The organism is Streptomyces sp. NBC_00557, assembly GCF_036345995.1.
Lineage (GTDB): Bacteria > Actinomycetota > Actinomycetes > Streptomycetales > Streptomycetaceae > Streptomyces.
In genome coordinates this window covers 7,522,935-7,579,585 of the sequence record NZ_CP107796.1, presented here as the reverse complement: position 1 = coordinate 7,579,585, position 56,651 = coordinate 7,522,935, and the positions used below count along the sequence as shown (strand labels likewise).

At 73.4% G+C, this 56,651-nt stretch carries 50 protein-coding genes and 3 pseudogenes (3 of these 53 running past the window's edge); 31 read left to right on the top strand and 22 right to left on the bottom strand.

What is annotated here, in order from left to right:
- From treS to OG956_RS33595, 4 genes are all read left to right on the top strand, one after another.
- Positions 1-1,065, top strand: the 3' portion of a protein-coding gene (treS, locus tag OG956_RS33610) for a maltose alpha-D-glucosyltransferase (RefSeq protein WP_330341784.1). Its footprint begins 654 nt before the window's first position; the window shows 1,065 of its 1,719 coding nt (coding positions 655-1,719); its start codon lies off the left edge, out of view; it ends in the stop codon at positions 1,063-1,065.
- Positions 1,066-1,096: 31 nt separating this feature from the next.
- Entirely contained in the window at positions 1,097-2,461 is a 1,365-nt protein-coding gene (locus OG956_RS33605) for a maltokinase N-terminal cap-like domain-containing protein (RefSeq protein WP_330341783.1), read from the top strand.
- Between the two features lie 4 nt (positions 2,462-2,465).
- Positions 2,466-4,667, top strand: a complete 2,202-nt coding sequence (gene glgB, locus OG956_RS33600; RefSeq protein WP_330341782.1) for a 1,4-alpha-glucan branching enzyme — start codon at positions 2,466-2,468, stop codon at positions 4,665-4,667.
- A gap of 92 nt (positions 4,668-4,759) precedes the next feature.
- Positions 4,760-5,848 (top strand): glutamate--cysteine ligase 2, encoded by a 1,089-nt coding sequence (locus OG956_RS33595; RefSeq protein WP_330343014.1) that lies wholly within the window; start codon positions 4,760-4,762, stop codon positions 5,846-5,848.
- Between the two features lie 22 nt (positions 5,849-5,870).
- Here the strand turns inward: OG956_RS33595 and OG956_RS33590 are convergent, their stop codons facing one another.
- Complete coding sequence (locus OG956_RS33590) at positions 5,871-6,104, bottom strand: DUF6480 family protein (RefSeq protein WP_330341781.1); 234 nt, start codon at positions 6,102-6,104, stop codon at positions 5,871-5,873.
- A 150-nt stretch (positions 6,105-6,254) separates the two neighbouring features.
- Here OG956_RS33590 and OG956_RS33585 point away from each other — a divergent pair, with 150 nt between their 5' ends.
- The 4 genes from OG956_RS33585 to OG956_RS33570 all read left to right on the top strand — a co-directional run bounded on the left by OG956_RS33585 (position 6,255) and on the right by OG956_RS33570 (position 12,783).
- Complete coding sequence (locus tag OG956_RS33585; protein WP_330341780.1) at positions 6,255-8,153, top strand: AMP-dependent synthetase/ligase; 1,899 nt, start codon at positions 6,255-6,257, stop codon at positions 8,151-8,153.
- A 161-nt stretch (positions 8,154-8,314) separates the two neighbouring features.
- Positions 8,315-8,749, top strand: a complete 435-nt coding sequence (locus OG956_RS33580; protein WP_330341779.1) for an ATP-binding protein — start codon at positions 8,315-8,317, stop codon at positions 8,747-8,749.
- Positions 8,750-8,946: 197 nt separating this feature from the next.
- Positions 8,947-10,323, top strand: a complete 1,377-nt coding sequence (locus tag OG956_RS33575) for an NAD(P)/FAD-dependent oxidoreductase (protein ID WP_330341778.1) — start codon at positions 8,947-8,949, stop codon at positions 10,321-10,323.
- Between the two features lie 237 nt (positions 10,324-10,560).
- The gene (locus OG956_RS33570; protein ID WP_330343013.1) at positions 10,561-12,783 is read left to right on the top strand and encodes an FUSC family protein; all 2,223 of its coding nucleotides are present in this window, start codon (positions 10,561-10,563) and stop codon (positions 12,781-12,783) included.
- Positions 12,784-12,802: 19 nt separating this feature from the next.
- Here OG956_RS33570 and OG956_RS33565 read toward each other — a convergent pair whose 3' ends face one another.
- A complete protein-coding gene (locus OG956_RS33565) occupies positions 12,803-13,657 on the bottom strand; it encodes an RNA polymerase sigma factor SigF (RefSeq protein WP_330341777.1) in 855 nt (284 codons plus the stop codon).
- A 235-nt stretch (positions 13,658-13,892) separates the two neighbouring features.
- Positions 13,893-14,321, bottom strand: a complete 429-nt coding sequence (locus tag OG956_RS33560) for an ATP-binding protein (protein ID WP_330341776.1) — start codon at positions 14,319-14,321, stop codon at positions 13,893-13,895.
- Positions 14,322-14,446: 125 nt separating this feature from the next.
- Between OG956_RS33560 and OG956_RS33555 the strand changes: the two genes are divergently transcribed.
- Together OG956_RS33555 and OG956_RS33550 are read left to right on the top strand one after the other, a co-directional pair.
- Entirely contained in the window at positions 14,447-14,689 is a 243-nt protein-coding gene (locus tag OG956_RS33555; RefSeq protein ID WP_330341775.1) for a hypothetical protein, read from the top strand.
- A gap of 281 nt (positions 14,690-14,970) precedes the next feature.
- Positions 14,971-15,429, top strand: a complete 459-nt coding sequence (locus tag OG956_RS33550; RefSeq protein WP_330341774.1) for a cyclic nucleotide-binding domain-containing protein — start codon at positions 14,971-14,973, stop codon at positions 15,427-15,429.
- A 1-nt stretch (position 15,430) separates the two neighbouring features.
- On the opposite strand, the gene OG956_RS33545 is transcribed toward OG956_RS33550, so the two are convergent.
- Both OG956_RS33545 and OG956_RS33540 read right to left on the bottom strand, forming a co-directional pair.
- Positions 15,431-16,729: an MFS transporter gene (locus OG956_RS33545; RefSeq protein ID WP_330341773.1), complete on the bottom strand. Its 1,299-nt coding sequence runs from the start codon at positions 16,727-16,729 to the stop codon at positions 15,431-15,433.
- A gap of 129 nt (positions 16,730-16,858) precedes the next feature.
- Complete coding sequence (locus tag OG956_RS33540; protein WP_330341772.1) at positions 16,859-17,476, bottom strand: LysE/ArgO family amino acid transporter; 618 nt, start codon at positions 17,474-17,476, stop codon at positions 16,859-16,861.
- Positions 17,477-17,545: 69 nt separating this feature from the next.
- Here OG956_RS33540 and OG956_RS33535 point away from each other — a divergent pair, with 69 nt between their 5' ends.
- Positions 17,546-18,427, top strand: coding sequence for a LysR family transcriptional regulator ArgP (locus OG956_RS33535; RefSeq protein ID WP_330341771.1), 882 nt, complete (start codon positions 17,546-17,548; stop codon positions 18,425-18,427).
- A gap of 348 nt (positions 18,428-18,775) precedes the next feature.
- Positions 18,776-19,033, top strand: coding sequence for a WhiB family transcriptional regulator (locus tag OG956_RS33530; RefSeq protein ID WP_330341770.1), 258 nt, complete (start codon positions 18,776-18,778; stop codon positions 19,031-19,033).
- 517 nt (positions 19,034-19,550) lie between these two features.
- Here the strand turns inward: OG956_RS33530 and OG956_RS33525 are convergent.
- From OG956_RS33525 to OG956_RS33500, 6 genes are all read right to left on the bottom strand, one after another.
- A complete protein-coding gene (locus OG956_RS33525; protein WP_330341769.1) occupies positions 19,551-20,000 on the bottom strand; it encodes a DUF6098 family protein in 450 nt (149 codons plus the stop codon).
- A gap of 68 nt (positions 20,001-20,068) precedes the next feature.
- On the bottom strand, positions 20,069-21,955 hold the full coding sequence (locus OG956_RS33520; RefSeq protein WP_330341768.1) for a sensor histidine kinase: 1,887 nt from the start codon (positions 21,953-21,955) through the stop codon (positions 20,069-20,071).
- A complete protein-coding gene (locus OG956_RS33515; protein WP_330341767.1) occupies positions 21,952-22,656 on the bottom strand; it encodes a response regulator transcription factor in 705 nt (234 codons plus the stop codon). Before OG956_RS33515 ends, OG956_RS33520 begins: the two co-directional genes overlap by 4 nt.
- 131 nt (positions 22,657-22,787) lie before the next feature.
- Positions 22,788-24,212 (bottom strand): M1 family metallopeptidase, encoded by a 1,425-nt coding sequence (locus OG956_RS33510; protein ID WP_330341766.1) that lies wholly within the window; start codon positions 24,210-24,212, stop codon positions 22,788-22,790.
- A gap of 147 nt (positions 24,213-24,359) precedes the next feature.
- On the bottom strand, positions 24,360-26,033 hold the full coding sequence (locus tag OG956_RS33505) for an FAD-binding dehydrogenase (RefSeq protein WP_330341765.1): 1,674 nt from the start codon (positions 26,031-26,033) through the stop codon (positions 24,360-24,362).
- Positions 26,023-26,718, bottom strand: coding sequence for a TetR/AcrR family transcriptional regulator (locus OG956_RS33500; RefSeq protein WP_330341764.1), 696 nt, complete (start codon positions 26,716-26,718; stop codon positions 26,023-26,025). Before OG956_RS33500 ends, OG956_RS33505 begins: the two co-directional genes overlap by 11 nt.
- 123 nt (positions 26,719-26,841) lie before the next feature.
- On the opposite strand from OG956_RS33500, the gene OG956_RS33495 reads away from it, so the two are divergent.
- The 3 genes from OG956_RS33495 (at position 26,842) to OG956_RS33485 (ending at position 29,564) form a co-directional block, all read left to right on the top strand.
- The gene (locus OG956_RS33495) at positions 26,842-27,471 is read left to right on the top strand and encodes an alpha-ketoglutarate-dependent dioxygenase AlkB (RefSeq protein ID WP_330341763.1); all 630 of its coding nucleotides are present in this window, start codon (positions 26,842-26,844) and stop codon (positions 27,469-27,471) included.
- A gap of 79 nt (positions 27,472-27,550) precedes the next feature.
- Positions 27,551-28,297 carry an MBL fold metallo-hydrolase gene (locus OG956_RS33490; protein WP_330341762.1) on the top strand — a complete coding sequence of 249 codons (747 nt, stop codon included), beginning with the start codon at positions 27,551-27,553 and terminating at the stop codon, positions 28,295-28,297.
- Between the two features lie 31 nt (positions 28,298-28,328).
- Positions 28,329-29,564 (top strand): DUF4032 domain-containing protein, encoded by a 1,236-nt coding sequence (locus OG956_RS33485; protein ID WP_330341761.1) that lies wholly within the window; start codon positions 28,329-28,331, stop codon positions 29,562-29,564.
- A 1-nt stretch (position 29,565) separates the two neighbouring features.
- Here OG956_RS33485 and OG956_RS33480 read toward each other — a convergent pair whose 3' ends face one another.
- Positions 29,566-30,432 (bottom strand): universal stress protein, encoded by an 867-nt coding sequence (locus tag OG956_RS33480; protein WP_330341760.1) that lies wholly within the window; start codon positions 30,430-30,432, stop codon positions 29,566-29,568.
- Between the two features lie 211 nt (positions 30,433-30,643).
- Here OG956_RS33480 and OG956_RS33475 point away from each other — a divergent pair, with 211 nt between their 5' ends.
- From OG956_RS33475 to OG956_RS33465, 3 genes are read left to right on the top strand one after another with little or no spacing between them, the layout of a single operon-like run.
- Positions 30,644-32,320, top strand: coding sequence for an FAD-dependent oxidoreductase (locus OG956_RS33475; RefSeq protein ID WP_330341759.1), 1,677 nt, complete (start codon positions 30,644-30,646; stop codon positions 32,318-32,320).
- A 16-nt stretch (positions 32,321-32,336) separates the two neighbouring features.
- Positions 32,337-33,794 (top strand): ATP-binding protein, encoded by a 1,458-nt coding sequence (locus OG956_RS33470; protein ID WP_330341758.1) that lies wholly within the window; start codon positions 32,337-32,339, stop codon positions 33,792-33,794.
- The gene (locus OG956_RS33465; RefSeq protein WP_330341757.1) at positions 33,791-34,144 is read left to right on the top strand and encodes a UBP-type zinc finger domain-containing protein; all 354 of its coding nucleotides are present in this window, start codon (positions 33,791-33,793) and stop codon (positions 34,142-34,144) included. The genes OG956_RS33470 and OG956_RS33465 overlap by 4 nt, the downstream gene beginning before the upstream one ends.
- 105 nt (positions 34,145-34,249) lie before the next feature.
- Here the strand turns inward: OG956_RS33465 and OG956_RS33460 are convergent, their stop codons facing one another.
- Together OG956_RS33460 and OG956_RS33455 are read right to left on the bottom strand one after the other, a co-directional pair.
- Positions 34,250-35,467 (bottom strand): SGNH/GDSL hydrolase family protein, encoded by a 1,218-nt coding sequence (locus OG956_RS33460; RefSeq protein ID WP_330343012.1) that lies wholly within the window; start codon positions 35,465-35,467, stop codon positions 34,250-34,252.
- A gap of 288 nt (positions 35,468-35,755) precedes the next feature.
- A complete protein-coding gene (locus OG956_RS33455) occupies positions 35,756-37,549 on the bottom strand; it encodes a M4 family metallopeptidase (protein WP_330341756.1) in 1,794 nt (597 codons plus the stop codon).
- A gap of 338 nt (positions 37,550-37,887) precedes the next feature.
- Here OG956_RS33455 and OG956_RS33450 point away from each other — a divergent pair, with 338 nt between their 5' ends.
- From OG956_RS33450 to OG956_RS33420, 7 genes are all read left to right on the top strand, one after another.
- Positions 37,888-38,562 (top strand): AIM24 family protein, encoded by a 675-nt coding sequence (locus tag OG956_RS33450; protein WP_330341755.1) that lies wholly within the window; start codon positions 37,888-37,890, stop codon positions 38,560-38,562.
- Between the two features lie 169 nt (positions 38,563-38,731).
- Positions 38,732-39,772 carry a tetratricopeptide repeat protein gene (locus tag OG956_RS33445; protein ID WP_330341754.1) on the top strand — a complete coding sequence of 347 codons (1,041 nt, stop codon included), beginning with the start codon at positions 38,732-38,734 and terminating at the stop codon, positions 39,770-39,772.
- Positions 39,769-40,788 carry a polyprenyl synthetase family protein gene (locus tag OG956_RS33440; RefSeq protein WP_330341753.1) on the top strand — a complete coding sequence of 340 codons (1,020 nt, stop codon included), beginning with the start codon at positions 39,769-39,771 and terminating at the stop codon, positions 40,786-40,788. The genes OG956_RS33445 and OG956_RS33440 overlap by 4 nt, the downstream gene beginning before the upstream one ends.
- 93 nt (positions 40,789-40,881) lie before the next feature.
- The gene (locus OG956_RS33435; protein WP_330341752.1) at positions 40,882-41,844 is read left to right on the top strand and encodes a threonine/serine dehydratase; all 963 of its coding nucleotides are present in this window, start codon (positions 40,882-40,884) and stop codon (positions 41,842-41,844) included.
- 198 nt (positions 41,845-42,042) lie between these two features.
- The gene (locus OG956_RS33430) at positions 42,043-43,608 is read left to right on the top strand and encodes a serine/threonine-protein kinase (RefSeq protein ID WP_330341751.1); all 1,566 of its coding nucleotides are present in this window, start codon (positions 42,043-42,045) and stop codon (positions 43,606-43,608) included.
- 50 nt (positions 43,609-43,658) lie between these two features.
- Positions 43,659-44,630 carry an LLM class F420-dependent oxidoreductase gene (locus OG956_RS33425; RefSeq protein ID WP_330341750.1) on the top strand — a complete coding sequence of 324 codons (972 nt, stop codon included), beginning with the start codon at positions 43,659-43,661 and terminating at the stop codon, positions 44,628-44,630.
- Positions 44,631-44,786: 156 nt separating this feature from the next.
- Positions 44,787-45,212, top strand: a complete 426-nt coding sequence (locus OG956_RS33420; RefSeq protein WP_330341749.1) for an SsgA family sporulation/cell division regulator — start codon at positions 44,787-44,789, stop codon at positions 45,210-45,212.
- Positions 45,213-45,327: 115 nt separating this feature from the next.
- Here the strand turns inward: OG956_RS33420 and OG956_RS33415 are convergent, their stop codons facing one another.
- From OG956_RS33415 to OG956_RS33400, 4 genes are all read right to left on the bottom strand, one after another.
- On the bottom strand, positions 45,328-45,876 hold the full coding sequence (locus OG956_RS33415; protein ID WP_330341748.1) for a DUF6328 family protein: 549 nt from the start codon (positions 45,874-45,876) through the stop codon (positions 45,328-45,330).
- A gap of 53 nt (positions 45,877-45,929) precedes the next feature.
- Complete coding sequence (locus OG956_RS33410) at positions 45,930-46,913, bottom strand: aldo/keto reductase (RefSeq protein WP_330341747.1); 984 nt, start codon at positions 46,911-46,913, stop codon at positions 45,930-45,932.
- A 97-nt stretch (positions 46,914-47,010) separates the two neighbouring features.
- The gene (locus OG956_RS33405; protein WP_330343011.1) at positions 47,011-47,568 is read right to left on the bottom strand and encodes a TetR/AcrR family transcriptional regulator; all 558 of its coding nucleotides are present in this window, start codon (positions 47,566-47,568) and stop codon (positions 47,011-47,013) included.
- A gap of 28 nt (positions 47,569-47,596) precedes the next feature.
- The gene (locus tag OG956_RS33400; protein ID WP_330341746.1) at positions 47,597-48,673 is read right to left on the bottom strand and encodes an MFS transporter; all 1,077 of its coding nucleotides are present in this window, start codon (positions 48,671-48,673) and stop codon (positions 47,597-47,599) included.
- A 136-nt stretch (positions 48,674-48,809) separates the two neighbouring features.
- Here OG956_RS33400 and OG956_RS33395 point away from each other — a divergent pair.
- Positions 48,810-49,262, top strand: a pseudogene (locus tag OG956_RS33395) (MFS transporter); the annotation flags it as partial.
- Positions 49,263-49,379: 117 nt separating this feature from the next.
- Here the strand turns inward: OG956_RS33395 and OG956_RS40310 are convergent.
- A pseudogene (locus OG956_RS40310) lies at positions 49,380-49,775 on the bottom strand (lipase family protein); the annotation flags it as partial.
- Positions 49,776-50,029: 254 nt separating this feature from the next.
- Positions 50,030-50,584: pseudogene (locus tag OG956_RS33385) on the bottom strand (FAD-dependent monooxygenase); the annotation flags it as partial.
- Positions 50,585-51,018: 434 nt separating this feature from the next.
- Between OG956_RS33385 and melC1 the strand changes: the two are divergent.
- Together melC1 and melC2 are read left to right on the top strand one after the other, a co-directional pair.
- Entirely contained in the window at positions 51,019-51,399 is a 381-nt protein-coding gene (gene melC1, locus OG956_RS33380; RefSeq protein WP_330341745.1) for an apotyrosinase chaperone MelC1, read from the top strand.
- 35 nt (positions 51,400-51,434) lie between these two features.
- The gene (gene melC2 / locus OG956_RS33375; RefSeq protein WP_330341744.1) at positions 51,435-52,256 is read left to right on the top strand and encodes a tyrosinase MelC2; all 822 of its coding nucleotides are present in this window, start codon (positions 51,435-51,437) and stop codon (positions 52,254-52,256) included.
- Positions 52,257-52,266: 10 nt separating this feature from the next.
- Here the strand turns inward: melC2 and OG956_RS33370 are convergent, their stop codons facing one another.
- Positions 52,267-52,962: a ribonuclease H family protein gene (locus OG956_RS33370; RefSeq protein ID WP_330341743.1), complete on the bottom strand. Its 696-nt coding sequence runs from the start codon at positions 52,960-52,962 to the stop codon at positions 52,267-52,269.
- A 33-nt stretch (positions 52,963-52,995) separates the two neighbouring features.
- Positions 52,996-53,790 (bottom strand): VOC family protein, encoded by a 795-nt coding sequence (locus OG956_RS33365; RefSeq protein WP_330341742.1) that lies wholly within the window; start codon positions 53,788-53,790, stop codon positions 52,996-52,998.
- Between the two features lie 161 nt (positions 53,791-53,951).
- On the opposite strand from OG956_RS33365, the gene OG956_RS33360 reads away from it, so the two are divergent.
- On the top strand, positions 53,952-54,959 hold the full coding sequence (locus OG956_RS33360; protein WP_330341741.1) for a zinc-binding alcohol dehydrogenase family protein: 1,008 nt from the start codon (positions 53,952-53,954) through the stop codon (positions 54,957-54,959).
- 251 nt (positions 54,960-55,210) lie between these two features.
- Positions 55,211-56,651, top strand: the 5' portion of a protein-coding gene (locus OG956_RS33355) for a family 2B encapsulin nanocompartment shell protein (protein WP_330341740.1). It continues 2 nt past the right edge of the window; only the first 1,441 of its 1,443 coding nucleotides appear in the window; it begins with the start codon at positions 55,211-55,213; the stop codon is cut by the window's right edge — 1 of its three bases falls inside, at position 56,651.
- On the top strand, positions 56,650-56,651 hold a 2-nt sliver of the coding sequence (locus tag OG956_RS33350) for a family 2 encapsulin nanocompartment cargo protein terpene cyclase (RefSeq protein ID WP_330341739.1). Its footprint extends 1,069 nt past the window's final position; a 2-nt sliver of its 1,071-nt coding sequence is all that appears in the window; the start codon is cut by the window's right edge — 2 of its three bases fall inside, at positions 56,650-56,651; the stop codon falls past the right edge of the window. Before OG956_RS33355 ends, OG956_RS33350 begins: the two co-directional genes overlap by 4 nt.

The following is a 56,651-nucleotide window of genomic DNA, read 5'->3' as shown; positions in this document are numbered from 1 at the left end:
GCGGTCCCCTACCTCTACGCCGAGGAGGGCACCAACTGCGAGAACCTGCCGGCCACCCACGCCTTCCTGAAGCGGGTCCGCCGAGAGATCGACGCCATGTACCCGGACACGGTGCTGCTGGCGGAAGCCAACCAGTGGCCGGAGGACGTCGTCGACTACTTCGGGGACTACGCCTCCGGCGGCGACGAGTGCCACATGGCCTTCCACTTCCCGGTCATGCCCCGCATCTTCATGGCGGTGCGCCGCGAGTCCCGCCACCCCGTCTCCGAGATCCTCGCCAAGACGCCGGCCATCCCCTCCGGCTGCCAGTGGGGCATCTTCCTGCGCAACCACGACGAGCTGACCCTGGAGATGGTCACCGACGAAGAGCGCGACTACATGTGGGCCGAGTACGCCAAGGACCCGCGGATGCGCGCCAACATCGGCATCCGCCGGCGCCTCGCGCCCCTGCTCGACAACGACCGCAACCAGATCGAGCTGTTCACCGCCCTGCTGCTGTCCCTGCCCGGCTCGCCGATCCTGTACTACGGCGACGAGATCGGCATGGGCGACAACATCTGGCTCGGCGACCGCGACGCCGTACGGACGCCGATGCAGTGGACCCCCGACCGCAACGCGGGCTTCTCCACGTGCGATCCGGGCCGGCTGTACCTGCCGACGATCATGGACCCGGTCTACGGCTACCAGGTCACCAACGTCGAGGCGTCGATGTCCTCGCCCTCGTCGCTGCTGCACTGGACCCGGCGCATGATCGAGATCCGCAAGCAGAACCCCGCCTTCGGACTGGGCTCGTTCACGGAGCTGCAGTCGTCCAACCCGGCGGTGCTCGCCTTCCTGCGCGAGTACGGCGACGACCTGGTGCTGTGCGTCCACAACTTCTCCCGCTTCGCGCAGCCCACCGAGCTCGACCTGCGGGCCTACGACGGGCGGCACCCGGTCGAGCTGATCGGCGGTGTCCGCTTCCCCGCGATCGGTGAACTCCCCTACCTGCTGACCCTGCAGGGCCACGGCTTCTACTGGTTCCGGCTCACCCGAGTCGCATCCCGCATCGGCCGCCGACGCTGAACGACCGGCGCCGAGGAAAGGACGCGTCACCATGCCGAAGACCATCACCGTCCGCCCCAGAGCGGTGGCGGGCCCCGACGGCCCCTTCGCCTCTCTCAGCGGGCTGCTGCGTGAGTGGCTGCCGAGGCAACGCTGGTTCGCGGGCAAGGACCGGCCCGTCACCGATCTTTCGGTGCTCTCCGTGACCGAGCTGTTCCCGGGATGTCTGCATCTGCTGGTGCACGCCTCGCACGCACCCGTGCCCACGCCGGGCGGCACTCCACCGCCCGGTGACTGCTACCAGCTGCTGCTGGGCCTGCGCGAGCACCTCGCCCCCCGGCTGGAGCGGGCGTACATCGGGCGCGCCGGCCAGGGTCCCCTCGCCGGGCTCGCCGTGTACGACGCGCTGCACGATCCGCGCTCGGCGCACCTGCTGCTGGAACGGCTGCGGCAGCCCGGTGCGGCCGGCCCGCTGCGGTTCGAGGCGGACCCGGCCGCCGACGTGCCCGGCGGTCTGCCGCCGCGTCTGCTGGACGCCGAGCAGTCCAACTCCTCGATCGTGTACGGCGACGCCTACATCCTGAAGCTGTTCCGCCGGATCCAGCCGGGCGTCAACCCGGACCTGGAGGTGACGGCCGCGCTGGCCGCGCAGGGCTGCACCCGGGTGCCCGCGCCGGTGGCCTGGTTCGGCACGACCGCGCCGCAGCCGGCCACGCTGGGCGTGCTGCAGCCGTTCCTGCCGGACGCGACCGACGGCTGGACGCTGGCGCTGCGCGCGCTCGCCTCCGGCGACGACTTCACCGCCGAGGCCCGTGAGCTGGGCCGGGCTATGGCCGAGGTGCATCTGGCGCTGGCCGAGGCGTTCGGTCCGGCAGGGCCGGGCGAGAACCTGCGCACGGCCGAGGCGATGTGCGCCCGGCTGGACGCGGCCGCGCACGCCGTACCGGGGCTGCTGCCCTTCGTGCCGGGGCTCAGGGCCGCGTTCGCGGCGCTCGCCACCTGCGACACCGGGCCGCCCGCGCAGCGCATCCACGGGGACCTGCATCTCGGGCAGGTGCTGCGGGCCGGGCGCGACTGGTTCGTCATCGACTTCGAGGGCGAGCCGTCCCGGCCGCTCGCCGAGCGGTGTGCCCCGCAGTCCCCGGTGCGGGACGTGGCGGGGATGCTGCGCTCCTTCGACTACGCGGCCCGGCAGCGCCGCCCCTGGCGACCCGAATGGGCGCGCCGCTGCCGGGAGGCGTTCTGCGCGGGCTACGCGGTCCGCGCCGGCTGGGATCCACGCAAGAAGCACGCGCTGCTGCGCGCGCACGAGACGGACAGGGCGGTGTACGAGGTGCTGTACGAGGCGAGACACCGGCCGGACTGGCTGCCGGTACCGATGGCGGCGATCAAGCGGCTCGCCGTGTGGGGAGGCTGAGGTCATGGCCCTGCGCGACACCGCACTGCCCGAGGCCGCCGGCCCCGCGCCGGTGAAGGCCGCACCGCTCGGCCCGGCCGACCGCGGCCGGCTGCTGGGCGGCGCCCACCACGATCCGCACGCCCTGCTGGGCGCCCACCCGGTCCCGGGCGGGATCCTGTTCCGGGCACTGCGGCCGAACGCGCGCGCGGTGAGCGTCGTCGCCGACGGGAAACGGAGCGCCCTGCACTCGGAGGGCGACGGCCTGTTCGCGGCCGTGCTGCCGTACCCGGAGATCCCGTCGTACACGCTGCTGGTCGCGTACGACGACGCCGAGCTGGAGGTGCACGACCCCTACCGCTTCCTGCCCGCCCTCGGCGAGCTGGACCTGCATCTGATCCGGGAGGGCCGGCACGAGCAGCTGTGGCAGGCGCTCGGCGCCGAGCCGATGACGCACCAGGGCGTGGCAGGCACCCGTTTCACCGTGTGGGCGCCCAACGCCCAGGGGGTGCGGGTGGCCGGTGACTTCACGTACTGGGACGGCACGCAGTACCCGATGCGCTCGCTGGGCGCGTCCGGCGTGTGGGAGCTGTTCCTGCCGGGGATCGGGGAGGGCGCGCGGTACAAGTTCGAGATCACCTCGCGGTACGGCCACCGGTTCCTCAAGGCCGACCCGATGGCCCGGGCCACGGAGGTGCCGCCGGACACGGCGTCGGTCGTGACGGCGTCGCAGTACGCGTGGGGCGACGCCGAGTGGATGGCCCACCGGGGTGACACGCCGGTGCACGAGGCGCCGTTCTCGGTGTACGAGGTCCATCTGCCGTCCTGGAAGCCAGGGCTGACCTATCGTCAGCTCGCCGAGGAACTGCCCGCGTACGTCAAGGAGATGGGCTTCACGCATGTGGAGCTGATGCCGGTCGCCGGGCATCCGTTCAGCGGGTCCTGGGGCTACCAGGTCACCTCCTACTACGCGCCGACGCCCCGTCTCGGCTCCCCGGACGACTTCCGGTACCTGGTGGACTCGCTGCACCGGGCCGGCATCGGCGTGATCATGGACTGGGTGCCGGCGCACTTCCCCAAGGACGACTGGGCGCTGGCCCGGTTCGACGGGGACCCGCTGTACGAGCCCGGGAACGCGACCCGCGCCGAGCACCCGGACTGGGGGACGTACGAGTTCGACTACGGCCGCACCGAGGTGCGCAACTTCCTCGTCGCCAACGCGGTGTACTGGTGCCAGGAGTTCCACATCGACGGACTGCGCGTGGACGCCGTCGCCTCGATGCTCTACCTGGACTACTCGCGGGACTCCGGCCAGTGGGAGCCGAACGTGTTCGGCGGGCGGGAGGACCTGGCCGCGGTGGCCTTCCTGCAGGAGATGAACGCCACCGTCTACCGGCGCTGCCCGGGGGTGGTGACCATCGCCGAGGAGTCCACCGCCTGGGACGGGGTGACCCGGCCGACGGACTGCGGCGGGCTCGGCTTCGGGCTGAAGTGGAACATGGGCTGGATGCACGACTCGCTGCAGTACATCCAGAAGGAGCCGGTGCACCGCAAGTACCACCACCACGAGATGACCTTCTCGATGGTGTACGCCTACAGCGAGAACTACGTCCTGCCGATCTCCCACGACGAGGTCGTGCACGGCAAGCAGGCCCTCGTGTCGAAGATGCCCGGCGACTGGTGGCAGCGGCGCGCCAACCACCGCGCCTATCTGGGGTTCATGTGGGCCCACCCGGGCAAACAGCTGCTGTTCATGGGGCAGGAGTTCGCGCAGGGGGCAGAGTGGTCCGAGGCGCACGGCCCGGAATGGTGGCTGCTCGCGGACGACTACCACTCGGCGGGTGACCACCGAGGCGTGCGGGATCTCGTGCGGGACCTGAACACCGTGTACCGGGCGACCCCGGCGCTGTGGCAGCGGGACACCGACCCGGCGGGCTTCCAGTGGGTGCTGTGCGACGCGGCGGACGACAACGTCTTCGCGTTCCTGCGCTTCGCCGCCAGCGGCTCCCCGCTGCTCGCGGTGTCGAACTTCTCCCCCGTCGTCCGGCACGACTACCGGCTGTGGGTCCCGGACTCGGTCCGCGCCTGGCAGGAGGAGCTGAACACCGACGACGTCCGCTACGGCGGCAGCGGCGTCGGCAACGACGGTCCGCTCAAGCCCGAGGACGGGTTCCTCAGGCTCACGCTGCCGCCGCTCGCCACCGTGTGGCTCAGGCCGGAACGCTGAGGCACAGGTGTCGGCGGCCCGCGCAGGGGCAGTCGGGGTCGTGAAGACCCACGACTGCCCCTTATGGCATGGACACGAAAGGGTGGCACCAGGTGCGGACCGTCGGAGTGGAGGAGGAACTCCTCCTGGTCGATCCGGAGAGCGGTGACCCGAAGGCGCTGGCGGCGGCCGTCCTCGCCCGGGTCGCCCATGACGATCCCGGACAGCATGTGTTCGAGAAGGAGCTGTTCCGGCAGATGCTGGAGTTCGCCACGCATCCGCAGGAGGACATGACGGCCCTCGCCGAGGAGATCGTGCGCTGCCGCAAGGAGGCGGCCCGGCACGCCGGGGAACTCGGCTGCGCGGTCGTGGCCCTGGCCACCTCTCCGCTGCCGGTCAGCCCCTCGTTGAGCGTGAACCACCGCTACGAGTGGCTGGCCGACCGCTACGGGATACCGACCTGGGAGCAGCTGGTGTGCGGCTGCCACGTGCATGTGTGCGTGGAGTCGGACGAGGAGGGCGTCGCCGTCCTCGACCGGATCCGCCCCTGGCTGCCGGTGCTGCGCGCGATCAGCGCGAACTCGCCGTTCTGGCAGGGCAAGGACACCAGTTACGCCAGCTATCGCAGCCGGGTGTGGAACCGGTGGCCGTCGGCCGGTCCGACCGAGCCGTTCGGGTCGGCCGAGCGGTACCACCGGCGGGTGGAGGAGATGGTGGCCACCGGCACCCTGCTGGACGAGGGGATGGTCTACTTCGACGCGCGGCTGGCCGTCCGCTATCCGACGGTGGAGATCCGGGTGGCCGACGTGTGCCTCAGCGCGGAGACCGCGGCGCTGATCGCGACGCTGGCCCGCGCGCTCGTGGAGACGGCGGCGCGGGACTGGCGGGCGGGCCGCCCGGCCTCCGAGGACAGCGTGAGCCTGCTGCGGCTCGCCGACTGGCAGGCCGCCCGGTTCGGCCTGGAGACGGAGCTGCTCGACCCGGCGACCATGCGGCCGGCCCCGGCCGCGCACGTGCTGCGCTCCCTGCTGGAGCACACGGGGGACGCGCTCACCGCCGCCGGTGACGCCGAGCGCGCCGAGCAGGGCGTCGCCGAGCTGCTGCGCCGGGGCAACGGCGCACGTGAGCAGCGCAGGCTGCTGGAGCGGGCGGGCAGCCTGCGGGACGTCGTCACCGAGTGCGTGCGGCACACCCAGGGCTGAGGTCCAGGGCTGATGGCTCCGGTCAGAGGATCAGCGCCAGGGCGTACGCCAGGAAGCCTGCCGCGATCAGGACGACGACGAGCAGGATGAGCGTCAGCGGGGCCTTGGCCCAGCCACGCGGCGGATTGTGCGTCTCCCGGGGCCCGGCCTCGGGCATGCTGCTCTCGGCGGGCGGGGTCTCGCCGGGCGGTACCGAACCGCCCGGCTCCAGGCCGGTACTGCGCTCGGGCTCCGGATCGGGGTTCACATGACTCATGTCTGCCGAGTCCCCAGGACACGCCCAGATCATCAGCCGATCACGACTTCCCCGTTCGGGGTACCGAACGCGGTCTCCTGGGCTACATTCGAGCACCGCCGACACAGAGCCGATCGGCGGTGTGACCCTCCGTACATCCAGGAGCAGCGCATGCCCGACGTCGCCCTCGCTCCCGCCGTTGCCCCGCCGCTCACCGGCGGCCTCGCCGACAGCGTCTTCGACACCGCGGACCTGCGTCCCGCCCTGCCGGTGCTCGCCCACCGGCTGGACTCCGCCGCCACCACCTGGCAGGAGGTGACGGCCGTGGAGCTGCGGGACGAGGTGGTCGATCTGGCCAAGGGGCTGATCGCCGCCGGGATATCCCCCGGCCACCGGGTGGCCCTGATGTCCCGCACCCGGTACGAGTGGACGGTGCTCGCCCACGCGCTGTGGGCGGTGGGCGCGGAGATCGTGCCGATCCATCCGACGTCCTCGCGCGACCAGGTCGAGTGGATCCTGCGGGACGCCGGCTGTGTGGCCGTGGTCGTGGAGGACGAGCAGGGCGTGATGACGGTGGGCACGGTGTGCGCGGGACTGCCGCGGCTGCGCCACGTCTGGCAGCTGGACGCGGGCGCCCTGCCCGACCTCGTCGAGCAGGGGGCGGTCGTGCCGTACACGACCGTGGAGTCGCTGCGCCGGATCGTGCTGCCGGACGCCACGGCGGCGGTCGTCTACACCTCCGGCACCTCCGGCCGTGCCCAGGGCTGCGCGCTCAGCCACCGCAACCTCGCCTACCCCTGTGACACGCTGCTGGCCGGCTGGCTGCACACGGCGGCCCCGCCGGGCCAGCAGCCGTCGGTCCTGGCGTTCCTGCCGTTCTCCCATGTGTACGGCCTCATGATCATGCTGACGTGTGTGCGCGGCGGTGTGCTGATGGCGCACGAACCGGAGCTGACCGAGGAGTCGCTGGCGTCGGCGCTGACCACGTTCCGGCCGACGTACCTGTACGGCGTGCCGTCGTTCTTCGAGAGGCTGTACAAGAAGTTCCTGCAGACCGCCCAGCAGACGGGCCGGGGCGCCCTGTTCGAGCGGGCCGCGCAGACCGCCCGGGACTTCGCGGCGGCCGAGGAGCGCCGCCGGCTGGGCACCGGGCCGGGTCCCGGATTCGATCTCCGGGTGCAGCACGCCCTGTTCGAGCGGACGGTGTACCGCAGGCTGCGCGCGGTGCTCGGCGGGCGGGTGGTGCGCGGCACCTCGGGCGGTTCCTCGCTCAGCCGCGAGCTGACCCTGTTCTACGAGGGCATCGGCGTGTTCATCCACGACGGGTACGGCCTGACCGAGGCGTCCGGCGGGATCACCATGCAGCCGCTCGGCCGGGAGAAGTCCGGGACGGTGGGCCGGCCGCTGCCGGGCACGGAGGTCCTGGTGGCCGACGACGGGGAGATCCTGGTGCGCGGTCCGTCGGTGTTCCAGGGCTATGTCGGTGACGAGCAGACGACGCGGGCCGTGCTGCGCGGCGGCTGGCTGGCCACCGGGGACATCGGGCGGCTGGACTCGGAGGGGTATCTGACGATCACCGGGCGCAAGAAGGACATCATCGTCACCAGCGGCGGCAAGAGCGTCGCCCCGGGCCCGCTGGAGCAGCGGCTGCGGATGCATCCGCTGGTCCACCAGGCGGTGGTGGTCGGCGACAACCGGCCGTGCGTCGGCGCCCTGATCACTCTGGACCCCGACTTCCTCGCGCACTGGCGGGCCGCGCTCGCGTTGCAGGGGGACAGTCCGGGCCGGGAGAGCCGCGAGGAGAACGCGCTGCGGGAGGAGATCGCGCGGGCCGTGGCCTCGGCCAACAGCGCCGTGTCCCGCGCGGAGTCGATCAGGGTGTACCGGGTGCTCCAGGAGCCGTTCGCCGCGGACAACGGACTGCTCACCCCGTCGATGAAGCTGCGCCGGGACGCGATCGTGCGGCACTACGCCGCGGAGATCGACGCGATGTACGAGGCGCGGTCCCGCAGGGCGCGGGCCCCGCAGGAACCGGCGGACTGGGACGAACCGGACGACGTCTTCCGCTGACCTCTCGCGCGAAGGGGAGGCGCTGTGAGAAGGGACCGGTGCGGACGGGTAGGCTCGCCCAGCCGGGGGAACCCGCTGCCGCAGAATGAGATCAGCACCTACGACCGTCCGGGCCGCAGGGGTCTGGCCGAGGCCCGCCCGCCCGGACCGGGGATTGCGAGATGGCGACGGAGCCGCGCGGGGACGACACACCGCCTTCGGAGGACTGGTACGAGCGCACCTTCTCCTTCGGTGGTGAGTTGCGCAATGTCACGGAGGCCCGGCTCGCCGCGGAGGAGTTCCTCTGCGCGCTTGCCGCGCACGCGCCGCCCGCGGCGCCCGAGTACTGGGACGACATACTGCTCGTGGTGACCGAGCTGGCGGCGAACGTGATCCAGTACGCGCCCGGGCCGTTCGGGCTGCGGATGCGCCGCACCTTCGACGGGGTGCACGTGACGATGCGCGACACCAGCACGACCAAGCCGGAGCCGCGGCCCTTCCACCCCCGCACGGGCGGCGGCGGCATCGGCTGGCATCTGGTGCACACGCTGTGCACGCAGGTCAGCGTCGTCGTGCACGACGAGGGCAAGGACATCCACGTGTTCCTGCCCTGGTGACCGCCCGTCTACGACGTGTAGGCGGGCGCCGGCCGGTTACTTGACCCGTGTCGGGGCAGGTTGGTGTCCACGCGTTCGTCTGCCTGCCGTACCCAGCTGGCGGGACGGCCCGGGGCACGGTGGGATCGAGGGTGGTGTGCACCGATCCAGGGCAAGCGAACGGCGTCGAGTCGGACCGCCTGGAGCCGCAGAAAGGGATGAACACCGTGACACGACCCAGGATCCTGGTGGTTGGCGCAGGCTTCGCCGGAGTCGAGTGCGTCCGCCGCCTGGAGCGGAAGCTCTCTCCCGCCGAGGCCGACGTCACCCTGGTGACGCCGAACTCCTACCAGCTGTACCTGCCGCTGCTGCCCCAGGTCGCCTCCGGCGTCCTCACGCCGCAGTCGATCGCGCTGAGCCTGCGCCGCAGCAAGAAGTACCGCACCCGGATCATCCCCGGTGGCGCGATCGGCGTGGACCTGAAGGCGAAGGTGTGCGTCGTCCGCACCATCACCGACAAGATCGTCAACGAGCGCTACGACTACATCGTGCTGGCGCCCGGCAGCGTGACCCGGACCTTCGACATCCCCGGGCTGACCGAGCACGCCTTCGGCATGAAGACCCTCGCCGAGGCCGCCTACATACGCGACCACGTCATCACGCAGCTCGACCTCGCGGACGCCAGCGACGACCCCGCGGAGCGGGCCGCGCGGCTGCAGTTCGTGGTGGTCGGCGGCGGATACGCCGGCACCGAGACCGCCGCCTGTCTGCAACGGCTCACGCACGCCGCCGTACAGCGCTACCCGCGTCTGGACCCCGGCCTGATCCGGTGGCATCTGATCGACATCGCGCCCAAGCTGATGCCGGAGCTGGGCGAGAAGCTCGGCCGCAGCGCGCAGGAGATCCTGGGGCGGCGCGGCATCGAGGTGTCGCTCGGGGTGTCGATCGAGAAGGCCGGCGCGGAGGAGGTCACCTTCACCGACGGCCGGGTGGTGCCGACGCACACGCTGATCTGGACGGCCGGCGTGGTGGCGAGCCCGCTGATGGCCACGCTCGGGGCGGAGACGGTGCGCGGCCGGCTGGCGGTCACCCCCGAGATGTGCCTGCCCGGCTACGACGGGGTGTTCGCGCTGGGCGACTCGGCCGCCGTACCGGATCTGGCCAAGGGCGACGGCGCGGTCTGCCCGCCCACCGCGCAGCACGCCATGCGCCAGGGCAAGCGGGTCGCCGACAACGTCATCGCGACGCTGCGGGGTCAGCCGATGCAGCCGTACGTGCACCGCGACCTGGGGCTCGTGGTCGACCTCGGCGGCAAGGACGCGGTGTCCAAGCCGCTCGGCATCGAGCTGCGCGGGGTGCCGGCCCAGGCGGTGGCCCGCGGCTACCACTGGTCGGCGCTGCGCACCAACGTCGCCAAGGTCCGGGTGATGACCAACTGGATGCTGAACGCGGTGGCCGGCAACGACTTCGTCCGCACCGGCTTCCAGGCCCGCAAGCCGGCCCGGCTGAAGGACTTCGAGTTCACCGACGCGTATCTGACACCGGAACAGGTACGGGCCCAGGTGGCGGAGGGCAAGGCCCTGGACAGCCCGTGACGTGACGGAGATCTCCCGAGACCGCCGATCACTTTCCCGGGGATCGGCGGCCCTACCCGGTGACCGATGAACGTCACACGGAGGGGACCACACGGGCACGCCAACGCCCTGGTGGCCGCCACCCTCGCCGAGGGCAGGTAACCCGGACCGGCATGCGATGCTGGACCGGAGATCGATGTCCGGCACGGGAGAGAGCGCGGCGGAGTGAGCACGGCGGGACGACCTGGGCGGGTACGGATGTGGGACCGGCTCGCGGCGTCCGATCCCGGGCTGCTCAGGCTGACGGCGGGGGCGCGCACGGTCACCGCGATCGCGCTCACCCTCGCCGTCCTGGCCGTCCTGCGGGTGCCGGTGCCCCATCTGGTCGCCGGCGCCATGGCGGCGATGGTGGCGACCTTCGCCATCCGCGAGAAGCAGCGCTCCCGGCAGGCGGTGACCCTCGCCGTCGGCCTGCCGGTGGCGCTGGCGTCGGTGTCGCTGGGCGCGCTGCTGAACCAGCGGGTCGTCGCCGGCGACCTGTTCTTCGTCGCACTGATCTTCTGCGCGGTCTACGGCCGCCGGTTCGGCGACCGCGGCACGGCGCTCGGCCTGATCGGCTTTCAGATCTACTTCCTGTCGCTGTTCGTGCACGCGACCGCCGCGGCGCTGCCCGCGCTGTACGGCGTCATCTGCGTGGCGTTCGGGTGCAGCGCCGCCGCGCGTTTCGTGCTGCTGCCGCAGACCCCGGCGGGCACCCTGGACCGGCTGCGGCGGGCCTTCCGGGCCCGGCTCGCCCAGCTGATCGCCGTGCAGGCCGAGTTGCTGGACGCCGGTCCCGACGACGTCGACAAGGTCCTGGACGACCTGCGCACCGCCACCGCGCGACTGCACGAGACGGCGCTGATGATCCAGGGGCGGCTGGAGGACGGCACCTCGGACCCGGCGGCGGCCCGGCTGCTGCAACGGCGGGTCGCGGACGCCGAGATCGCCTCGGAGCGGCTCGGACTGCTGCTGCTCAGGGCGCGCAGCGCCGAGCGGACCGACACCCTGACCCTGCATCTGCCGGGCGCCCCGCTGCCGTCGGGCGGTGAGCTGCCGGTGCGGGACGAGGCGTCGGAGGCGCTGCGCCGGGATCTGCAGGCGCTGCGGCTGCTGATGCTGCGGCCGGTCGGCGAGGCCCGCGGCACCGCGCTCGCCCAGGTGCGCAACCGGCTGCTCGGCTACCGCGAGGAGGAGAACCTGCCGAAGGCCTCGCCGGCCGTGCAGGACGTCTTCCGCGGGCTGGGTGAGGCCGCACGGGCCGCACTGGGTCTGCGTACGGCGCTGGAGGGGCCGCAGGACGAGTCCGACGACACCCCGGCGACGACCCGCTCGCGCGAGGAACTGGACGCGGAGGACGCCGCGATCGAGGCCGGCAAGGAGGCCGAGGCCGGGGCGCCGGAGCCGGCCGGGCTGGAGCGGCCCACCACACGGGCCGCGGTCCAGGTGGCCGTCGGCTCCGCGCTGGCCATCGTCGGCGGCGAGCTGCTGTCCAGTCAGCGCTGGTACTGGGCGGTGCTGACCTGCTGGATCGTGTTCCTCAACACCGCCTCGACCGGTGAGATCCTGGTCAAGGGCTACCGGCGGCTGCTGGGCACGGTGCTCGGGGTGGTGGCCGGCATCGGGCTCGCCGCTCTGGTCGGGCACCACACCTGGACGGCGTTCGCGCTGGTGCTGGCGTTGATCTTCGCGATGTTCTACACGGCCCCGCTGTCGTACACGCTGATGTCGTTCTTCGTCACCGCGATGCTGGGGCTGCTCTACACCCTGCTGAACACCTACAGCATGGCGGTGCTGGTGCTGCGGGTGGAGGAGACGGCGCTCGGCGCGGCCTGCGGGGTGATCGCGGCGGCCGTGGTGCTGCCGGTCCGCACGGACCGCCGTACCAACGAACTCCTCGTCACGGTCCTGGAGCGGCTCGCAGACGTCACCCGGTCCGCCGTCGACCAGTTGAGCGGCGGGGCGAGCGCCGATCTGGTGGAACAGGCGCGCGACCTGGACCAGGCGCTGGCCGACCTGCGCGCGGCCACCCAGCCGCTGACCCATCCCATCACGCCGCTGCGCGCCCGCCGGGACACCGCCCGGTACGTGGTGGCGCTGCTGGAGACCTGCGCCTACCACGGCCGCTCGCTCGCGGCCACCGCCGAGCTGCTGCCGACGCACCCGTCGATCGCGGCGGATCCCCGGCTGCGCGGGGCGTGCGCGCGGATCGTGCGCAACATCGAGGCGATCGCCGCGCATGTCGCCGACGCGCGCGCCGGGGCGCGGATCGAGTCCGGCTCCAGCATCGCCTCGATGCTGGAGCCGGGAACGCTGCGCACCCCGCGCTACGGCCGGGTGACCGACCGGGTGCTGCGCCATCTGCAGCGGCTGGACGAGGCGGTCGTGGGCCTGGCCCGGCCGCTGGGTCTGTCCCCCGCGCCGGGCCGGCCGAAGCGGTGACGGCCGGCCCGGCGGACGTTCAGGCCGGCCCGCTGCCCCCCGCGTGCCGGCCCATGACCTCGTCGCGCACCCGGGCGCAGCTGCGGCTGATCAGCCGGGAGACGTGCATCTGGGAGATGCCCAGCCGGTCGGCGATGCGGCTCTGCGTCATGTCCTCGAAGAACCGCATGTAGAGGATGGCCCGCTCGCGCTCGGGAAGCCGGCGCAGCCCCTCCTTGGCGGCCTCGCGGTCGACCACCACGTCGTACGAGGCGTCCGTGTCGCCGAGGGTGTCGGCGAGGCTGTAGCCGTCGTCGCCGGTGGACAGTTCGGCGTCCAGGGACAGGGTGCTGAAGCTCTCCAGCGCCTCCAGGCCCGCGGCGACCTCCTCCTCGCTCAGGCCCGTGTGCGCGGCGATGTCGGCGACGGTGGGTTCGGGGCTGCCGGGGTTCTGGGTCAGTTCGCGGCGGGCCACCCGCACCCGGTTGCGCAGCTCCTGCACCCGGCGCGGCACCCTGAGGGCCCACATCCGGTCCCGGAAGTGCCGCTTGACCTCGCCGGTGATGGTGGGCACGGCGTAACTCTCGAAGGCCCCGCGGGACGGGTCGAAGCGGTCGACGGCCTTGACCAGCCCGAGCGCGGCCACCTGCCGCAGATCCTCGACGGACTCGCCCCGGTCCCGGAAGCGGGAGGCGATCCGGTGGGCCATGGGCAGCCAGGCTTCGACGAGTTCGTCGCGTACGGCATCCCGTTCGGGGCCGTCGTCCAGTTCCGCGAGCCGGGCGAACAGGGCCGCGGTGTCGGGGGCGTCGTCGTGGGGCCGCCGTGTGGACGCGGTGGTGGTGGAGTCCGTGGAGGGCGTGCCGGGACGGCTTGTCGACATGTCGGTCAGCATGCGGAATCGCTCCTGAACGTGGTTTCAGGGCACACCAAACCGGAAGCGAGGTTCCGGAGCGTGGCCCGAACGGTGGTGTCAGGTTCGCCGCGGGATCGTCGCCCGGGCCGCCGGGAGGCGGACCCGGGCGGTCATACGAGTCCCGCCGGGTGCGCGCCTCCGGTCCGAAGCACGAGATTCCGCCTGCCCCCCGGCCCGGGGCGCAAACACCGCTGAGCGGAACTTCCGCGCCGTTTCAGTGCAGCGGTACGACGGCGGTGATCCGCTTGCCCCCGCAGGGCAGCTGGGCCACCCGGACGTCCCGGGCCAGCCGGCACACGATGGGCCAGCCGCGGCCGCCGAGCCGGCCCGGGCCGTCGGCGGGCGGGGCGGCCATCGGCATCTCGTCGCTGTTGTCGCTCACCGAGACGCGTACGCCGCCGGAGTCGACGTCGACGTCGAAGCCGGTGATGCCGCCGCCGTGCAGGATGGCGTTGGTGGTGAGCTCCGAGGTGACCAGCAGGGCGTCATCCATGGCGCCGGCGCCGCAGGGGATGGCGCGCGCCCGGCACCGTTCGGCCACCACGCACTCCACGGTTCTGCGGGCGTCGGCCGGCCGGGACGGCAGCCGACGGCACGGTTCCGGCCGTGTCGTGGGGGCGCTGGTCCGGTGGGTGGAGCGCATCCCTACCTCCCTGGGCGGTGCCGGGACTGTTAGCATGCCTCCTTTTTCGGCTGACCCCTGCCGACGCCCTCAAACACATGCCGTGGCCGTGTCATCACCGCGGATCTTCCGGGTATGAGACCGGTATGACCGATGTCGTGGACGCGGACGAGTTGTTGCGGCGCATCCAGCGGGGCCGGGACCACGCGGCCGAGGAGGAGAAGGCCTGGCGGGAGCGCGCGCAGAGCCTGACGGCGACGGATCCGGACGCAGCCCGGGAGGCGGCGGTCCGGGCGTGGGCGTTCGAGGCGGTGGGGCGGGTGCTGACGGAGATCACCCGACCCGGAGGGCAGCCGCCCGGAGCCGGAGGCGTGAAACAGGTCACGTGACCCGCTACCGATTGGTAGAAAGACCACCGGATGGTTTATCGTTCATGCATACGTGGTGCCGGAGGTGACCGGAACCGTCCTTCCTCCCTCCGCGTACGCCACCGTATACGGCCCTGGCTGGTTTCCCCCGTCCAGCCAGGGCTTTTTGCTGCCCGGAAACGGCGCGTGACCGAGGGCGCGGCGGGAAGCGCCGGGTCCTTCGAGGTGCCCGGTGGGGCGGCAACGGCTGAAATGGGCTTAGGGGAAGCACCCCAACCGCCGCCGGCGAGGAGTCCCGCGCCATGACCAAAGCGATCAAACTGCTCACCGCCCTCCCCCAGGCGCAGCGCGAGCGCCTGATGGAACTGGCCAAGGAGGTCTCGTTCCCGGAGGACACCCGCATCTTCGAGGCGGGCGGCACCGCCGACCGGTTCTGGGTGATCCGCTCGGGCGCGGTCCATCTCGACACGCAGGTCACCCCCCGGCGGCGGGTGACGGTGGCCTCGCTCGGCGCGGGCGACCTGCTCGGCTGGTCCTGGCTGTTCCCGCCGTACCAGTGGGACTTCGGCGCGGTGGCCTTCACCGACGTACGCGCCTACGAGTTCGACGGACCCTCCGTGCTCGCCGTGTGCGTGGAGGACCCCCTGCTCGGGCTGTCGCTGGTGCGCACGGTGGCCGAGATCCTCGCCCACCGCCTGGAGATCACCCGGGGCAAGCTGATGGACCAGTACGCCATCCAGCGCCGCACGGGTCCGCTGTAGCTCAGATCCGGTACCGGCGCAGCGCAGGTACGGCGGCCGCCAGCGCCAGCATCACCACGACGACCAGCGCGCCGCCGCCCGCCACCGCGGCGCGCGGGCCGAAGGCCGAGCCGGCCGTGCCGTGCAGCACGTCGGCCAGGCGCGGGCCGCCCGCGACGACCACCGTGAACACGCCCTGCATCCGGCCGCGCATCTCGTCGGTGGCCGCCGACAGCAGGATGGCGCCCCGGAACACCATCGAGACCATGTCGGCGACGCCGGCCGCGGCGAGGAAGGCAAGGGCCGCCCAGAGGTTGCCGCTCAGCCCGAACCCGGCGATGGCCACGCCCCAGCCGACGACCGCCCCGATGACCATCCAGCCGTGCCTGCGGGCCCGCGAGAACACCCCGGAGAACAGGCCGCCGAGCACCGCGCCGACCGGGATCCCGGCGAACAGGACGCCGAGCGCCAGCCCCTCGCCCCAGGAGTGGTACGTCTCGGCCGCGAGCTGCGGGAACAGGGCGCGCGGCATGCCGAACACCATGGCGACGATGTCGGCGAGGAAGGACAGCAGCAGCACCTTGTGCCGGGACATGTACTGGAAGCCCGCAGCGATCTCGCGCAGCCCGGCCCGGCGGGCGGCGGCCTCGCCGAGCGGCGGCAGCGCGGGCAGCCGGTAGACGGCCCACACGGTCACGCACAGCGCCACGGCGTCGATGAGGTACAGCTCGGGCAGCCCGATGACCGGGATCAGCACACCGGCCAGCAGGGGGCCTGCGACCAGGCCGGTCTGCATCACCGTGGAGCCGAGCGCGTTGGCGGCGGGCAGTTCCTCGGCCGGGACCAGCCGGGCGATGGACGCGTTGCGGGCGGGCGAGTTGAGCCCGAAGAACGCCTGCTGCAGCACGAGCAGCACCATCAGGACGGCGACCGAGTCGAGTCCGGTGACCGCCTGCGCCCAGAACAGCAGCGACGTCACCGCGATGCCGCAGTTGGTGACCAGCAGCAGCCTGCGGCGGTCCACCGTATCGGCGACCGCCCCGCCCCACAGTGCGAACGCCACCATGGGCACCAGTCCGGCCAGGCTCGCGTAGCCGACCCAGGCCGAGGAGTGCGTGACGTCGTAGATCTGCTTGGGCACGGCCACGGCGGTGAGCTGGCTGCCGACGGCGGTGACGATCGTCGACGTCCACAGGCGCCGGTAGGCGGGGATGCGCAACGGACGGGTGTCCATCGCCCAGCGGCGCCAGCCGCGCCGGGGCGGGGCTGCGGGATCCGGCGCGGTGTCGCGTTCGGTGGTGCTGCTCTCGCTCGTGTCCACGGGTGTCCTGTTGCGCGTAGAGGTTGCCGGCTACATCTTTTCGATTCGAGAGCCTAACTATCTCAGCAACCCCTGTGCACGCCGAACTCCGTGACTCGGGCTCCGCTGCGCACGCAGAACTCCGCTGACTCAGGATCCGGTCATGAGCGTGGCCCCCAGTGCGAGCATGGTGACGGCGACCAGGCCGTCCAGCACCCGCCAGGCCGCCGGCCGGGCCAGGAAGCGGCCGAGCAGCCGGGCGCCGAAGCCGAGCGCGGCGAACCAGCACAGGCTGGCGAGCGCGGCGCCGAGCCCGAAGGTCCAGCGCAGCGCGCCGCGGTCGGCGGCGAGCGAGCCGAGCAGGAAGACGGTGTCCAGGTAGACGTGCGGGTTCAGCCAGGTCATCGCCAGGCAGGTGAGCACCGCGCGGCGCCGGGAGCCCGCGGCCTCGCCCTCGGTGCTCAGTCCCGCCACGGCCGGCCTGAGCACCCGGCGGGCGGCGAGGAGGCCGTAGCAGAGCAGGAAGAGACCGCCGACGATCCCGACCGCCCGGACCGCGCCGGGCCATGCCACCACGACCGCCCCCACTCCCCCGACGCCGAGGGCGATCAGCACCGCGTCGGACAGGGCGCAGATGCCCACCACCGCGAGAACGGCGTCCCGGCGCACCCCCTGCCGCAGGACGAAGGCGTTCTGGGCGCCGATGGCGACGATCAGGGACAGGCCGGTGCCGAATCCGGCCGCAGCGGCGGTCAGGGCGTGGTTCATGCGGTCGACGCTAAGGAGCGCCGGCACTCAAGTACAGCTAAAGATTCTTAGGTATCATTAGCCCTTGTGATGCCCGACCTGCCGCTGGACCAGATCAGGACGCTGCTCGCCGTGGTGGACGAAGGCACCTTCGACGCCGCGGCCGCCGCCCTGCACGTGACGCCGTCGGCGGTCAGCCAGCGGGTCAAGGCGCTCGAACAGCGCACCGGCCGGGTGCTGCTGCAGCGCACCAAACCGGTGCGGCCCACGGACTCGGGCACCGTGCTGGTCCGGTACGCCCGGCAGCTCGCGCGGCTGGAGCGGGACGCCTGGGGCGAACTGGGGCTGAGCGGCGCCGGGGAGCCGACGCGGGTGTCGGTGGCGGTGAACGCGGACTCGCTGGCGACCTGGTTCCTGCCGGCGCTGACCCGGGCGCCGGGCCTCTGCTTCGAGCTGCACCGGGAGGACGAGGACCACACGGCGGCCCTGCTGCGCGAGGGCCTGGTGATGGCGGCGGTGACCACGGCGGCCGATCCGGTGCCGGGCTGCACGGTCCGGCCGCTCGGCCGGATGCGGTATCTCCCCGTCGCCGCACCGGAGTTCACCGCCGCGCACTTGGACGGCCGGTCACTGCCCGACGCCCTGCCCGAGGCGCCCGTCGTCGTCTTCGACCGCAAGGACGACTTTCAGGACGCCTTCGTGCGCCGGCTCGGCCGCGGCGCCGCCGGCCGGCTCCGGCACCTCGTGCCCACCTCGGAGGGGTTCCTGGACGCGGTCGCCGCCGGGCTCGGCTGGGGCATGGTGCCGGAGGTCCAGGCGGACCCGCTGCTGGCCGAGGGCCGGCTGGTGCTGCTGTCCCGGGAGTGGATGGACGTCACGCTGTACTGGCAGCAGTGGCGGCTGGACTCCCCCGCGCTGGCGGCGCTGGCCGAGGCGGTGGCGGCGACGGCGGCCTCGGCGCTGCGCCGTTGAGGCACTCGGGGCGTTTCTTCCTTTTCGCACCTCCGGATGCGCCGCGCGGAGTACGGTGGTCGGGCGGTGGCGCGGCGGACGGCGGTCCCGGCCGGTTCTCGCCCCCAACTCCGCGCCGCCGGCGCCCGGTCGGGCACGGGCGGTCCCGGCCCCGTGGTTGTTCGCCCCGTCGTCCGGCCTGTTGAGCGCGTACGGATCGCCCCGGGCCGTGCGCGTGCCCGTGGCCGGATCGCGGTCGTCGCGCGATTCCCCCTGCGGCGCGGCTGTTTCACGCCGCCCCGACCGGTCACCCGACCCGCAGTGCATACGACAGGCACGGACGACATCCATCCGATCCAGGAGACTTCCATGGAGAACTGGCGCGACCATGCCGCGTGCCGTCACGAGGACCCCGATCTGTTCTTCCCCATCGGCACCACCGGGCCGGCGCAGGTGCAGACCCAGCGGGCGAAGGCGGTCTGCGAGCAGTGCCCCGTCCGGGAGCCGTGCCTGGACTGGGCGTTGGAGACGGGCCAGAGCATCGGCATCTGGGGCGGAACAACCGAACTGGAACGCCGGGCCCTGCACCGCCGGACCCGCGCCCGCTCCCGCCCCCGCTCGGGCTGACCCCCGCACCGACCGCCCGCCCCCGCTCGGGCTGACACCCCCGCACCGACCGCCCGCCCCCGCCGGGCGAACCGCCGCCCGCTCCGGCCGACGCAACCCCGGCCCGGCTCCGGGCGGTTCACCCCCGGCACGCTCCGGCGGTTCCGGCCGACACGACCCCGGCACGCACCGGCGGGTCCGGCCGTGGCCACGCCCCCGGGCGGTTCACCCCCGGCTCGCACCGGCGGGTCCGGCCGCGGCCACGCCCCCCGGGCGAACCGCCGCCCGCTGCGGCCAGGCCCCCGCTCGGACCCACCACGGCCGGCACAGGGGCGCGGCCGCCGAGCCCCGGCCAGGCTCCGGACGCACCGCCGCCCCTCCGGCCGGCCCCTTGCCCGGGCTCCGGGGCCCGGGGCCCGGTCGCTCTCTCATCGCCCCTCGTCAGGGCGGGCGTCGATCGCTCGGCGGGCCGCTCCCGCCGTCCCGGGCACACCGCGCCGGACCCCGTCGGCAGGCGGCGCCCTCCCGGTCCCCGGTCTCAGGGGCCGCTGCGGCGCAGGGTACCCCAGGCCCTTTCCTGGCGGGTGACCTCGGCCTCGGCCTCGGCGATCGCCTCGTCCGCGATCCAGCACAGCGGCTCGACGTCCGTCACCAGCGGCTCGTTGTCGGGGCCCCGGGCGGCCTCCCGGCCCCGCAGCACCCAGGGCCGTACGCCGGGACCCTTGTCGTGCGGGAGGTGGGAGTAGTCGTACAGCCGGCGGGCCACCCACAGTTCCACGGACCGGTCGGCCCACCACTCCTCGACGTCCAGCGGATTGGCGGACAGCCCCGGCATGGACACGCCGGTGAGGTCATCGGTGCTGGAGACGTCGGCGAGGTCGGTCCGAGGCCCCTTGGACCAGCGCACGTACAGGCCCGGCCGGCCGTCCAGGAGGCGGGCCACCTCGGCGAGCGTGGACACGACCGGCATGTTCTCCGCTGCGCTCATGACCTGACCTCCCTCGACTGCGCCGCGCGACCGGAGTACCCCTGGTGCGCGCGGGGAATCAGAGGCGGTCAGGTGCCGTCGGCCGGCGGGCCGGCCGCGGGCAGCCGCAGGGTGAAGACCGCGCCGCCGCCGGGCTCGCCGCCGGCCTCGGCCGTGCCGCCGTGGGCGGCGACCAGGTGGCGCACGATGGGCAGGCCCAGGCCGCTGCCGCCGGTGCGCCGGCTGCGGGACTTCTCGGCGCGCCAGAACCGGTCGAAGACGTGCGGCAGGTCCTCGGGCGCGATGCCCGTGCCGGTGTCGGTGACGGTGAGGACCACGTCGGCGCCCTCCCGCCGGGCGGCGAGCGCGACCGTCCCGTCGGCCGGGGTGTGCCGCAGGGCGTTGGAGACCAGGTTGCCGAGCGCCTGCCGCATCCGCACCGGGTCGGCGTCCAGCCAGGCGCCGGCGTCGGCCTCGGTGCGCAGCGCGACCCCGGCGGTGCCGGCGGCGATCCGGTGGGCGGCGGCGACCTGGTCCAGCAGGTCGGCGGCCCTGAGGGGCTCCGGGTGCAGCCGCAGGGTGCCGGCGTCGGCGGCGGCGAGGTCCTGGAGGTCGTCGATGATCCGCTGCAGGACGAGCGCCTCCTCGTGCAGCGAGTCCAGCAGGGCCGGGTCGGGCGCGACGACGCCGTCGCGCATGACCTCCAGCCAGCCGCGGATGTTGGTGAGCGGGCTGCGCAGCTCGTGCGCGATGTCGCTGACCATCGCCTTGCGCTGGGCCTCCAGGCGGGCGCGGCGCTCGGTCAGGTCGTTGAAGGCCTCGGCGAGGATGCCGGTCTCGTCCCGGGTGGTCACCGGCACCCGTACGTGCAGGTCGGGCGGCGCCCCGGCGGCCTCGGTCAGCGCGCGCAGCGGCCGGACCAGGCGGGTGGCGACGAGCGCGGTCACGGCGACGGTGACGGCGAGGACCAGGCCGGCCGCGCCGATCACCTTGGCCTTGTTGGCCGGGGACATGTCGAAGCGGGAGGTGTTACGGTCGCCGATGCCGAGGAACAGGTCGGCGACCGGGGCGACGTAGGGCTCCAGTTGGGTGCGGCGGGCGGTCAGGATGCACTGCTGGACGGCGTGCGCCGTCGTCTCCTTGCCCGCCCTGGCGAACTTGGCGACGAGATAGCCGGTGCCGAAGGGGTCCTTGCCGCTCGGGTCGGGGGTGAACCAGAGCTGCCCGCGAAGATCGATGCCGGCCTGACCGAGACAGGGCCGGGCGAGGCCGGTGAGGTCGGTGAGGGCCTTGCGTTCCGTCAGGGTGGGCGTGTCGAGCCGGCCGACCTCGCACACCGCCGCGCCGTACGCGGCGGGGTCGGCGCCGTCGCCGGCGGTGACGACGGGCCGTCCGGTCGCCGTGTGGACGACGGTGGCCTGCAGGCCGTAGCGCTCGTAGCACTGCTTGCGCCGGGCGGCCAGCGCGTCGAGGCCGGCGCGCTCCTTCGCCGGGAGCCGGTAGGGGCCGACCACGGGCGGGTCGATGCCGCTGAGCTGGGCGCCCGTCTCGCTGTAGGTGTCGGTGCGCAGCGGGTCGACCGTGGCGGCGGGCCGGGGCGGCAGCGGGGTGCCGCGGGGCGCGGAGTCGGCGAGGAGGGTGCGGTCGGTGGTGGTGAGGGCGATGCGGCGGCCGGTCTCGGCGGCCAGCCGGCGGACGGTCGTGCGGACGTCCGTCCAGTCGGAGTGGGTGGCCGCGTACCCGCTGAGCCGGGCCAGGATGCTGTTGTCGGCGGCGAGGTCCTGGCCCTGCTCCTCCTTCAGGGCGCTGGTGGTGGTGGTCACCGCGAGCCAGGCGGTGGCGGCCACCGAGCAGACGGCGATCAGGGCGGAGACGGAGAGCAGCCGCACCAGGAGCCTCTTGCGCACCGGGATCCGCCGCTTGACGGAGCCGGCCCGGCGGTCCGGGCGGGCGTCCGTGTGCCCGGGGCGTCTCACGGGCGGGGGCCGCTCAGCTTGTAGCCGACGCCGAAGACCGTCAGCAGCCGGGCCGGGCGGCGCGGGTCGGTCTCGATCTTGCGGCGCAGGTTCATGATGTGCACGTCGACGGCCCGCTCGGTGGAGGCCCGGTCGAAGCCGCGGGTGCACTGCAGCAACTGCCGCCGGGTGAAGACCCGTTCCGGCTCCGCCGCCATGGCCAGCAGGATCTGGAACTCGGCGGGCGTGCAGTCCACGAGCGCCCCGTCGCAGCGCACCTCGTGCCGTACCGGGTCGACGCTGATCCCGGCGGCCCGGACGGCGGGGTCGCCGTCCCGGCCGCCCGCGCCGCGCCCGCTGCGCCGGAGCACCGTGCGGATGCGGGCCATCAGCTCGCGCGGGCTGTACGGCTTGGTCATGTAGTCGTCGGCGCCAAGTCCGAGGCCGAGCAGCACGTCGTCCTCGGCGGAGCGGGCGGTGAGCATGACGACCGGTGTCTCCGGGTCCGCGCCGCCGCGCAGCGCCCGGCACACCTCGAAGCCGTCGACGACCGGCAGCATCAGGTCCAGGACGACGAGGTCGGGTCTGAGCCCGCGGGCGGCGTCCAGGGCGGCGGCGCCGTCGTGCACCACCGTGGCGGTGTGTCCCTCGGCCAGCAGGGAGCGGCGGATGAGTTCGGCCTGCTTCTCGTCGTCCTCGGCGACCAGCACATGTGCGCACACGAGTTCGGATCCTAGGCGTCCGGGACGCTCGGCGTGCGGGCCGGTGGGCGTGTGCCCGGAGGGGCGACGGCGGTTGCGTGGCGGTTCATGGTGCCGACCCTGGCGGACACGTGTGGGGAACCGGTCAGGATTCAGGCGCGGTTCGGCTTGCCTTTCGTGAACAGCCAGGTGTGGAACACCCCGTCCAGCCGCTTGCCCGAGACATGCTCGGCGAGCCGCTCGAACTGCGCCGTCGTGCCGTGGCCGTAGCGGTGGCCGGCCGCCCAGGCGCGCAGGATCCGGAAGAAGTCCCGGTCGCCGACGGCGCGGCGCAGCTCGTGCAGGGCCATGGCGCCGCGGGCGTAGACCGGCGTGTCGAAGATGCGCGCGCCGCTGCCCGGGTCGCCGGGCGGGAAGGCCCACAGGTGGTCGCTCGCCGGGCGGGCGTAGAGCGCGTCGAAGGCCTTCTGCGCTCTGTCGCCGCCGTGCTGCTCGGTGTAGAGCCACTCGGCGTAGGTGGCGAAGCCCTCGTTGAGCCAGATGTCCTTCCAGGCCGTCAGGGAGACGGAGTCGCCGAACCACTGATGGGCGCTCTCGTGGACGAGGGTGCCGAGGTCGGGCGCGGAGTCGTACAACGGCCGGGTCTGGGTCTCCAGGGCGTAGCCGACGTTCGCGTGGTCGACGACCGACCCGGCCGAGCGGAACGGGTACGGCCCGAACAGCGTGCTCTCCCAGGCGAGGACGGACGGCAGCTTCTTCAGCACCGGCGCGGCCGCGCTCGCCTCGCGCGGGTCCACGGCGTTGTAGACGCGGATGCCGTCGCGGGTGGTGTACTGCTCGGCCTTGAACGTTCCGACGGTGGCGGTGGCCAGGTAGGCGGCCATCGGCTGGGGCTCGCGCCAGCGGAAGGTGGTACGGCCGTGCGCGGTGCGCTGCCCGAGCAGGACGCCGTTGGCCACGGCCGTGCGCCCCTGGGGGACGGTGATCGTGATGTCGTACGACGACTTGTCCCTGGGGTGGGCGTTCGCCGGGAACCAGGTCATCGCGCCCTGGGGCTCGCCGGCGACGAAGGCGCCGTCGTCGGTGGGGATCCAGCCGTCCGCGCTGCCGTCGGGGTCGGTGACCGGTTTCGGGGTGCCGTGATAGGCGACGGCGATGCGGAAGTCCCGGCCGGTGCGCAGAGTGCGGCGCGGGGTGACGACGAGTTCCTGGCCGGTGTGCCGGAAGGCCGCGGGGGCGCCGTCGACGGTGACGCGGGTTACCTTCAGGCCGGTCAGGTCGAGGTCGAAGCGGCTGAGGTTCCGGCCGGCGCGGGCGGCGAGCACGGCCGTGCCGTCGAGACGCCGGGAGGTGGTGTCGTAACGGAGCGTCAGGTCGTAGTGCCGGACGTGGTAGCCGCCGTTGCCGCTGAGCGGGAAGTAGGGGTCGCCCGCGCCGGGCGCGCCGGCCGTGCCCGGCGCCGCGGGTGCGGCGGCGCCCAGCAGTGCCGCCACGGCGACCGGGACGGCGGCGAGGACCGCCTCGCGGCGCAGGACGGCGGTGCGGCGGCGGGCGGGCTGTCCGGGGCGTGGCGACACGGGCGCTCCTCGGGAGGGGGCGGGGGAACGGCTGGCCGACAGACTAGGCGCGCCGGTGTGCCGCGCTCCCTCTCGTTCTGGTCAAGTCTCAGCCGGCCCGGGTGACCGCGCGTCAGGCTGGCGGGCGCCCTCCGTCCGCCCGCGGCCTCAGCCCGTGTGCGCGGCCGCGTGCCGGCCGGCGGCGCGCCCGGAGAACAGGCAGCCGCCGAGGAAGGTGCCCTCCAGCGCGTTGTAGCCGTGCACACCGCCGCCGCCGAAGCCCGCCACCTCACCGGCCGCGTACAGTCCCTCGATCGGCGTGCCGTCGGCGGCCAGGGCGCGCGAGTCGAGGTCGGTCTGGATGCCGCCGAGGGTCTTGCGGGTGAGGATGTGGAGCCTGACGCCGATGAGCGGGCCCGCGGCGGGGTCGAGGATGCGGTGCGGCGTGGCCACCCGGCCGAGCCGGTCCCCTATGTAGCGGCGGGCGTTGCGGATGCCCTGGATCTGGGAGTCCTTGCTGTACGGGTTGGCCAGCTGCCGGTCGCGGGCCTCGATCTGGCGGCGCACCTCGGCCGGGTCCAGCAGCGGTGTGCCGGCCAGCGCGTTCATCTTGCCGACGAGCTGCTCCAGGCTGCGCGCGGTGACGAAGTCCGCGCCCTTGTCGACGAAGGCCTGCACCGGTGCGGGCGCGCCGCTGCCCAGCAGCCGGTCGCGCAGGACGGCCTTGCGGTCCCTGGCGGTGATGTCGGGGTTCTGCTCGGAGCCGGAGAGCGCGAACTCCTTCTCGATGATCTTCCGGGTGAGGATGAACCAGGAGTGGTCGTAGCCCGCGATGTCCTCGGTGGTGCGCAGGTACTTGAGGGTGTTGAGGGTGTCGTAGCCCGGCAGGCAGGGGCCGGGGAGCCGGCGGCCGAGGGCGTCGAGCCAGATGGAGGACGGGCCGGGCAGGATGCGGATGCCGTGGCCGGGCCAGATGGGGTCCCAGTTCTGCAGGCCCTCGGTGTAGTGCCACATGCGGTCGCGGTTGACCAGCCGGACGCCGGCCTCGGCGCTGATGTCGAGCATCCGTCCGTCCACGTAGGCCGGGACGCCGGTGACCATCTCGGCGGGCGGGGTGCCGAGCCGGGCGGGCCAGTAGCGGCGCACGATGTCGTGGTCGGCGCCGATGCCGCCGGTGGTGACGACGACGGCCTGCGCGGTGAGTTCGAAGTCGCCGACGCGGTCGCGGTTGGAGGCGGCGCCGCGCGGCGCGTGGTCGTCGGCGAGCACGGTGCCGCGCACCCCGCGTGCCGTGCCGTTCTCGACGACCAGTTCGTCGACCCGGTGGCGGTGGTGGAAGGTGAGCAGTCCGTCGCGGGCGGCCCGGCGGGCGTACTTCACGAAGGGTTCGACCACGCCGGTGCCGGTGCCCCACGCGATGTGGAAGCGGGGCACGGAGTTGCCGTGGCCGTCCGCCCTGAGGTCGCCGCGCTCGGCCCAGCCGACGGTCGGCAGCAGCTCGATGCCGTGGCCCTGGAGCCAGGACCGCTTCTCGCCGGCCGCAAACTCGACGTAGGCGCGGGCCCAGCGCACCGCCCAGGAGTCCTCGTCGTCCAGCCGGTCGAACTGCGCGCTGCCCTGCCAGTCGCTCCAGGCCAGCTCGAAGGAGTCCTTGATGCCGAGGCGGCGCTGCTCCGGGGAGCCGACGAGGAAGAGCCCGCCGAAGGACCAGTACGCCTGGCCGCCGAGGTTGGCGGCGTTCTCCTGGTCGACCAGGGCGACCCGGCGGCCCCGGCTGGTCAGCTCGTGTGCCGCGACCAGGCCGGCGAGGCCCGCTCCGACGACGATGACGTCAGCGTCCATCGTGACTGTGTCCTTCCTGAGGGTCCTCGTGCGGGGTTCTGCGGGGACGTGCGGCGGAGTGCGGGCTGCTGGGGGCGTGGCTGCCGTCGGTGAGGAGGGCGGTGAGCAGCTGTTTGAGCCAGACCCGGGCGGCCTCGACGTCCTTGTCCAGCAGCAGCTGGACGGTCACGCCGTCGTACGCGGCGACCACGGCGTGCGCGGCGCCTTCCACGCCCCCCAGCACGGCGGGCAGGCCGGTGCGGCCGCGGGCGCGGAACAGCCGGTCGGCGATCGCCTCCCGGAGCCGGGCGCGGTGGTCGAGGAGCGCCCGGGCGACCTCGGGGTCGCGGGCGGCGTGCACCAGGAAGTCGGTCTTGACCAGCAGCCAGTCCACGTCGAGGAGCAGCACCTCGGTGACCCGGTCCACGGAGGCCGGCACGTCGAGTCCGGGGCCTTCCTGGGCGAGGGCCTCGGCCACCTGGGAGGCGATGAGGTCGGCGCGCTCCTGGTACAGCGCGAAGAACAGCTCGTCCAGCGTGGCGAAGTTCGAGTAGAAGGCGCCCCGGCTGAAGCCGGCCGCCTCGCAGACCTCCTCGATGGAGACCCGGCCGAAGCCCTTCGCGGCGAACACCCGGAACGCGGCGTCCAGCAGCCGCGCCCGCGTCCGGACCCGGCGTCTGGTGACCCGCGGGGCGGGGTCGTCCATCACGGCTCCCTCCGGTTGGATACGAGAATGTATCCGATACACCGGTGTATCGGGAAGGGCCCCCGATTCGGCGGGCCGGTAGATCATGGGAACAGGTTTTCGATTAAGGCGTAGGCTGGGCTCATGGCCACGCACCTCCAGGGCTCCCTGTTCGACCAGACCGACGAGCTGCGGCCCGGCCCGCTGGACGGGCTGCGCCGGACCGACCTGGGCGCCGGCGCCTGGATCGACGTGCTTCCGGGCTGGCTGAGCGGCGCCGACGCCCTGTTCGAGAAGCTCGCGGCCGACGTGCCCTGGCGCGCCGAGCACCGGAAGATGTACGACAACGTGGTCGCCGTACCGCGCCTGCTGGCCTTCTACGGCGCCGGCGACCCGCTCCCCGATCCGGTGCTGGAGGAGGCGCGCGAGGCGTTGTCCCGGCACTACGCCGAGGAGCTGGGCGAGCCGTTCGCCACGGCGGGGCTGTGCTTCTACCGCGACGGCCGGGACAGCGTGGCCTGGCACGGGGACCGGATCGGACGGGGCGCCCGCGAGGACACCATGGTCGCGATCCTCTCCGTCGGCGAGCCCCGCGACCTGCTGCTGCGCCCGGCCGGCGGAGGCGGTGCGGCGGTGCGCCGCCCGCTCGGGCACGGCGACCTGATCGTGATGGGCGGCTCCTGCCAGCGGACCTGGGAGCACTGCGTGCCGAAGACCGCCCGGGCCGCGGGGCCGCGCATCAGCATCCAGTTCCGGCCGCAGGGCGTGCGGTGACACCAGCCGGGTGGTGCGCGGCGCCGGCGCATCTGGTTGGCTGTCCCCGACGATCGGCCGCACAGGGCTCGGGGAGATCATGCGGGCAGAGGTACACCAGGTCGCCGACGGCACCTATCTGGTGCACGGCCACCACGTCAACTGGGTGATCCTGAAGGACGGCGACGCCGTCACGCTGGTGGACACCGGCTACCCGGGAGACCGCCAGGGGGTCCTGGACTCCCTGGCCGAGGTGGGCAGTTCACCGGAGGCGGTGGCCGCCGTGCTGATCACCCACGCGCACAACGACCACCTGGGCTCGGCCGAGTACCTGCGCGCCGCCCACGGCACCCCCGTCTATCTGCACCCGGCCGAAGTGCCGCACGCGCGACGGGACTTCCTGCAGCAGGCCACCATCGGAGACGTGGTGCGCAACGCCTGGCGGCCCGGTGTCGTGCCGTGGGCGCGGCACGTCATCAAGGTCGGCGGCACCCGGCACAACCCCGTCACCGCGCCCGAGCCGTTCCCGGCCGAGGGCCCGCTCGACCTGCCCGGCCGCCCGGTGCCCGTGCACACCCCGGGCCACACCGACGGCCACTGCGTCTACCACCTGCCCGAGGCGGGCATCGTCATCTCCGGCGACGCCCTGGCCACCGGCCACGCGACCTCGCGGACCAAGGGCCCCCAGATGCTCCTCGACTTCTTCCACCACGAGCGCGCCCGGGCCGTGGCCTCGCTGGAGGTCATCGGCGCGCTCGACGGCGACACCCTCTTGCCCGGCCACGGCCCGGTGCACCGGGGCCCGGTGCGCGCGGCGGCCGAGCAGGCGCGGGAGCGGGCCTCCTAGAACAGCCGCGCGGGGCCTTAGGGTTCGTGCCATGGCCTTGCACATCAGCGCCACGAACCCGGAGCACCCCGCCCTGCTGCTCGCCCTCCCCTGGGACGTGCCCCTGGAGGAGTGGCCCGAGGAATACCTCGTGCCGCTCCCGAGGGGCATCTCCCGGCACATCGTGCGGTACGCCCACGCCGGGGACGAGGTGATCGCCGTCAAGGAGCTGGCCGAGCGTCCCGCGCTGCGCGAGTACGAGCTGCTGCGCGACCTCGACCGGCTCGGCATCCCCGCCGTCGACCCGCTCGCCGTGGTCACCGGCCGCACCGACCGCGCGGGCCGGCCGCTGGAGCCGGTGCTGGTCACCCGGCATCTGCGCGGTTCGATGCCGTACCGCTCGATGTTCGAGACGACCATGCGCCCGGCGACCATGCACCGGCTGATGGACGCCCTGGCGGTGCTGCTGGTGCGCCTGCACCTGGCCGGGTTCGCCTGGGGCGACTGCTCCCTGTCGAACACGCTGTTCCGCCGGGACGCGGGCGCCTACGCCGCCTACCTGGTCGACGCCGAGACCGGCGACCTGCACCCGCGGCTGAGCCCCGGGCAGCGGGAGTACGACCTCGATCTGGCCCGGGTGAACATCAGCGGCGAGCTGCTGGACCTGGAGGCGTCCGGCGCGCTGCACCCCTCCGTCGACCCGGTGGAGTTCGGGCACGAGATCTGCACCCGGTACCAGGGCCTGTGGCAGGAGCTGACCCGCACCTCGGTGTACCCGGCGGGCAAGTACCACTACATCGAACGCCGGATCCGCCGGCTGAACGACCTCGGGTTCGACGTCGCCGAGATGCAGATCGAGCACTCCTCCAACGGCGACAGCGTCACCTTCGTGCCGAAGGTCGTCGACGCCGGCCACCACCAGCGCCAGCTGCTCAGGCTGACCGGCCTGGACGCCGAGGAGAACCTGGCGCGCAGGCTGCTGAACGACCTGGAGAGCTGGATGGCCACCCAGGAGGACTACGCCCCGGGCGACCCCCTCGCCGCCCGCCCCGAGGTGCTGGCCCACCGCTGGGTGCGGGACGTGTTCCGGCCCACCGTGCGGGCCGTGCCGCCCGAGCTGCGCGGCTCGATGGACCCGGCGGAGATCTACCACGAGCTCCTCGAGCACCGCTGGTACCTGTCCGAGCGCGCCCAGCACGACATAGGCCTCGACACCGCCGTCAAGGACTACATCGAGAACGTGCTGCCCAAGGCGCGGGCCGGTCTGGAGCCGGTCGAGGCCGAGTAGCTCAGTCGTGCGGGACCACGGCGACCGGGCACCCGGCGTGGTGCAGCACCCCGTGCGCGACCGACCCGATCCGCGCGCCCACGGCACCGCGGTGCGCGCGGCGCCCCACGACCACCAGCTGGGCCCGCTCGGCCGCCGACAGCAGCACCTGGCCGGCGCTGCCCATCTCGACCTGCTCGGCGACGGGCACCTCGGGGAACCGCTCCCGCCACGGCCGCAGCGCCCGCGTGAGGGCCTGCCGCTCGTAGGGTTCGAGACCGCCTGCGTCGTCGAGGAGCTTGAGCGAGCCGGGGCTGTAGGCGAACACCGGCGGCAGGGTCCACGCGCGCACCGCCCGGACGGTCGCGTCGCGGGCCGCCGCCGTCTCGAAGGCGAACCGCAGGGCGGCCGCGCTGTCCTCGGGTTCGCCGTGCTGGCCGACCACGACGTCCCGCCCGGCGGCCTCCGCGGCGGGCCGGTCCCCGGCGCGCACCAGGACCACCGGCCGGGTCGCCCCGGCGATCACCTGCCGGCCGGCCGAGCCCAGCAGGAACCCGAGGACGGCCCCGTGCCCGCGCGAGCCCAGCACCAGCATCTCGGCCTCCGCCCCGGCACCCGTCAGCGCGTCCACCGGGTCGCCCTCGACGACGTCGACGCTCACCGGCAGCTCCGGATGCCGTTCGCAGACGGCCCGCACGGCGTCGGCCACACCCTGCGAGACCCATCCGTACTGGGTGTCCCGGTCGGCGGTGGCGAGCGACTCGGCGTAGCGCCAGGCGTGCACCACGCGCAGGGCCAGCCCGCGGCGTACGGCCTCCCGGCAGGCCCAGTCCAGCGCGGCCAGGCTCTCCTCGGTGCCGTCGACTCCTGCCGTGATCGGGCGTGTCATGCGTGCTCCCCTCGTCGTCGCCGTCGTGGTCCTGGTGCCCACTATCGGGCACGGCGCGCACGGGCCCGGTGATCTCCGGCCGCCCCGGGTGACCGGGCCGCCTGCCGTATCCCAGGGCGAACCGGGGCGATCGAACATACGATGGCTGGGAACCGGCGCGGTGGTCCCCACGACACCGGTCCGTGACACGGAAGCTCGGGGTGGGAGACGTATGGCACAGGCCGCCGACACAGCGCGGACCGTCATCCTGACCGTGGACGACGACCCGGGGGTCTCCCGCGCCGTCGCCCGCGATCTGCGGCGGCGCTACGGCGAGTCGTACCGGATCGTGCGCGCGGAGTCCGGTCCGTCCGCGCTGGAGGCGCTGCGGGAGCTGAAGCTGCGCGGCGACCTGGTGGCGGTGATCCTGGCCGACTACCGGATGCCGCAGATGAACGGCATCGAGTTCCTGGAGCAGGCGCTGGACGTGTATCCGGGCGCGCGGCGGGTGCTGCTCACCGCGTACGCGGACACCAACGCGGCGATCGACGCGATCAACGTCGTCGACCTGGACCACTATCTGCTCAAGCCCTGGGACCCGCCGGAGGAGAAGCTCTACCCGGTCCTGGACGACCTGCTCGAGGCCTGGCGCAGCAGCGCCTACCGGCCCGTGCCCAGCACCAAGGTCGTCGGGCACCGCTGGTCGGCCCGGTCGTCGAACGTGCGCGAGTTCCTGGCCCGCAACCAGGTGCCCTACCGCTGGTACTCGGTGGAGGAGCCGGAGGGCCGCCGGCTGCTGGCGGCCGCCGGAGCGGACGACGCGCGGCTGCCGCTGGTGATCACGCCGGACGGCGGCACCCTTGTCGAGCCGGAGGCCCCGGAGCTGGCGGCGCGGGTGGGCCTGGCGACGACTCCGACGGCCGACTTCTACGACCTGATCGTGATCGGCGGCGGGCCCGCCGGGCTCGGCGCCGCCGTGTACGGGGCGTCCGAGGGGCTCAGGACCGTGCTGGTGGAGCGCTCGGCCACCGGCGGGCAGGCCGGGCAGAGCTCCCGGATCGAGAACTACCTGGGCTTCCCCGACGGGGTGTCCGGCGCCCAGCTCACCGACCGGGCGCGCCGGCAGGCCGCCAAGTTCGGCGCGGAGATCCTCACCGCCCGCGAGGTGACGGCGCTGGAGGCCAACGGCGCCGCCCGGGTCGTACGGTTCGCGGACGGCACGGCGATCGCGGCGCACAGCGTGATCCTCGCGACCGGCGTGCAGTACCGGCAGCTGGAGGCGCAGGGCTGCACCGATCTCACGGGGTGCGGCGTGTTCTACGGCTCGGCGCTGACCGAGGCCGCCTCCTGCCAGGGCCAGGACATCTACATCGTCGGCGGCGCCAACTCGGCGGGCCAGGCGGCGATGTACCTGTCCCGGGGCGCGAAGTCGGTGACGCTGCTGGTACGCGGGCCCGACCTGTCGGCGTCGATGTCGCACTACCTGATCCAGCAGATCAACGAGGCGCCGAACATCTCGGTGCGGCCGCACACCGTCGTGGACGCGGCGCACGGCTCGGACCACCTGGAGCAGCTGACGCTGCGTGACACGGTGACCGGAGAGTGCGAACGGGTCGACGCCCAGTGGATGTTCGTGTTCATCGGCGCCGCCCCGCTGACCGACTGGCTGGGCGACGCGGTGCTGCGCGACGAGCGCGGGTTCATCCTGGCCGGGCCCGATCTGACCGCCGACGGGCGGCCGCCGGCCGGCTGGGAGCTGGACCGGCCGCCGTACCACCTGGAGACCAGCGTCCCCGGCGTGTTCGTGGCCGGTGACGCCCGTGCCGAGTCCGCCAAGCGCGTGGCGTCCGCGGTCGGCGAGGGAGCGATGGCCGTCATGCTCGTCCACCGGTATCTGGAACAGTCGTGAACGACGGGGAGCAGCCATGAGCGGGCAGATCATGCCGTGCAGTCCGAAGGAGATCGGCTCGCTGTTCCTCTTCGAGAAGCTGAGCCCCGAGCAGCTGGGCCGGCTGTGCGGCGAGGGGCGGGTGGAGCTGTTCGAGCCCGGCCCGGTGTACACCGAGGGCGACCCGGCGACCTGCTTCTTCGTGATGATCGAGGGCACGGTGGTGCTGTCCCGCCGGGTCGCCGGCGACGACGTGGAGGTCGCCCGCACCTCGCAGCGCGGGGTGTACGCGGGCGCGATGCAGGCCTACCTCGGCGACCGGGTGCGGCAGGTCTACAACAACTCGATGCGGGTGACGGAGCCGTCGCGGTTCTTCGTGCTGCCGGCGGACATCTTCGCGGACGTCATGACCGAGTGGTTCCCGATGGCCGTGCACCTGCTGGAGGGCCTGTTCTTCGGCTCGAAGAACACGCAGGCGGCGATCGGGCAGCGGGAGCGGCTGCTGGCGCTCGGCTCGCTGTCGGCCGGGCTCACGCACGAGCTGAACAACCCGGCGGCGGCAGCGGTCCGGGCCACCGCGACGTTGCGCGAACGGGTCGCCAAGATGCGGCGCAAGCTCGCCGTGATCTCCGAAGGGCCCTTCTCCCGTGACGCGCTGGCGAGCCTGATCGAGGTGCAGGAGCGCACCGCGGAGCGGGTCGCCAAGGCGCCGGTGCTCACTCCCCTGGAGGCCGCCGACCGGGAGGACCTGCTCACGGACTGGCTGGAGGACCACGGCATCGGCCAGGCCTGGCAGCTGGCGCCCACCTTCGTGCAGGCCGGGCTCGACGTCGACTGGCTGGAGCAGGTCGCGGCGGCCGTGGACCCGGAGATCCTGCCCGGAGCGGTCGGCTGGCTCAACTACACCATCGAGACCGAGCTGCTGATGAACGAGATCGAGGACTCCACCACCCGGATCTCGCATCTGGTCGACGCCGCGAAGCAGTACTCCCAGCTGGACCGGGCGCCCTACCGGGTGGTGGACGTCCACGAACTCCTCGACAGCACGCTGCTGATGCTGTCCGGCAAGATCGGCGCCGGCATCAAGGTCGTCAAGGAGTACGACCGCACGCTCCCGCCGGTGCCCGCCTACCCGGCCGAGCTGAACCAGGTGTGGACCAACCTGGTCGACAACGCCGTGTCGGCCATCAACGGGGCGGGCGGCTCGGGCACGTTGACGGTGCGGACCGCGCTCGACCACGAGCGGCTCCTGGTCGAGTTCCGGGACACCGGCCCGGGTGTGCCGCCGGAGATCAAGGACCGGATCTTCGACCCGTTCTTCACCACCAAGCCGGTCGGCGAGGGCACCGGGCTGGGCCTGGACATCTCCTGGCGGATCGTCGTCAACAAGCATCACGGCAGCCTGCGCGTCGACTCGGTCCCCGGTGACACCCGTTTCCAGGTGCTGCTGCCGCTGACCGCCGAGGCGCCGGAGGAAGTGGAGGAAACGGCATGAGCACCGTCGAAGGAGTCGACCCGGGCGTCCCGCCCAGCGGCCCGGGATGTGTGGAGTGCGAGGCGGCGGGCGGCTGGTGGTTCCATCTGCGCCGGTGCGCGCAGTGCGGGCACATCGGGTGCTGCGACGACTCCCCCGCCAAGCACGCGACCGCCCACTACCACGCCACGGGGCATCCGGTGATCCGGAGTTTCGAGCCGGGCGAGGAGTGGTTCTGGAACTACGCGACGGACGAGCTGTACACGGCGGGGCCCGAACTGGCGCCGCCCGCCAGCCATCCCGCGGACCAGCCGGTGCCGGGGCCTGCCGGGCGGGTGCCGGGGAACTGGGCGGAGACGTTGCGGGGCTGAGCGCCGGCGGGCCGGGGGTGTCCGCGTCGGCGGCTGCGGGGGCTCGTGGGATCGCGTGGTTCCCCGTGCCGCTTCGCGTGCGCGCGGCTCCGGCGTCCCGGCCGGTCAGCGGGCGCAGTCGAGGCTGCTCGGGCGGACCGCGTCCGCCAGCGACCGCATGCCGCGGTCGTCGGGGTGGAGATGGTCGCCGCCGTCGAGGGCGGGCCGCAGCCGCGCGGGGTCGTGCGGGCGGCGCAGGGCGCGGTCGAAGTCGGTGACGGCGTCGAACTCCCCGCCGCCGCGGACGAACCGGTTCACCTGCCGGCGCACCGCGTCGTCGCGCCGGTCCCATTCGGGCCAGCCCCCGAAGGGTCCGATGGTGGCGGCGACCACGCACTTGCCCGCCGCGTGCGCCCGCTGGACGATCTTCCGGTAGCCGGCGATCAGGTCCCGCGCGCGGACACCGGTGTGTGCCTTGAGGTCGTTCACCCCCTCGAAGAGGAACACGGTGCGCACCCCGGGCAGGGACAGCACATCCCGGTCCAGCCGGTGCAGGGCGCTCTGCCCGGCGCCGTCCGCGAGCACCTGGTTGCCCGCGACGCCCTCGTCGGCGACGCCCTGGACGGCCGTGTGGGCCCTGTGCAGGCGGCGGGCGAGGTAGTCGGGCCAGCGGCGGTCGGTGTCCGGGGTGGAGTGCCAGCCGTCGGTGAGGGAGTCGCCGAGCACGGCCACGGCCCCGGTGCCCGGACGTGACGGCCGTACGGACACGGCGTCGAGGTACCACCAGGCGCCGGTCGTCCGGGTCCAGTGGGCGCCGCCGTCCTCGGCGGTGTGGTCGCCCTGGCCGGTGTACGACGTCTGCATCGCGAGCCAGTGGCCGGTCGCCGGTCCCGCCGCGTCCGGGGTGTGCAGGCTGACGGCGAGATCGGTGCCGGCGGGCACCCGGCCGGGCACGGGGTCGCTCCAGGCGGTGCCGCCCGCGGGGACGGTGACCGTGCGGGCGCCGGCGAAGGTCAGCCGCCGGTTGCTGCCGGGCCGCAGGGCGGCGCCCCGGGCGCGTATCCCGGCGTGCACGTCGTCCACGGTCAGCGGCCGGTCGCCGAAGGCGTTGCTCAGGCGGACGCGCAGATCGTCGCCGCCGACGCTGGTGTGCACGATCAGCCGGTAGTCCTGGCCGGCGACGCCCTCGCCCAGGCGGTCCGCGCTCGCCGCCCAGGTCACGACCCCGGAGGCCCGCTCGGTGGGCGGGGGGAGGGCGCCCACGCGGGCGGGCGCGGACTGGCAGGCGGCGACGGTGAGCAGGGCGGCGGCGAGGCGGCAGCCGCGGGCGAACCGGCCGGTCACGGTGCGGCGTCCAGGAGCGTGCCGGACCCGCCGGGCCGTCTGCGGGTCCTCCGGGACAGGGCTGCCCGTCCCACGCAGATCATGGTCGCGCCGACGCGCCTGCCGCGCACCTCGACGGGTGTCCCGTCCGGCGCGGGTGGTCTCGCCGTGGTTGTCCGGGGCCATCCTCTCCTCCAGCCGGTGACACACGGGTACGGCCCGTGTGCGCAGGTACCGGTGCCCTGCGGCGGCCCGGACATGCGGATGCCCCGCGCGGGGCGGGGCATCCGGTGGTGCGTCGGCCGTGCGTCAGTGACGGGCGGCCGGGGTGTTGGCGGCGGTGACGTCGACCGCGGCCCACGCCTTGTCCACCGTCTTGTACTCGGTGCTGTTCGCGCCGTACAGGTCCTTGGCCGCCTTCAGCGTCGCGATCCGCGCGTCGTGGAAGTCGGTCGTGGAGACCATGTAGCGGGTCAGGGCACGGTAGAAGATGGCGGTGGCCTTGGTGCGGCCGATGCCCTTGACCGTGGAGTGGTCGTAGGTCGGCGAGTTGTAGGCCACGCCGTTGATGGTCTTCTTGCCGCTGCCCTCCGCGAGGAGGTAGTAGGCGTGCGAGGAGACACCGGAACCGGCGTGCACCTCGGTGTAGTAGGTGTCCGGCGACCAGTAGTCGATGGTGCCCTCGAGCTTGTCGAGCGACGGGTGGTCGAGACGGCGCAGGAACTTCTGCGACAGGCCCAGCTTCTCGCCGATCAGGTAGTCCCCGGTGTCCTTCGTGTTCTTGGCGTAGAACTCGACGTTGGAGCCGAAGATGTCGGCGAGCGACTCGTTCAGCGCGCCCGGCTCGCCGTACTGGTTGCCGTCGGAGTCGACGTAGGTCGGCTCCAGCTTGGCGGTCGCGTCCACCACGCCGTGCGTCAGCTCGTGGCCGGTGACGTCGAGGACGACGAGCGGCTTCTTGAACATGTCGCCGTCGCCGTCGCCGTACAGCATGCAGTTGCAGGTCGGGTCCCAGAAGGCGTTGGCGACCTTCTTGCCCCAGTGCACCATCGCCTGCGCGGCCTTGCTGTTGTTGGCTATGCCCTTGCGGCCGAAGGTGCTCTTGTAGAAGTCCAGGGTCTTGGTGACGCCGTACTGGGCGTCGGCCGCGGCGCTGGCCCGGTTGGCGGTCGTGCCGTTGCCCCACACGTTGGTGGTGCCGGTGAACTTGGTGCCGGAGCTGAACTTCTCCGTGTACGAGCCCTTGGCGTCGCGCGTCTCGGTGCCGTACCGGCTCGGGTCCTTCAGCTGGTAGTGGCCGCGCGAGGTCTGCGTGGTGGTCAGGCCGACGGAGCCCACGAAGAGGGTCTTGCCGGTGCCCTTGGCGGCCGACGGGTAGCTCGCCGTGGCGCCGGAGACGCCGGAGCCGAGCAGGCCGGCCTCGGGCGAGGCGGAGCCGGTGCCGGTGGCCGGGTCGATGGTCTCGCCGTGCCTGCGCAGGCTCTGGAGCAGCTTCGGCGACAGGAACTCGTCGCTGTCGGGGGTGTTGCTGCGCACCTTGCCGGTGACGGCGTCGACGACGACGGTGTGGGAGCCGCCCTGGTCGTCGGTCACGCTCACCTGGTAGGAGAGGGCGGAGGAGCCGTCGCGCGCGTCGACGACGAGCTGCGCGGCGCCCGCCTCGCCCTTGGCGGCGCGGGCGGCCTTCGCGGCGGCCTGAGCCGCGGTCAGCTCGGCCTTGGTGGTGGCCGGCTTGACGGCTTGATCGGCGGCGCGGGTCACACCGGTGTAGGCCAGCTTGTGGTCGAGGTGGACGACGAGGTCGCCGCCGAGGACGGGCAGGCCGTCGTGGGTGCGGACGAAGCGGACGTGCCGGGCGCCCTCGGGGTCGAGCATGACGTCCTGGGCGTGCAGTGCGTCGCCCTGGGAGACGCCGGTCGCCGAGGCGTGGGCGAAGGCCGCGGTGCGCGCCGCCTCCACCACCGCGGTGGCGTTCGTGGTCGCGGACGCCGAGGACCGCTCCACCCCCGTCGAGGGACCCGCGAATGCCGTACCGGCCAGGCCCGTGGCAGCGGTCGTCACCGCGATGGCGACAGCGACGCTGCGTATGTGCGGTCTACGCAAGGATCAAGGTTCCTTTTGTCTGCAGCGGCTGGGGTCCCCAACCGCCCTGAGGCGTGACGCGGTTGCGCGTCACGGGGGCTGGTCGGGCCCCCGGGCGTAACCCTTGCGGATCAGTCATGTGCACGTAAAGGCGGAATGATCGATTTCGCGACCTTCTATGGCAATCCTTTACGAATGCGTGCCGCAGAGTGATCACCGACTGACCAACTGTGTGTCGCCTGTGAGGACGTTCACGCCATGGCACGGGTTGCACGGCCGGAATGTGACCGACGTCGCACGCACCTTCGCGCGGGCGAGGGCCCTGGTGCCGGTCCTCGGCGGGAGGAGACCATGCCCGCATGAAGGGTGATCTCTTTTCCAGTGAGCACGTGGTGCAGCCGGCCGTGGAGCCGGGCATGTCCGTCGAGAACGCCAAGTGCCTCAAGTACGCGGTGGACGGCGCGATGTACGCCCGCCAGGGCGCGATGGTCGCCTACCGGGGCAGCCTCGCCTTCGAGCGCAAGGGCCAGGGCGTCGGCGGCATGCTGAAGCGCGCGGTCACCGGTGAGGGGCTGCCCCTCATGGCGGTGCGCGGCCGGGGCGAGGCCTGGTTCGCGCACGAGGCGCAGAACTGCTTCATCGTCGAGGTCGAGCCCGGCGACCGGTTCACGGTCAACGGCCGCAACGTACTGTGCTTCGACGCCTCACTGTCGTACGACATCAAGACCGTCAAGGGCTCGGGCATCGCCGGCGGCGGCCTGTTCAACAGCGTGTTCAGCGGGCACGGCCGGCTCGGCCTGGTCTGCGACGGCAGCCCGCTGGTCATCCCGGTCTCGGCGCAGGCGCCGGTGTACGCCGACACCGACGCGGTGGTCGGCTGGACCGCGCACCTGCAGACCTCGTTGCACCGGTCCCAGTCCATCGGCTCGATGCTGCGCGGCGGTTCCGGAGAAACCGTCCAATTGAAGCTCCAGGGCGAGGGTTTCGTCGTGGTGCGCCCCAGCGAGCTGACCGCGCACAGCCAGCAGCACTGAACCTTCACACGGTGATCCGCACCGCACGGGCAACCCGCAACGCCGCACCCGCGTCTTGATCGTCGACAGACCGACACGCCCCGGTTCTCTCGGCCGGGGCGTATTCGGACCCACCTATACACGCCATGTATACACGCGCTGTATACACATCGCGTATAGAAAGGCACGCATGTACGGCAAGGCTTTCGCCCCCGAGTACCAGGGCGCCCTGACCACCCTGTCCGTGAACTCCTCGCTGGTCGATGTGCTGGCGGAGGGCACCGAGAAGCTGCGCGAGGCCGAGCGGTCCGGGCGCCCGGCCGAGGCGGCCCGCTGCGGGCTCGCCGTGGCCGAGGCGCACCGGCGGCTCGGCCAGGTGCGGGACGCCGACCGGGCGTGGAAGGCGAGTTACCGCGCCGCCCGCGCGGCCGGCGACACCGCCGCGATGGCGTGGGCCCTGTGGAGCGGCGGCACCCTGGCCCGGCAGCGCGGCGCCTTCCCGCTGGCCTGGCGGCTGCTGGGGCTCGCGGCCGAACTCGGCGAACGCGGCGGGGACGTCGTGGTCCGCGGCTACTCGCTGGCCGGTCTCGCGGAGACCGGCCGGATCCAGGGCGACTACGCGGCGGTCGGCCGGCTGCACGAGCAGCTGCTGGCCGAGGCGCGCAGGCGCGGCGAGGCCCGGCACACGGTGTGGGCGCTGGAGGGCATCGCCCAGATGCACCGCAACACCGGCGACCTCGACCGGGCCTACGCGCTGTTCGAGGAGGCGGCGGAGATAGCCGAGCGGGCGGAGGACCGGCGCGGGCACGCCTGGGCGCTGCGCGGACTCGCCGACATCCTCTCGGTGCGCGACAAGAACACCGAGGGCGCGCTGGAGCTGCTGTCCCGCGCGGAGGCCGACTGCCGGGCGATGAACCTCTCCAGCGCTCTCGCCTACAACCACAAGATGCGCGGCAACGTCCTGTACCGGGCCGGGCGTTACCCCGAGGCCCGCCGGATGTACGAGCTGGCGCTGACGGAGTTCCGCGCCATGAGCGAGCCGCGCGGCGAGGCGCTGGCCCGGCTGGGGCTGGCCAAGTCGCTGGCCCGGCTCGGGCGGGACCGCGCCGAGACCGCGGCCGAACTCGCCGATCTGGCGCGGACGCTGGAGCGCAGCGGACTGAAGCACGCCCGGGAGATGGTGGCCCGGGCCCAGGAGGAGTTCGGTCTCGGCACGGAGGCCGCCCGGTGACCGCCGTACAGGCTCCGCCGTCCGTTGCCGACGTCCTCGGCCGGTGCCGTCGGCTGGCGGACCCGGCGCTGCGCGAGGCGGTGGGCCGGCTGCACCCGTGGGTGGCGGAGATGGCCGCCTACTCCTTCGGCTGGTGCGAGGTCGGCGGGGCGCCCGCCACCGCGCCCGGCGGCAAGGGCGTACGGCAGGCGCTGGCCGTGCTCGGCGCCGAGGCCGCGGGGGCGGACGGGCGGACCGGCGTCCCCGCCGCGGTCGCGGTGGAACTGGTGCACGCCTTCTCGCTGCTGCACGACGACATCATGGACGGCGACGCGACCCGGCGCCGCCGCCCGGCCGTGTGGCAGGCCTACGGCACCGGCCCGGCGGTGCTCGCCGGGGACGCCCTGTTCGCGCTGTCGGTGGAGACGCTGGCGCAGGCACCACGGGGCGCGGGCGCCGTACGGCTGCTGTCGGCGGCCCTCGCCGACCTGGTGCGCGGGCAGGCCGACGACCTGCTGTTCGCCGCCCGCCCGTGCACCGGCCCGGAGCGGGTGACGCTCGAGGAGTACCGGGCGATGGCGGAGGGCAAGACCGGCGCCCTGCTGGGCTGCGCCGTCGCGCTCGGCGCCCTGCTCGGCGGGGCGGACGAGGCCGTGGTCGGCGCGCTGGACCGGGCCGGGCGGCGGCTCGGCGTCGCCTTCCAGCTGGTCGACGACGTGCTGGGGATCTGGGGCGACCCGGACGTCACCGGCAAGCCGGTGGGCGGCGATCTGCGGGAGGGCAAGAAGACCTATCCGGTGCTGGCCGCGCTCGGCTCCCCGGCGGCCCGCGGGCTGCCCGAGCTGCTCGATGCGCCGGGCCGGGCGGACGAGGCCGCCGCGCTGATCGAGGCGGCGGGCGGCCGTACGGCCGCGCTGGCGGAGGCCCGTGCGCACACGGCCGCCGCCCGGGCGCTGCTCACCCGGGCACCCGCGGCCCCCGGAGCGGCGCGGGAGCTGCTGCGGCTGCTGGACTTCCTGGTGGGCCGCGTGTTGTAGGCGGCGGGCGAAACCGTGTTGACCATCGCGCTCCCCGCGGGTCAGGGTGCCTTCGGCGCGGCCCTCACCCCCGCGCCGGAAGGGTGAAGCACCTTGATCGGCATCAAGGAGATCGAAGCCGCCGCGGAGCGGATCGCCGGACAGGTGGTGCGGACGCCGACCGTGCCGAGTCCGGGCCTGACCGCGCTGCTCGGCGTCCCGGTCACCGCCAAGCTCGAACTGCTCCAGCGCACCGGCTCGTTCAAGGCGCGCGGGGCGACGGCGAAGCTGCTGTCGCTGAGCGAGGCCGAGCGGGCGGCGGGCGTGGTCGCGGTCAGCGGCGGCAATCACGGGATCGCCCTCGCGGTGATGGCCGCGGTCCTCGACGTGAAGGCGACCGTGGTCATGCCCCGTACCGCACCCGAGCGCTCCATCGCGCTCGCCGAGCGGGCGGGCGCGCAGGTGCGGCTGACCGACGGCATGGACAGCGCCTTCGAGCTGGTGACGAGGCTCCGGGACGAGGGCCTGACCCTGGTCCACCCCTTCGACGACCCGGTGGTCATCGCCGGGCAGGGCACGGTCGGGCTGGAGCTGGCCGAGGACGCGGGCGAGGAGCTGACGGACGTCGTCGTCAGCATCGGCGGCGGCGGGCTGATCGCGGGGATCGCGGCGGCCCTCGCGGCCCGGTGGCCCGGCGTGCGCGTGTGGGGGGTGGAGACCGAGGGCGCCGAGGCCATGTCGGCCGCGCTGACGGCGGGCGGACCGGTGCCGGTGCCCCTGTCGTCCCTGGTCACCACCCTCAGCGCGCCCTCGGTGTCCCAGCTGACGTACGACCATGTGTCCGCGCTGGTCGAGGAGGTGCTGGTGGTGCCGGACCGGGACGCGGTGCAGGGCTCGCTGGACCTCGCCGAGCACGCCAAGGTGTGGGCGGAGCCGGCCGCCGGCTGTCTGCTGCCGGCGGCCCGGCGGGTCGCGGCACGGGTCGGCGACGGCGCCCGGATCGGGCTCGTGGTCTGCGGCGGCAACACGACACCGCGCGAACTGACCGGCTGGGCCGAGCGGTTCGGCCTGCTGTGAGGCGGGGCCGCATCCGGTGACTTACCCTCGGTTACCCGCAGGTTGAACCACCGCCGGGTGCGGCCATCGCAAAGTCGCAAGCCCTTTCGAAGAATTGAATGAAAGGCAGGAACCGCGCCGGGTCACGGATTCATTGAACGCACCCCCGCTCGCGCCGCGTACCTCTGTCAGGACACGAAACAGGGGTTTCAGCGAGGGATGACCATGACCAAGTCGCACGTCTCCGCACACGAACTGGTCGCCGGGCGGTACCGGCTCCTCGAGGTCTTCGCCCGCGAGACGAACCGCCTGTGGTGGTACGCCGAGGACGTGGCCGCGGAGCAGCCCCGGCTGGTGGCGCAGACCGCCCTGCCGGAGCCCGCCGACGACGACTCCGCCCGCCGGGTCACGACCCGTGTCGTGCGGACCTCGGAGACGATGCGGCTGCTGTGCCCGGGGCAGATCGCCCAGGTCGTCGACGCCGTGGTGGAGGCGGGTGTCCTGTGGACGGTCATCGAGTGGATCGACGGCACACCGCTCGGCGAACTCCTGGACCGGGAGGGCGCGTTCAACGCGCTGCGGGCGGCTCGCATCGGCCTGGAGCTGCTGGACGTGCTGCACGCCGCGCACGAGGAGGGCATCACGCACGGCGAGCTGAGCCCCGGCCAGGTCTTCGTCCGCAGCAGCGGCCCGGTCGTCGTCACCGGGTTCGGGCTGGCCGGCGCGACCCTGGTGCCTCGGCTCACGGCGCCGTCGTACGCCTCGCCGGAACAGGCCCGTGACGAGCGGATCGGGCCGGCCGCCGACCTGTGGGCGCTGGGTGCGCTGCTGTACACGATGGTCGAGGGCCGGCCGCCGTTCCGGGACCGCGGCCGGCCCGACGCCACCCTGAAGGCGGTGGACCGGCTGCCGCTGCGCACCCCGCTGCGCGCGGGGCCGCTCACCCAGGCGGTGCAGGGGCTGCTGCGGAAGAACTCGCGGGAGCGGCTGACCCGGCCGGTGGTCCGGGAGGCGCTCATCCGGGTCCTGGACGAGGACACCGACGCCGACCGGCAGCCGGCTCCCGTGCCCCGGCTGCGCGCCGCGTACGCGGGAGTGCGCCTCGCCGCGCGGCAGCGGGGCAGAACGGCCCTGGCCGTCGGCACCGCGCTGGCCGTGCTCACCGTCGCCGCCGCCGTCCTCGCCGCCACGCACGGGCATACGGGTCCCGGCACCGCGCAGGCACCGGCCCGCCCCGGCGTCTCCGCCCCGCCGACCGGAGCCGGCACCGGCACCAGCACCGGCACCGGCACGCCGTCCCCCACGGCGAGCGCGTCGTCCGCCCTGCCCGCCGGCTACCGCCGCTACACCGCCCCGGAGGGCTTCTCCGTGGCTCTGCCGGACGCCTGGAAGCGGCTGACCACCACCCGTGTCACCGGCGCCTACCGCGTCGTCTTCGGCCGGGACGGCGCCTCCCCCACCCTCGCCGTCACCCACAGCGAGCACGTCGGCCCGGATCCGGTGGCGATCTGGCGCGACGACGTGGAACCGGGGCTGCGGCGGCTTCCCGGGTACGACCGCGTCGGCGACGTCCGCGCCCTCACCTACCAAGGGCACCCGGCCGCCGACCTGGAGTGGCTCGCGGGGACCGGCGCGGCACGGGTGCACACCTTCGGGCGCGGGTTCCTCACCGGCGGCGACGGCTTCTCCCTGCGCTTCACCACCCCGGCCGCGGCCTGGGACGACGCCGCCAACCGGCTGGCGCTGACGACGTTCCTGCGCACGTTCCGGGCGCCGGCGGGCTGACCCGCGCCCGCGGCTCGTTTTCGCACCGCCGACGCGGGGACTCGCCCCCTATGGTGCAAATCGGATACACGATGATGACCGAGCAGGCAGGCCCCCGGGAGCTGGTGGACCATGTGGTCCGGGCCGAGGAGGCCGGGTTCGACTTCTCGGTGATCTCCGACCACTACTTTCCGTGGCTGCGCTCGCAGGGCCACTCCTCCTACGCGTGGAGCGTGCTGGGCGCGGCCGCGCAGGCCACCTCGCGGATTCCGCTGATGACCTACGTGACCTGCCCGATCCTGCGCTACCACCCGGCGATCGTGGCGCAGAAGGCGGCCACCGTGCAGCTGCTGTCCGAGGGCAGGTTCCGGCTCGGGCTGGGCGCCGGCGAGAACCTGAACGAGCATGTGGTGGGCGGCGGCTGGCCCCCGGTCGACGTGCGCCACGAGATGCTCGAGGAGGCCGTGGAGATCATCCGCGCCCTGTTCGAGGGCGGTCATGTCACCCGTCACGGGCAGCACTACGACGTGGAGTCGGCCCGCCTGTGGGACCTTCCGGACCAGCCGCCGCCGATCGGGATCGCCGTCTCCGGCGAGCAGTCCTGCAAGCTCGCCGGGCACCTCGCCGACCTGGTCATCGCGACCGAGCCGAAGCAGGGACTGCTGGAGGCGTTCGACCGGCACGGCGGCAGCGGCAAGCCCCGGGTCGGCCAGCTGCCGGTGTGCTACGACCCCGACCGGGACACGGCGGTCAAGCGGGCCCACTCCCAGTTCCGCTGGTTCGGGCTCGGCTGGAAGGTGAACGCCGAACTCCCGCACCCCGACGCCTTCGAGGCCGCGACGCAGTTCGTGGACGAGGACGACGTCGCCGCCTCGATCCCCTGCGGCGACGACCCGGACGCCTTCGTCGAGGCCGTACGGCCGTACGCCGAGGCCGGGTTCGGGGAGGTCGCGCTGGTGCAGATCGGCGGCGACGCGCAGCCCGAGTTCCTGGACTGGTCCGCGAAGACCCTGCTGCCCGCGCTCCGGGAGGCCTTCGGCTGACCCCGGGCCCCGGCGGCGCGCACCGTCGGGCCGCCGGGGAGGCACCGGAGGCCGGCATCCACGCACAACCGCCGGGAATCGGCCACACAGATGAACATCCCCGGCGCCACGGGGTACTAGGAGGCCCTGAGCCCGTCGAGGCCCGGAGGCCCGCCCGTGAACACGTTCGTGCACAAGACGCTGGTGGTACAGCTCCGCGCGGAAGGCACCGGCCGGTGCCCCGTGCTGGCCCATCTCAGTTACGACGCCGACGACCCGTTCGCCGTCACCGCCGCCTTCGGCCACGACGGCCGGGTGCTGGCGTGCTGGCGGCTGGACCGGGAGATGCTCTGCGCCGGCCTGGAGCGGCCCGTCGGAGTCGGGGACGTACGGCTGCGGCCGGTCGTGACGGGCGCGCTGCGGGAGCTGCGCATGGAGTTCCTCGGGGACGTGCGGCCGGACGGCGGGCGGCACCACGCGGTGGTGTTCGCCTGGGCGCCGGCGGTCGCCGCCTTCCTGCGGGAGACGCACCGCATCGTCCCGCCGGGCCGGGAACGGGTCCCGGTGGACGCGCTGTTGGCCGAGATCCTCTCCGCGGGCTGAGCGCGCGGGCTGAGCGGCCCGGACGGCAGCCCCGGACAGCAGCCCTGGACGGCCGCCGCTCAACCGGGCGGCCGGGGAGCCGGGGTTCACGGCAGCCCGTCCGGGCGGCCGGTGTTCACGGCCGGTCCGGGCGCTCCTCCCGGGCGGAGCCGGCGGGCGGGCCCCCGGCCCGGTCCGCGGAGTAGGGCGCGTACCTGTGGCGGGCCCACAGGGGCAGGCCGAACCAGCACAGCAGGTACCAGGCGACCACGGCCGTCACCAGCCACGGCACATACGGGTTGTGCGTGGCCACCCGCAGGATCAGCAGCTGCGCGAACGTCATCGTGCCGAACAGCAGCACCAGGCCGACGAGGGTCATCCGGGACGCCAGCCGCACCGCCTGCGGCTTGACCATGCGGCCGGAGATGAGGCGGTGCAGGGAGACCGGACCGATGAGGGCGCCGGTCGTGCAGGCGCCCAGGATGACGGTCACGATGTAGATGACCTGGTTGGTGTGGGAGAGCGTCGTGTACTTCGGATAGAAGACCACGGTCAGCAGGAAACCGAACAGGATCTGCACGCCCGTCTGGGCGACGCGGACCTCCTGGATGAGTTCACCCCACATCCGGTCGGCCCGCTCCTCCTCGGTCTCGTGCCGCCCTCTGCGCCGTCCGTCCTCCGTCATGCGGTCTCGGGTAACCGCACGGCCGTTGCTTCAAACGATCGGTGCCGCCGTGACTACCAGCGGTGTTCGACCTGGTCCTTGATCCGGCGCTCGTACAGCTCGCGGATCGCGGTGAAGGTCTCCTGCGGCAGCGGCGGCAGCTTGGCGGCGGCCGCGTTGGCGCGGGCCTGCTCCGGGTTGCGGGCCCCGGGGATCACCGTGGTCACGCCGTCCTGCTCGATGATCCAGCGCAGGGCGAGCTGGGCCGGGGTGTAGCCCTCGGGGGCGAGCGCGGCGAACTCGGCGGCGGCCTCGACGCCCGTCTCGTAGTCGACGCCGGAGAAGGTCTCGCCCTGGTCGAAGGCCTCGCCGTGCCGGTTGAAGGTGCGGTGGTCGTTGGCGGCGAACACCGTGTCCTTGGTGTACTTGCCGGACAGCAGCCCGGAGGCGAGCGGCACGCGCGCGATGATGCCGACGCCGGCCTCGCGGGCGGCGGGCAGCACCTCGTACAGGGGCTTCATGCGGAACGGGTTGAGGATGATCTGCACGCTCGCCACGTGCGGGCGGGCGATCGCGGTCAGCGCCTCGGCGCAGGTCTCCACGCTCACCCCGTACGCCGCGATCCGCTCCTCCTCCACCAGGGTGTCCAGGGCGTCGAACACCGCGTCGGAGGAGTAGACGGGGGTGGGCGGGCAGTGCAGCTGCACCAGGTCGATCCGGTCGACGCCGAGGTTGCGGCGCGAGCGGTCGTTCCAGGCGCGGAAGTTGTCCAGGACGTAGTTCTCGGGGATCTGCTCGACCCGGCGGCCCATCTTGGTCGCCACCAGCACGTGCAGGTCGGGGCGGGTGCGCAGGAAGGTGGCGATGGTCGCCTCGCTGCGCCCGTCGCCGTAGACGTCGGCCGTGTCGAAGAAGGTGACGCCCGACTCGGCCGCCGCCTCCAGGACGGCCTCCGCCTCCTTGGCGTCCACGTCGCCCCAGTCGGCGCCCAGCTGCCATGTGCCGAGGCCGATCACCGATGCCCACTGCCCCGACCTGCCGATTACGCGTTCGTCCATGGCGCCAGTGTGTCATCCGCCACCCGGCCATGCGGAACGGGCCGCTCCGGAGTCGGCGGCCGGGTGTCGTTCACCCGTCCGGGCGACGGTGCCCGCTTCAGATTCCGGGCGTCAACTGCGCCTGCACCAGCGGCCCGTAGCGGTCGGCGAGGGTGTCGGGGTCGGTCTCGCGCAGGTGCGGGCCGCGTGCGATGCCGTACATCACGCCGAGGCCGACGAGCGCCGCGACGGCGAGTTCGGCGCGCAGGCCGGCATCGGGGCCGGTGAGCCGGGCCGCTAGGCGTTCGGTCACCTGGGCGCGGAAGTTGGCGCGCAGGATGTCGCCGTGGTCGCCGTGGAGCGGGGCGAAGGCGATGCGCAGCAGCGGGTCGGCGCCGCGTTCGCGCTGGCCGGCGAGGACGTGCCGGACCATGTGCCGGCCGAGGCCGGCGAGCGGCGCGTCCAGCAGGGCGTCGGCGTCGGTGTCGAAGGACATCACGCGGGCGAACAGGGCGTCCTTGTTGCCGAAGTACTTCACGATCAGCGGCGGGCTGACACCGGCGCGTTCGGCGACCGCCTTGAGCGTGATGTCGGCGTGCGCGTGCCGGGCGAGCAGGTGGCGGGCCGCCTTCAGGATGGCCTCCTTGGTCGCCTCGGCGTCGCGGCGGGCGGACATGCTCGGTGCGGGTGGGGTGCTCACCCCCTCATGCTCCCTCCATCGCCTCGTCGCGGGCGCCCCGGGTGGCGCTCCCGCCGCGCCGGACGCCGTCCGCGGGGCCGTCGCCGGGGATGGACAGGGCGGCGGCGCAGGCGGCGAGGGCGACGGCGCCCGCCATCGCGAACGCCAGCAGGTAGCCGTGCAGGGTCGGGACCGGGGCGCCGCCGACGGGGGTGCTGTGGTGCACCAGGACGGCGGCGACGGCGGCACTGGAGGCGGCTTGTCCGATCGTGCGCATCAGGACGTTGACGCCGTTGGCGGAGGCGGTCTGCCCGGCGGGGACGGCCCGCAGGATCAGGGTGGGCAGCGCGGAGTAGGCGAGCGTGGTGCCGGTCGACACGACGGTCGCCCCGAGGATGATCATCCACAGGTCGCGGCTGTCGGCGATGCGCACCGCGTAGCCGCAGGCGATGACGGCGGCGCCCAGCGCGAGGGTGATCCGCGGACCGCGCGCGGCCGAGACACGGGCCGACAGCGGCGAGAAGAACAGCATGGTCACGCCGCCGGGCAGCAGGCACAGGCCGGTGGCGACGATCGACAGGCCGAGGCCGTAGCCGGTGGCCTCCGGCGCCTGCACCAGCTGTGCGGTGACCAGCGAGTTGGCGTAGAAGGCGAATCCGGTGAGCAGGGCGGCGACGTGGGACAGGCCGACGCGGGGCCGGGCCGCCAGCCGCAGGTCGACCAGCGGCCTCCGGGCGCGCAGCTGCTGCCACCACCACAGGGCCAGGACGACGGCGGCGGCGAGGAACAGCCCGAGGACCCGTGCGCTCGCCCAGCCCCAGGTGCCGCCCTGGGAGACGCCGAGCAGCAGGCAGACCAGCCCGGCGGCGAGGCCCAGTGCACCCGGCACGTCGAACCGGCCCGGCTCGCGCACCGGGGACTCCTCGACCGCCCACCAGGTCGCCGCGACGCCCGCCGCGCCCAGGGCACTGGTCAGCCAGAACATGGTGTGCCAGTCGGCGTACTGGACGACCAGGGCGGCCAGCGGCAGGCCGAGCGCGGCGCCGATGCCGCCGACGCCTTCGCGCCCGCCTCCGACGGCCTCCGCGACCACGCGATGCACAGCTACCTGGCGGCCCTGGAGAGAAACCTCGGCTGAGCGCTCCCGGCGGGCGCCGGCGGCATGGGTGAATGGCCATTCACCCGATAGGGTGAATGGCCATTCACCTCACCGCTACACGTCGTCCGCAGGAGCGCCGATGGACCAGCCCGCCCCGACACCCCTGCCGCCGGCCCGGCCCCGGCACCGGCTCACCATCCCGGTGCTGGCCTTCGGCGGCATCCTCATGGCGGTCATGCAGACCGTCGTCGTCCCTCTGCTCCCCGACCTGCCCGAGTTCACCGGCGCCTCCGCCGCGACCGTCTCCTGGACCGTCACCGCGACCCTGCTCTCCGGCGCCGTCCTCACCCCGGTGCTCGGCCGGGCCGGCGACATGTACGGCAAGCGCCGGGTGCTCACCTCGGCGCTCGCCCTGATGACCGCCGGCTCGGTGCTGTGCGCGCTGTCCTCCGACATCGGCGTCCTCATCGCCGCCCGGGCGCTGCAGGGCGCCGCCGCCTCCGTCGTACCGCTGTCGATCAGCATCCTGCGCGACGAACTCCCGCCGGAGCGGCGGGGCTCGGCGGTGGCGCTGATGAGTTCCACCGTCGGTCAGCTCGCCGGCCCGGTCGGTGAGGGCGGAGAACATCGGCATGCTCTCGTGCAGCCTGCCGCCGGAGTCGATGTAGCGCAGCGCGCGGACGTGGGTGAAGACGGGTTCGGGCGGCAGCCGGGCGACGAGGTCGCCGTTGTTGACGAAGCGGTACATCCGGCCGCCGTACCCCTGGTGGAACGCCTCGGCGAGCAGCCGGTCGCAGGTGCGCGGCTGGCCGTAGGTGTAGACGCCGTCGGCGGCCAGGTACGGGTCCTCCAGGTACATGCGGGCGGCGGCCAGCATCGCGAGGGCGCCGCCCAGGCCGTGCCCGGTGAGGTAGACGGCCTGACCGTGCGTGCGCAGGTCGGCGATGGCCCGCTGGACGTCCGGGTAGAGCGGCTCCAGGGCCTCGGCGAAGCCCTGGTGGACGTATCCGTTGCCGCCGGGGCCGGGCTTCAGCGGGGTGCCGGAGTCGGTGAGCCAGCCCTTGATCCGCGTGGGCTCGGTGCCGCGGAAGGCGGTGACGATCATCCGGTCGCTCGCCAGCGTGCAGGCGTGGACGGCATGCAGCGGGAAGGGCGGGGTGAACCGGCTCTCGTGGTGGCGCACCCGGTCGAAGCCCCACCGCGCGGCCTGGGCCTCGACGGCAGCGCGGTCCTGGTGGGCGAGGCCGGCCGCGCGGGCCAGCCCGTAGGCGCGCCGCAGGCTGTATCCGGACGAGGTCTGGTCGAACGGGACGGGCACGGCCATGGGCGGTTCTCCTCGGTGCGGTGGGTGGCCGGCGGTCAGCCGCGGTGGGCCGACGACCGGGCGCGCAGGGTGCCGCCCACCCTGGGGCCGAGCCGGCGCTTGAGCCTGCGCAGCGCCTGAAGCCGGCCGGCCGCCTTGTCGAGGCCGTAGTACGGCTGCGGCGGGACGTACGGCAGCAGCGGCGAGTGGCGCCGGCCGAGCAGGGCGAACATGCGGTGCGGGGGCAGGTGGATGCAGCGGGGCACGTTCTCGTACCACTGGGCGCTGCAGCGGGCCGCGCGCTGCACGGGGAGCAGTTCGGCCTGGCGCCGGGACTCGTGGGCGGTGAGGGCCTCGGGCAGACCGGCGTGCTCGTGCCGGGCGTGGGCGAGGCACATGGCGTCCTCCAGGGCCAGGGTGGTGCCCGCGCCGACGGAGAAGTGAGTGGTGTGGGCCGCGTCGCCGGGCAGGACCAGGTTGCCGCGGTGCCAGGTGCGGTAGGTGACGGTGCGGAAGGTCTCCCAGCCGCCGGGGCGGCCGATGAGCGGGTGGCCGTCCAGGACGTCGGCGAAGAGTCTCTCCAGCAGGGCGACGCTGTCCGCCTGGCTCGCACGCCGCCCCGGACGGCGCCCCGGTCGGCGAGCAGGGAGCAGCCGGTGGCGGCCGATGCCGAAGCCCTCGCCCCCGACGCAGACGACCTTCACACGCACACCCCCGACAGTCACTGGATGTGAGGGAACGGCACCGGAGGGTAGCAGGGCGGCCGGGCCACGCGATCGCGTCAGTTTGGCGTGGTGAGCCGGGCCACTCGGACGGACGGCGCGCGGCAAGGATCACCGGAAACGGATCGGACCCGGCAAGGAATTCCCCGTTCCGGGGTGAGCCGCCCTCCGCCACGGCAAGATCATCTTGATTCAACGCCGTACGACATGTGGCCACTTGTCCGGATCGCGGCCCACCGGTCACAGGTGATTTCCTCCCGCCCCGAAGGCCCCGGTAGGCATGCGTCGTCACCCCCGCGAACACGCCCTCCAGGAGGACCCGTATGCCCGACATCACCCGGCGCCGCGCACTCACCGCGACGGCCGCCCTGGCCGCGACGGCCGGCGTCACCGTCCTCGCGGCCCCGGCCGCCCCGGCCGCCGGCCACGGCCACCCCATGCCGATGCCGCAGGCCTTCGACGAGGTCTACCGGGGCCGCCGGATACAGGGCCGTCCGACGAGCGGCGGGGACCACCACCACGAACACGGCGGCGGGTACGAGGTGTCGGTCGACGGCGTCCGGCTGCATGTGATGCGCAACGCCGACGGCACCTGGATCAGCGTCGTCAGCCACTACGCCCCGGTGCCCACCCCGCGCGCCGCCGCCCGGGCCGCGGTGGACGAGCTGCAGGGCGCCCCGCTGCTGCCCTTCCCCGCCAACTGACCGCCGCCGCAAGGAACTCCGGAGCACCGCGCACCATGACCGTACGCAAGAACCAGGCCGCCCTGACCGCCGACGAGAAGCGCCGTTTCGTCGCCGCCGTCCTCGAACTCAAGCACAGCGGGCGCTACGACGACTTCGTCCGCACGCACAACGCCTTCGTCATGTCGGACACCGACACCGGCGAGCGGACCGGCCACCGCTCGCCGTCCTTCCTGCCCTGGCACCGCAGATTCCTGCTCGACTTCGAGCGGGCGCTGCAGTCGGTGGACCCCTCGGTCGCGCTGCCGTACTGGGACTGGAGCACCGACCGCACGGTGCGGGCCGCGCTGTGGGCGCCGGACTTCCTCGGCGGCACCGGGCGCAGCTCCGACGGCAGGGTGATGGACGGCCCGTTCGCCGCCGCGACCGGCAACTGGCCGGTCACCGTGCGCGTCGACGGCCGTACCTTCCTGCGCCGCTCGCTCGGCACGGCCGTACGCGACCTGCCGACGCCCGCAGAGGTGGAGTCGGTGCTGTCCATACCGGCGTACGACAGGCCGCCGTACAACAGCGCCTCCGACGGCTTCCGCAACCATCTGGAAGGGTGGCGCGGGGTCAATCTGCACAACCGGGTCCACGTCTGGGTCGGCGGGCAGATGGCCACCGGGGTCTCCCCCAACGACCCGGTGTTCTGGCTCCACCACGCCTACGTCGACAAGCTGTGGGCCGAGTGGCAGCGGCGGCATCCGGACGCGGGGTACGCGCCCACGGGCGGCACGCCCGACGTCGTCGACCTCGGCGAGACGATGAAGCCGTGGAACGACGTGCGCCCGGCGGATCTGCTGGACCACACGGGGTTCTACACGTTCGACGTCTGAGGACGGCGGATCAGGCGTCGGCGGTACGGCACTCGGGGTGGCCCCATCCCTGCGCGTTCCTGGCGATGGACTCGCCGGCCGCGTAGGCGCGGCCGCACAGGCAGCGGCCGGGGAACTTCGCCTTGATGGTGCGGGCGGACGCCGTGCCGCCGGTGCGGCGGGGCGCCTTCCTGCGGGGGGCGGACGCCTTCGGGGTGTCCGGCGAGGGCGGCGGCTCCGGCGAGCCGAGCGCGCTGCCCGCCGCCTGCTGGACGGAGGCGGCCTGGCTGGCGGCGCGGTCGGCGAAGTCGTTGAGCGGGTCGCCGTCGACCTGGTGGGCCGGGACGTAGCGGAACTCGACCTCGCGGCCGTCGAGGAGCGCGTCGATGCGGACGACCAGGTCCTGGTTGGCGACGGGCTTGCCGGCGGACGTCTTCCAGCCGTTGCGCTTCCAGCCGGGCAGCCAGGTGGTGACGGCCTTCATCGCGTACTGGGAGTCCATCCGGATCTCCAGCGGCACGTCCGGCTCGACGGCGGTGAGCAGCCGCTCCAGGGCGGTGAGCTCCGCGACGTTGTTGGTGGCCCGGCCGAGCGGACCGGCCTCCCAGCGTGCGGGGGTCCGCTCGTCGCCGTCCGAGACCACCCACGCCCATCCGGCCGGTCCCGGGTTTCCCTTCGAAGCCCCGTCGCACGCGGCCACCACACGTTCACGCATACGCCCGATCATGCCACGGCCGCGGCGGGCGCCGTCCCCTGCCGGTCAGACCTCCTGGACCCTGGGCATCTCGCCCTCCGTGGTCGTGATGTCGATCACGGAGAAGTTCGCTCCCTGCGGGTCGCTGAGCGCCGCGAACCGGCCGAAGGGGCTGCTCATCGGCCCGAAGCGGAGCACTCCGCCGAGCTTGGTCGCGCGGGCCACGGCCTCGTCGCAGTCGTCGACGGTGAAGTAGACGTTGATGTACGAGGGCACCTCGGGCGGGAAGTCGTCGGTCATCCGCATCCGGCCCAGCACGGTGTCCTCGCCGATGTCGAACATCCGGAAGTCCACCGCGTCGTCCACGATGTCCTTCATGCGGTACGGGAAGACGGCGGAGAAGAAGGCGTCGGCCTTCTCGGGCTCCCGGGTGAAGACCTCCGCCCAGCAGTAGGCGCCCGGGGTCGCGGTCGCCTCGAAGCCCTCGTGGACGCCCGCCTGCCAGACGCCGAAGACGGCTCCGCTGGGCTCACGGGCCAGGCACATCGTGCCGAAGTCCCCGACCTGCATCGGCTCCATCAGCACCTCGCCGCCGTTGTCCCGGATCTTCTCCGCGGTGGCCGCGGCGTCCGGGGAGGCGAAGTACAGGCACCACTGCGACTGGCCCTCCTGGCCGGGCATGGGCGGGACGACGGCGGCCACCGCCTTGCCCTGCGCGTAGGCCTGCGTGTAGTGGCCGTACTCCGACGACGACTCGCCGAAGGTCCAGCCGAGGACGTCGCCGTAGAACCGCTTGGCTCCCTCCACGTCGCCGAACATCGCATCGGCCCAACAGGGCGTTCCCTCGGGTTGCACGGCCATGCTGCGGCCCTCCTGGTGTGTGTCCCGTACGGATGGTTCCCCGCCCTTCGAGGCCCCCGTCCCGAAGCTCACGCTAGCCATCCCGCCGCCGGCCCGCGCGCCGAACCGGGCGCCCGCCGGACACTGGGAGGGAAGGCGACGGCACGACGAGGACGGACGCCATGCGAGCGTGGTCGGTGGTGCGGCCCGGACCGGTCGGGGAGCGGCCCCTGCGGCTGCTGGAGCGGCCGGTGCCGGCGCCCGGCGCGGACGAGCTGCTGGTGCGGGTGCGGGCCTGCGGGGTGTGCCGGACCGATCTGCACGTCGCCGAGGGCGACCTGCCGGTGCACCGGGCCGGGGTCACCCCCGGCCACGAGGCGGTCGGCGAGGTCGTGGGCGCCGGCTCCGCGGTGCGGGGCTTCGCGGCGGGCGACCGGGTGGGCGTGGCCTGGCTGCGGCGCACCTGCGGGGTGTGCGCGTACTGCGCCCGGGGCGCCGAGAACCTGTGCCCCCGCTCGCAGTACACCGGCTGGGACGCCGACGGCGGTTACGCGGAGTACACCACCGTGCCGGCCGCCTTCGCCCACCGTCTGCCGGAGGCCCTGGACGACGTGGCGGCGGCGCCGCTGCTGTGCGCGGGGATCATCGGCTACCGTGCGCTGCGCCGTACGGCACTGCCGCCGGGCGGCCGGCTCGGGCTGTACGGCTTCGGCGGCAGCGCCCATCTGTGCGCGCAGGTGGCGCTCGCCGAGGGCGCCCGCGTCCACGTGGTCACCCGGGGCGCGGCGGCCCGGCGGCTGGCCCTGGAGCTGGGCGCGGCCTCGGCGCACGACCTGACCGAGCCGCCGCCGGAGCCGCTGGACGGCGCGATCCTGTTCGCCCCGGTCGGCGACCTGGTGCCGGTGGCGTTGCGCGCCCTCGACCGGGGCGGGGTGCTGGCCCTGGCCGGCATCCACCTGACCGACGTGCCGGCGCTGCACTACGAGACCGAGCTGTTCTACGAGAAGGAGCTGCGCAGCGTCACCTCCAACACCCGTGCGGACGCCCGGGAGTTCCTGGCGCTCGCCGCCCGGCACGGCATCCGCGCGACCACCCATCCCTATCCGCTGTCGCGGGCCCCGCAGGCGCTCGCCGACCTCAAGGCCGGCCGGTTCGACGGAGCGGCCGTACTGGTCGGCGACCTGGCCTGAGCGCCCGGGGCGCACCACGCCGGCGCGCGGGAACGTGTGCGGGCGGCGCAGTACACCGGCGCGGCGGCACACGGTTCGCCGCTGATGCCCCGGTTCACGGGTTTACGCACCCAAGCGGAATGATCCGCCCCCTTCGCGCTGTATCGGGCGCCTCACGAGAACTGTTTGGCTTGGCCCGGGTACAGGATCACCAGGCTCACCACCCCTCGATCCGGTCACCCCTGTTCGCACGCAGCTCCGCTGGAGGGAATGTGACCACTCCGGACACCGCCGCCGGTTCCGCCGTCGACGAGCCCGCTCCCGAGCCCGCGGCCGACGGGCGGCTCACCAGCCTGAGCACCCGGGCGGCGCGCCAGCTCACCACGACCCACAAGTCCGAACCGCAGATGCAGGCCATCACCTCGCGGTGGCTGCTGAAGACCCTGCCGTGGGTGGACGTCAAGGGCGGCGCCTACCGGGTCAACCGCCGTCTGACGCTGCGCACGGGGCGCGGCCGGGTGCACTTCGAGCAGAACGGGGCCGACGACATCCGGGTCATCCCGGAGACGCTCTGCGAACTGCCGGTCCTGCGCGGCTACCCCGACACCGACGTGCTGCGGGAGATCGCCGGCCGCTTCCAGCCGCGGGAGGTGCGCGCCGGACAGGTGCTGTTCGAGGCCGGCCAGCCGGTCACCGAGGCCTACCTGGTCGTGCACGGCCGGTTCACCCGCTACACCACCGGCAAGTACGGCGACGAGGAGATCCTCGGGGTCGTCACCGACGGCGACCAGATGGGCGACGAGGCGGTGGGCCAGTCCGATCCGCTGTGGCTGACCTCGGTGCGGGCCGAGACCGCCGGCGTGGTGCTCGCGCTGCCCTGGGCGGTCGTACGGGAGTTCACCGAGCGGGTGCCGTCCCTCGCCGCGCACCTTCAGGCCTATGTCGAGCGGCAGCGGCGGCCGATGAACCGCAAGGGCGAGGCGGAGGTGCCGGTGCAGGCCGGCCATGTCGGCGAGCCGACGCTGCCCGGCGGCTTCGTCGACTACGAACTCGCCCCGCGGGAGTACGAGTTGTCCCTGACCCAGACCGTGCTGCGGGTGCACACCCGGATCGCCGACCTCTACAACCACCCGATGGACCAGACCCAGCAGCAGCTGAGGCTCACGGTGGAGGAGATCCGCGAACGCCAGGAGTGGGAGCTGGTCAACAACCGGGAGTTCGGGCTGCTGCACAACGTCGACTACGGGCAGCGGATCAGCACCTTCACCGGACCGCCGGCGCCGGACGACATGGACGAGCTGCTGTCCATGCGACGCAAGACCAAGGTGTTCCTCGCCCACCCCAAGGCGATCGCGGCGTTCTTCCGACAGTGCAACCGCCGCGGCCTGGTCCCCGGCACCGCGAGCGTCGACGGCCACGAGGTGCCGGCGTGGCGCGGGGTGCCGATCTTCCCGTGCAGCAAGATCCCGATCAGCGACGACCACACCACGAGCATCATCGCGCTGCGCACCGGCGAGGCCGACCAGGGCGTGATCGGCCTCTACCAGACCGGCATCCCCGAGGAGTTCCAGCCGGGGCTGAACGTCCGGTTCATGGGCATCGACTCCGCCGCGATCATCAGCTACCTCGTCACCGCCTACTACTCGCTGGCCATCCTGGTGCCCGACGCGGCCGGGATCCTGGAGAACGTGCAGATCGGGCGGTTCCCCGAAT

Coding starts and splice junctions, on each gene's coding strand:
- OG956_RS33525 (WP_330341769.1), bottom strand. CDS start 20,000: ATGAGCGCAGCGGAGAACATGCCGGTCGTGTCCACGCTCGCCGAGGTG.
- OG956_RS33405 (WP_330343011.1), bottom strand. CDS start 47,568: ATGTCCGCCCGCCGCGACGCCGAGGCGACCAAGGAGGCCATCCTGAAG.
- OG956_RS33540 (WP_330341772.1), bottom strand. CDS start 17,476: ATGAACCACGCCCTGACCGCCGCTGCGGCCGGATTCGGCACCGGCCTG.
- OG956_RS33500 (WP_330341764.1), bottom strand. CDS start 26,718: ATGGACGACCCCGCCCCGCGGGTCACCAGACGCCGGGTCCGGACGCGG.
- OG956_RS33530 (WP_330341770.1), top strand. CDS start 18,776: ATGGAGAACTGGCGCGACCATGCCGCGTGCCGTCACGAGGACCCCGAT.
- OG956_RS33425 (WP_330341750.1), top strand. CDS start 43,659: ATGGTGCAAATCGGATACACGATGATGACCGAGCAGGCAGGCCCCCGG.
- OG956_RS33490 (WP_330341762.1), top strand. CDS start 27,551: ATGCGGGCAGAGGTACACCAGGTCGCCGACGGCACCTATCTGGTGCAC.
- OG956_RS33415 (WP_330341748.1), bottom strand. CDS start 45,876: ATGACGGAGGACGGACGGCGCAGAGGGCGGCACGAGACCGAGGAGGAG.
- OG956_RS33550 (WP_330341774.1), top strand. CDS start 14,971: ATGACCAAAGCGATCAAACTGCTCACCGCCCTCCCCCAGGCGCAGCGC.
- OG956_RS33450 (WP_330341755.1), top strand. CDS start 37,888: ATGAAGGGTGATCTCTTTTCCAGTGAGCACGTGGTGCAGCCGGCCGTG.
- OG956_RS33590 (WP_330341781.1), bottom strand. CDS start 6,104: ATGAGTCATGTGAACCCCGATCCGGAGCCCGAGCGCAGTACCGGCCTG.
- OG956_RS33475 (WP_330341759.1), top strand. CDS start 30,644: ATGGCACAGGCCGCCGACACAGCGCGGACCGTCATCCTGACCGTGGAC.
- OG956_RS33585 (WP_330341780.1), top strand. CDS start 6,255: ATGCCCGACGTCGCCCTCGCTCCCGCCGTTGCCCCGCCGCTCACCGGC.
- OG956_RS33370 (WP_330341743.1), bottom strand. CDS start 52,962: ATGATCGGGCGTATGCGTGAACGTGTGGTGGCCGCGTGCGACGGGGCT.
- OG956_RS33565 (WP_330341777.1), bottom strand. CDS start 13,657: ATGCTGACCGACATGTCGACAAGCCGTCCCGGCACGCCCTCCACGGAC.
- OG956_RS33575 (WP_330341778.1), top strand. CDS start 8,947: ATGAACACCGTGACACGACCCAGGATCCTGGTGGTTGGCGCAGGCTTC.
- OG956_RS33535 (WP_330341771.1), top strand. CDS start 17,546: ATGCCCGACCTGCCGCTGGACCAGATCAGGACGCTGCTCGCCGTGGTG.
- OG956_RS33505 (WP_330341765.1), bottom strand. CDS start 26,033: ATGGACGCTGACGTCATCGTCGTCGGAGCGGGCCTCGCCGGCCTGGTC.
- OG956_RS33445 (WP_330341754.1), top strand. CDS start 38,732: ATGTACGGCAAGGCTTTCGCCCCCGAGTACCAGGGCGCCCTGACCACC.
- OG956_RS33570 (WP_330343013.1), top strand. CDS start 10,561: ATGTGGGACCGGCTCGCGGCGTCCGATCCCGGGCTGCTCAGGCTGACG.
- OG956_RS33365 (WP_330341742.1), bottom strand. CDS start 53,790: ATGGCCGTGCAACCCGAGGGAACGCCCTGTTGGGCCGATGCGATGTTC.
- OG956_RS33410 (WP_330341747.1), bottom strand. CDS start 46,913: ATGGACGAACGCGTAATCGGCAGGTCGGGGCAGTGGGCATCGGTGATC.
- OG956_RS33555 (WP_330341775.1), top strand. CDS start 14,447: ATGACCGATGTCGTGGACGCGGACGAGTTGTTGCGGCGCATCCAGCGG.
- OG956_RS33470 (WP_330341758.1), top strand. CDS start 32,337: ATGAGCGGGCAGATCATGCCGTGCAGTCCGAAGGAGATCGGCTCGCTG.
- OG956_RS33495 (WP_330341763.1), top strand. CDS start 26,842: ATGGCCACGCACCTCCAGGGCTCCCTGTTCGACCAGACCGACGAGCTG.
- OG956_RS33580 (WP_330341779.1), top strand. CDS start 8,315: ATGGCGACGGAGCCGCGCGGGGACGACACACCGCCTTCGGAGGACTGG.
- OG956_RS33480 (WP_330341760.1), bottom strand. CDS start 30,432: ATGACACGCCCGATCACGGCAGGAGTCGACGGCACCGAGGAGAGCCTG.
- OG956_RS33430 (WP_330341751.1), top strand. CDS start 42,043: ATGACCATGACCAAGTCGCACGTCTCCGCACACGAACTGGTCGCCGGG.
- OG956_RS33605 (WP_330341783.1), top strand. CDS start 1,097: ATGCCGAAGACCATCACCGTCCGCCCCAGAGCGGTGGCGGGCCCCGAC.
- OG956_RS33560 (WP_330341776.1), bottom strand. CDS start 14,321: ATGCGCTCCACCCACCGGACCAGCGCCCCCACGACACGGCCGGAACCG.
- OG956_RS33465 (WP_330341757.1), top strand. CDS start 33,791: ATGAGCACCGTCGAAGGAGTCGACCCGGGCGTCCCGCCCAGCGGCCCG.
- melC1 (WP_330341745.1), top strand. CDS start 51,019: ATGCCCGACATCACCCGGCGCCGCGCACTCACCGCGACGGCCGCCCTG.
- OG956_RS33360 (WP_330341741.1), top strand. CDS start 53,952: ATGCGAGCGTGGTCGGTGGTGCGGCCCGGACCGGTCGGGGAGCGGCCC.
- glgB (WP_330341782.1), top strand. CDS start 2,466: ATGGCCCTGCGCGACACCGCACTGCCCGAGGCCGCCGGCCCCGCGCCG.
- melC2 (WP_330341744.1), top strand. CDS start 51,435: ATGACCGTACGCAAGAACCAGGCCGCCCTGACCGCCGACGAGAAGCGC.
- OG956_RS33485 (WP_330341761.1), top strand. CDS start 28,329: ATGGCCTTGCACATCAGCGCCACGAACCCGGAGCACCCCGCCCTGCTG.